The following is a 56,683-nucleotide window of genomic DNA, read 5'->3' as shown; positions in this document are numbered from 1 at the left end:
CCCGTTCGCGCGGCACCAGGTAGGCGTCGTTGACGATGTTGTCGCCGGAGCCGGCGGCCAGCGGGCCCTGCTGCGGACGGTGGCGCGCCTGCTCGACGGCGTGGGCGCGGGCGGCTGCCTCAACGCGCTCGGCGGACTCCGCGGCTGCCCGGATCGCGTCCTGGCGGGTGTCGCGCTCCCGGTGGCGGCCGCGCAGGTAGGCGCGCCCGGGGCTCAGTTCCGCCCCGGGGGCGGGAGGCGTGGGGGCTGCCGGTTCCTGCGGCGGTTCGAAGTACACCTTGACTCCCCATTCCACGCTGTCGGCCAGGCGGGCGAGGCGGCGCTCGAACGCGGTGCGGTCGGCCGTGATCATGGCGCGGACGCGGTCGTCGTCGCGGTAGATGGTCGCCAGCCGCAGCGGCAGGACGGCGCCGCCGGCCGCAACGGCGTCGATGACGCCGTGGTGCGCCCGGGCCACCGCCTCCAGCCAGGTGAGGTCCTCGAAGTGGGCGGCGAGGGGCTCGGCCTCGAAGTCGCCGGCCGGGACGTCGCCGGCGATGGCCGCCGGTCCTCCCCCTTCTCCGGTCACCAGCCGCACCGGCGCACCGGCGACGCCCCGCAGGGACGCCACCGTCTCCCGCAGCCCGTCCCGCGGGGCCGCCACGCCGTACACATACGTCACGGTCGTGGTGGTCTCCGTGGGCGCGCCGGGGGGAGTGGCGCCGGTCATCGGTCGGTCCTCGGCAGCCGCTTCTCACCGGGGCGGGCGGGCTTGGACGGAGCCGCCTTGCGCCGGGGCCGCTCGGGCGTCCGCTCCGGCGCGCCCTCCGCCGTGCGCTCGGGCGCCCCTTCCGGCGTGCGCTCGCGCGCCCGTTCCGACGTCCGTTCCGGCGCTCCCTCCGACGTCCGCTCAGAGGGCCGCCGCTCGACCGTCCGCTCGACGCGCCGCCGGTCGGACGGCGGAAGTGCCCGGGCGTCGCGCAGGGCGGCGATCTCCTCGCGCAGCAGCCGGTTCTCCTCGGCCAGATCGCGGGCGCCGCCCTCGGCGCGGGAGGACAGGGACGGATCGTGTTCCCACCAGTCGATGCCCATCTCCTTGGCCTTGTCGACCGAGACCACGAGCAGGCGCAGCTTGACGGTGAGCAGCTCGATGTCGAGGAGGTTGATCTGGATGTCACCGGCGATCACGATGCCCTTGTCCAGTACGCGCTCCAGGATGTCGGCCAGGTTGGCCGACGTGCCCTGGCCGTACGGGGCAGGGGTCGCCCGTGACGAGAAGGAGCCCAGGTTGCCTGTGGCTGGTTCGGTCACGTCCGTTCGACCTCGATCCGACGTTGCTCAGCGCCGGCCGGCGGCGCGGCGGCGCGGGCGTTCGTCCTCGGACGGTTCTTCCTCCTCGTCGTACGGCTCCTCGTCGTAGGGCTCTTCCCCGGAGTCCCCGTCCCGCGCCCCGCCGGCCCTCGCGGGCTCGTCCTGGGGCGCCTCCTCGTCCTCCCAGTCCTCGTCCTCCTCGTCCTCGCCTTCGTCCCAGTGGCCGTCCTGGCCGTCCTGGCCCTCTTCGTCCCCCTCGTAGTCGTCGTCCGCCTCGCGGTCGTCCTCCCCGCCCTCCTCGTCGCGGTGGTCCTCCCCGTCGCCGTCCTCGTCCTCCGCGCGGCGCTTCTCCTTCTCTTCCTCCTCGACGGCCTCGTCGTGCTCACGCACCACCTCGCCGTCGCGGATCTCGCCGCGCCAGCCCTCGGCCGGCTCGTCCTGCATGGTGACGAACTTGCGGAACAGCTTGAGGTCGAGGCGCAGACGGCGGCCCTGGGCGCGCCAGATGTTGCCGGTCTTCTCGAACAGCCCCTTCGGGAAGTACTCGACCACGACGAGCACCTTGGTGAGGTTGTCGTCGAGCGAGTGGAAGGTGACGGCGCCCTTGGTCGTGCCCTTGGCTCCTTCGGAAGACCAGGCGATGCGTTCGTCCGGCACCTGTTCGGTGATCTTCGCCTTCCAGCTGCGGTTGGACTTGGCGACCTTCACCTGCCAGTTGGAGGTGGTGTCGTCGGCCCGTTCCACATTGACCGCGCCCTTGGCGAAGCGGCTGAAGTGCTGGAACTGGGTCCACTGGTCGTAGGCCTGCCGCACGGGGACGCCGACGTTGATGTCCTCGATGATGACGACGCTCTTCGTCCGGGTCTCGCCCTTGCCGCCCTTGTGGCCTCCGAACAGACCTTTCACCTTGTCCTTCAGACCGCCGACCATGTGGGAGACCCCCATTCCGCCCGCGACCCGGGCGGGGGACTTGCCCTCACTGAGCTGTTTGCCGCCCTTGGCCAGCATGGAGAGGGTGTCGCCGACGGAGCCTCCGGGTTCGGCCAGCTGCTTGGTGGCCTCCCCCAGGCGCTCGCCCATGGAGGCCACGGTCCGCTCGGCCCGGGCCTGCAGATACTGCTGGAGCTCTTCCATCAGCCGATTGCCCGCTTCGCCGGCAAGACCCGTCTTCTTGGTGTCGGCCATCACTCCGACCTCCTCTTCGTGCCGCCGCCGGTGCGTTCACCGCTCTGCGCGGAGGGGGTTGCCGGCTTCCTCCTGCCCGCCGACTTGGCGGCCTTGCGGGCCGGCACCTTGGCGGGCTTCTTGGCCTCCGGCTCGTCCTCGGACGCGGCGTCCCGCTCCCCTCCGGCCTCGGCGTCCCGCTCCGTTTCCTCCTCCGGCTCTTCCGGTTCCTCCGCCGACTCCTCCGGCTCCTCCGGTTGCTCCTCCGACTCCTCAGGTTCCTCCTCCGACTCTTCCGGCTCCTGCGGCTCCTCCTCCCCCGTAACCGTCCCGAGGGTCTTGGACGTCTCCTTCCGCAGGCCCACCGTGCGCTCGTGGAGGGTGTCGGCCAGCCTGCCCGTCACCGCGTCCACGGCGGCGGAGGACGCCTCCTTGCCCGCGTTGAGCAGGTCCTTGCGCACCTGCTCGCCGACGGCGTCCATCACCGGTGAGCCGACGAGCGCGGAGGTGAGCTTCTTCGTGTCCACGTTTCTCTTGATCGCCCAGGCCCCGACGGCCAGAGCGAGTTTCCCGTTCTTCGTCCGTCCCAGCAGATAACCGCCGAGCAACGCCGCACCTGTTGTCGCCTTGTTCATCGTGGGTTCTCCCTATAGCGGCGGATTTCCTCAAGCCGCTCCAGCAGCTCGTCCTCACGCCGGTCGAACGTCTCCTCGTCGATCCGGCCGGATGTCAGCGCCTCTTCCAGTTCGGCGAGTTCCCGCATTACGGGCCCGGGGTCGTAGAACTCCTGCTCGGCGGCGCGCGCCACCTGCTCCACCACCCACCCGGCGCCCCGCACGGGGGCCAGCGGAAAGGTCAGAATTTGAGTCAGCAAGCCCATGGCCACATCTCCCGGGCGACGAGTCGGTCAGACGAAGCTGTACGGCGGCAGAGGCCCGTGGAGGCGGAAGGCGAAGTCCTCACCACGCCGGTCGGCGAGGTCCTTCTGCGCCGTCATGAACTCGTTCTGACGGGCCTGCTCCACCAGGAACGAGACGCTGACGAAGTCGTCGCCCGTCGGCTCCGACGTCCTGACGTCCCGTGCCAGCGGCCGCAGCGCGTCCACGGTCTGCGCGGCGAGCACCTCGTGACGCCGCTGGACCTCCCCGGCGACCAGTTCGCCGAGCGCCATCCGCAGGTCCTGACCGCCCCGGCCCGCCCGGACGTCGTCGTTCAGCCGGCGCGCCTCCTCCGACTCGAGAAGGACGTCCCGCAGCAACGCCTCCTCGGCAACGGACGCCTTCAGGTGGAACTCCACACAGCCGTCCAGCTCCGACAGCCGCTCCAGGTAGGCGTCGGCGCTCTCGTCCAGCACCCGCAGCACCGCGTCGTCGTCGGGCGCGAGGGCCCCGAAGCGCAGCGGCAGCACGCTTCCGTCGGCCATCAGTCGCTCCAGAACGGATTGGTGCGCCAAAACGTCGCGCCGCTTGGCCTTCAGCCCCTCCGGGGCGTCGCTGACGACCGCGGCCAGCGACCGGCCGTCGACCGTACGCAGCTCCTCCGGGGGATCTCCGACGCCGGCCAGGCCGTCCAGGCGCAGCGGATGGGCCTCGGCCGTGATCGCGTAGACATAGACCGCCATGGCTCACTCTTCCCGGTGCCGGGAAGGGCGGCGCGAGGGCCGCGACCTCTCCCGCTCCTCGGCCGGCTCGCGCTCTTCCTCACGGCCCTGGTGGAGCGAGTCGGTGAACGCCTCCACCGCGCCCGTGAGGGCGCCCTTGCTCTTGCCCTTGGCCCCACCCTCGGTGACCTGGCCCACGACGTCCGTCAGCTGGCTCGGCGCCTTGCGCCCCGTCTCCAGGTCGAGCCGGTTGCAGGCCTCGGCGAAGCGCAGGTAGGTGTCGACACTGGCGACGACGACACGGGCGTCGATCTTCAGTATCTCGATGCCCACCAGCGAGACCCGGACGAACACGTCGATGACGAGTCCGCGGTCCAAGATCAGTTCCAGTACGTCGTACAGCGACCCGGAGCCGCCGCCACCGCCCTGGGCCACGCCGCCTCCGCCGCCTTGCGGCACCACAGTCATGGCGCCTCCCTTCGTGAGCGGCGCCGCATCCGGCGCACGCCCTGTCCCGCTGTGTTCACCTGTACGGCACCGCCGGCATGCGGCCGGGCACTCAGGCCCGTCGGTCGGTCTGACCGCGCGTGTACCGGCGGATCCGCTCGTACGACATGAGTTCGCCGTCCGCGTCGAGCGTGACCCGGTAGCTGGCCATCACGCTCGTCGTCTCGGGGATGCGCTCCAGCTCCAGCACCTCGACCTCGGCCTCCCACCCGTCGTCGTCGGTGGGACGCACCGCCGACACGGATTCGGGGGCCCTGCCCAGCAGGCCCTCCAGCTGCTGCGTCGCCGAACGCATCGCCCGGGGCGCCGAGAGCCGTTTGGGACGCCCTTCGCGTTCTCGCTCGCGGGGCCGCTCTTCGTCTTCGTCGTGATCCCGGGCCATGTTCTGCCTAAGCAAGTTGAAGTAGTACATACGACGCTAATTTGCATCCTATCGGACACAGTGGATCGGTCGCGCGGTGGGAGGCCGGCGGCTCTGTAGGGTCTACGGCCGGACAGCAGGCCCAGAAGGAGACCGACGGAACATGGCAGTGGACGAGCTCGACACCCGCATCCTGCGGCTGCTCATCGAGCAGCCGCGCACGAGTGTGCGCGAGTACGCCCGTCTCCTCGGCATCGCCCGCGGAACACTCCAGGCCCGCCTCGAGCGGCTGGAGCGCGACGGCGTGATCACCGGCACGGGCCCCACCCTCTCCCCCGCCGCCCTGGGCCACCCCGTGCTCGCCTTCGTCCACGTGGAGGTCACGCAGGGGCATCTCGACGAGGTGGGTGACGCGCTGGCGGCCGTGCCCGAGATCATCGAGGCGTTCTCCATCACGGGCGGCGGCGACCTGCTGACGCGGGTGGCCGCGCGGGACGCCGGACACCTGGAGGACGTCATCCAGCGGCTGATCCAGATTCCCGGCGTCGTACGGACGCGCACCGAGGTGGCCCTGCGCGAACGGGTGCCGCACCGGCTGCTCCCGCTCGTCGAATCGGTGGGGCGTTCGGCCTCCGCCGCGCAGCGCTGACCTCGGCAGCCCTCTTGTCCCGTGCGCGGGAGGCGAGTTCGGGCCACAGGACACCCGGGAGCCGCCGCGGCCGGAACCGGGCCAGGGGCCCCGCGCGTCTTCCCCGGACACGCGGCGGGGCGGGACCGGTCACCACAACTTCACACACACCCCACCGTTCCCCCGCCCCGTACCTGATGCGAACATGCCGTTCGACATTGTTTGCGCAGTTGATGAAACGGAGAGCGATACGTGAGATCAGGGGGCACAGCAGTCCGCCGATGGGGGATGACGCTGGTCGCGTCGACGGCGGCATTCGCGGTGATCACACCGACGGCGACCGCTCAGGCGGTCACCGGTCCCACCGTCAGCGCCAAGGGCGCGTTCCTGCTCGACAGCAAGCCCAACAGGACGCTGTGGAGCAAGTCCGCCGACACGAAGCGGCAGATGGCCAGCACAACGAAGATCATGACGGCCGTCGTGGTGCTGGAGACGAGCGGGGTCAACCTCAACAAGCTGGTCACCGTCAAGCAGAGTTACCGCGACTACGTCGCCCGTAACGGTGCGAGCACGGCCGACCTCAAGCGGGGCGACAAGCTCACGGTGCGTCAGCTGCTGTACGGGCTGATGCTGCCGTCCGGCTGCGACGCCGCGTACGCCCTCGCCGACACGTTCGGCACGGGCACCACCGAGACGGCCCGCAAGAAGTCGTTCATCTCCAAGATGAACAAGAAGGCCGCCTCGCTGGGCATGACCAACACCAAGTACGACTCCTTCGACGGCATCTCGGCGGCGGGCAACAACCTCACGACGCCCCGGGACTCGGCCAAGCTGGCCCGTCGCGCGCTCGCGAGCTCGACCTTCGGGACGGTCGTCAAGGCCAGGAGCACCAAGCAGACGGCCACCAACGGCCGGGTCTACACCTGGTACAACACGAACCAGCTGCTCGGTTCGTACAGCGGCGCCATCGGCATCAAGACCGGTACGGGCTCCGTCGCCGGTCCCTGCCTGGTGTTCGCCGCCAAGCGGGGCGACCGGACGGTCGTGGGGGTCGTCCTGAACGACGCCAACCGCTACACGGACGCCAAGAAGATGCTCGACTGGGCGTTCAACACCCGCACCACGATGAAGCTGCGTACGCTCCCCTCGGGCGCACAGCAGGACTAGTCACGCGCGGTTCACCCGCAGTTCCGACGCCCCGGCCGGATACTTCCCGGCCGGGGCGTCGCGGTGTCATGGTCGGTGTCGGCGTACTGACCACGAGGGAAGGAAGCCCGACGCATGACATCGTTCCAACCCGCCCCGGCCTGGCTGGCCGACGCCGTCTTCTACCAGATCTACCCCCAGTCCTTCGCCGACTCCGACGGCGACGGCATCGGGGACTTCAACGGCATCGCCCGACACCTCGACCACCTCGCCTGGCTGGGCGTGAACACCGTCTGGCTGAACCCGTGCTTCGCCTCGCCGTTCCGCGACGCCGGTTACGACGTCAGCGACTACTTCGCGCTCGCCCCCCGCTACGGCACGGACGACGACCTCGCCGCGCTCGTCGGGGAGGCACGCCGCCACGGCATCCGCGTACTGCTCGACCTGGTCGCCGGGCACACCTCCGACCAGCACCCCTGGTTTACCGCCTCGGCCGACGACCCCGCCGACGACCGCTACATCTGGACCGACGGCACCGAGCCGCCGCCGGCGGGCTTTGTTGCCTCGCCCGGCACCCGCCCCGGCGCGTACCTGCCGAACTTCTTCGACTCCCAGCCGGCCCTCAACTTCGGCTACGCGCGCGGGAATCCGGCTGAGCCCTGGCGCCGGCCCGTCGACGCCGAGGGCCCCCGCGCCAACCGCGCCGCCCTGCGCGAGATCATGGACCACTGGCTCCGCCTGGGCCTGTCGGGCTTCCGCGTCGACATGGCCGCGTCACTCGTCAAGGACGACCCCGGCCGGGTGGAGACGTCCCGGATCTGGACCGAGGTGCGCCACTGGCTGGACGCCGCTCACCCCGACGCGGTCCTGCTGTCGGAGTGGGGCGACCCGGCCGTGTCCGTATCCGCGGGTTTCCACGGCGACTTCTTCCTCCAGTTCGGCGGCCCCGCCGAGGGCCGGCCCCTGCGTTCGCTGTGGAACAACCGGCACGGCACGGACAGCGACGACTGGGACCCCGTGGACTGCTTCTTCGATCCCGAGGGCAAGGGCTCGCCGCGCCCGTTCGTGGAGGCGTGGCGGGAGGCGGCCGACATCGTCGCCGGGCGCGGTTTCGCCGCCCTGCCCACCTCCAACCACGACTTCGCCCGCCTCAACTGCGGTCCCCGCACGCCGGAGCAGCTCCCCGCCGCGTTCGCCTTCCAGCTCACCTGGCCGACGCTGCCCGCCATCTACTACGGCGACGAGATCGGCATGCGCTTCGTTCCCGGCCTTCCGGACACCGAGGGCAGCGTGCTGGGGCCGCGCTACAACCGCGCGGGCTCCCGTACGCCCATGCAGTGGGACGCCGGCCCGGGGGCCGGTTTCTCGACCGCCCCGCCCGAGCGCTTCTACCTGCCCCTCGACCCGGACCCGGACCGGCCCGCGGTGGCCGCGCAGCGCCGGGACGAGGGCTCGCTGCTGCACCTGGTCCGCCGTCTGGTCGCCCTGCGCCGGGCCACCCCGGAGCTGGGCAGCGCGGGGACGGTGGCCGTCCTGCACGACGGCCACCCCTTCGTCCACCTGCGGGGCGGGCGCTACCTGGTCGTCGTCAACCCGCGCCGCGACGCGGCCGCCGTCGCCGCGCCCGCCGCCGTGCGCGGCGGGTCGCTCCCCCGGCCTCTGGAGGTCTCGGGCGTACGCGTCGACGAGAAGGCCGTCACGGCCGACGGTTTCGGGTACGGCGTCTTCGACCTGGGCCCGCACGCCTAGGGCTTGAGCAGCGTCTTGACCATGCCGTCCCGCTTCTCCTGGAACGTCTCGTACGCCTGCGGCGCGTCCGCGAGCGGCAGCGAGTGGGTGGCGAATCCCTCGACGCCCAGCGGGTCGGCGTCGTCGAGCAGCGGCAGGATGTCGTCCACCCAGCGCTTGACGTTGGCCTGACCCATCCGCAGCTGGATCTGCTTGTCGAAGAGGGTGAGCATGGGCATCGGGTCCGCCATGCCGCCGTAGACGCCGGACAGGGAGATCGTGCCGCCCCGGCGCACCACGTCGATCGCGGTGTAGAGGGCGTGCAGGCGGTCGACTCCGGCGTTCTCCATGAGCCGCCGTCCGACGGCGTCGGGGAGCAGGCCGGTCATCCACTGGGCGGCCTTGGCGACGGGCGCGCCGTGGGCCTCCATGCCGACGGCGTCGATCACCGAGTCGGTGCCCCGCCCGTCGGTCAGGTCGCGGATGGCGTCGGGGAGGTCCTTCCCGTAACTGCGCAGGTCGAGCGCCTTGACGCCGCGGCCCGCCGCGCGGCTCAGCCGTTCGGGCACCAGGTCGACGCCGATGACCAGGCTCGCGCCCCGGTGCAGGGCGATGCGGGCGGCCATGTCCCCGATGGGGCCGAGACCGAGTACGGTCACCGTGCCGCCGGGCGGGATCGCGGCGTACTCGACGGCCTGCCAGGCGGTGGGCAGCACGTCGGAGAGGTAGACGAAACGCTCGTCGGGCGGCCCCTGCGGCACCTTGATCGGCAGGCTGTCTCCGAACGGCACACGGAGGAACTCGGCCTGTCCGCCGGGGACTTGACCGTACAGCTTGGTGTATCCGAAGAGCGACGCGCCCGTGCCGCGCTCCCGTACCTGGGTGGTCTCGCACTGCGAGTGCAGGCCCTGTTGGCACATGAAGCAGTGCTGGCAGGAGACGTTGAAGGGGATCACCACCCGGTCTCCCGGCGTCAGGGCGGAGACCCCCGAGCCCACTTCCTCGACGATGCCCATGGGCTCGTGGCCGAGGATGTCTCCCGCGTCCAGATAGGGGCCGAGGACCTCGTACAGGTGCAGGTCGGAGCCGCAGATGCCGGTCGAGGTGACGCGTACGATCACGTCGGTCGGGTCCTTGATCTGCGGGTCGGGCACCGTCTCCACCCGTACGTCCCGCCGTCCGTGCCAGGTCAGTGCGCGCATCGTGGTCTCCTCGTCGCCGGGTCTCTACGACGTTCCGGGTCCCCCCTGCGGGCGTCGTCATTCGACGTGGTCACAATCCCTACGATCACACGGAGCCCGTTCCGCTGCGCGATGTGCGAGAACCGGTTTGGCTCCGGACGGCAAGGGCACCCGGCGCCCCATGGATGTGCTCCCGCTGGACGAGAGGTGGTTGAGCGCGGCGGCCTGCGCGGACACCGACCCGGAACTGTTCTTCCCCGTCGGGGTCAAGGGACCCGCGCTGGACGAGCAGGCCGCGGCCAAGGAGGTCTGCGGACACTGCCCCGTGACCCGGCAGTGCCTCGCCTACGCCGTGCGCTCCGGACAGCGCTCCGGGGTGTGGGGCGGCCTGGGCGAAGAAGAACGCCTGCCGCTGCACCGGGCGAGAGCGCGGGCCCACGGGAAGGCGGGCTGAGCGAGCGCGGTGGCCCGCAGCCGGCGCGGGGCAGGGCCTCGTTCGCGCGGATACTCGACCGACCTGCGGGGCCCCGGTCGCGGGAGGTGTCCTCGGTCGGCAGGGCCCCGGTCGCGCGGGTGCCCTCAGCCGACGGGGAGCCGGTCGCGTACTGAGCCGGCCGCCGACTGCACGCTCTGCGCCGCCCCGGAGACGGCGGATTCCACGTCCCGCCGGGCGCGGCGGGCGCTGCGGCGGCCGGAGGAGGCGGCCGACCGGGACCGGTAGGCGAGCGACGGCTTGCCGTGCGTGTCGGCGGCGGCGAGCAGCAGCCCGCCGAACAGCGACATGTTCTTGACGAACTGAACGCGCTGACGGTCCCGTTCGTCGGGGTCCTCGGTCTTCCACCAGGCGTGACCGGCGAGCGTCGTCGGCACGAGCGTGGCGGCCAGCGCGAGCGCCGAGGCGCGCGGGAACCGGCCGATGGAGAGCAGGAACCCGGCTCCCAACTGGACTGCGCTGTTGAGCTGTACGAGCCGCTCCGTGTCGTCCGGGAGCTGCGGGACCCGTTCCGCCACGGGCTGGGCCACCGGGTCGGCGGCGGGTGCCACGGAGCGCGGGTCGCGCAGGGTACGGAGTCCGCCCGAGACGAAGACGGAGGCGAGTAGGGGGCGCGCGGCTTTCCTCAGAATAGGCATGCCGACCGCGTGCCCCGAGTCGGCGCGCTCACGCCTCCCGCCTCAGCCGAGGAAGCTCAGGCGCACCTGACGGTCCGGATTGTCCTTGTTGGTGTCGACGAGGCAGACGGACTGCCACGTGCCCAGTTCCAGGCGGCCGCCCACGACCGGCAGGGTCGCGTGCGGAGGCACCAGCGCAGGGAGCACGTGGTCGCGGCCGTGGCCGGTGGAGCCGTGGCGGTGCTGCCAGCGGTCGTCGGCGGGGAGCAGGGTGTGCAGCGTGGCGAGGAGGTCGGCGTCGCTGCCGGCACCGGTCTCCAGGACCGCGATGCCGGCCGTGGCGTGCGGGACGAACACGTTGAGCAGACCGTCCCGGCCGCGCGCCGCCTGTTGCAGGAACTCTTCGCACTGCTGCGTCAGATCGGCGACGGTCTCGCCGGAGCCGGTGGTGACGTTCAGGATGCGGGTGGTGAACACGTCGGACATGCCTCCATCATGGCCCACCGGCCGCCCCGGACGGCGGGGCGGCGCGGGTCCCGGTTCCCGCGGCGGGGCGGTGGGCCGTACGGAGGGGGCGGTACGCCGTACGGGTGGGCGGCTGGGGCCGGCAGGCGGGCGGCGGGCGGTACGGGGTGGTCCGGTCCTACGCGCCCGGCAGGGTGTCCAGGTCCGGCTGGACCTCCACCGTGCATTCGGCGTCCTCCGGGCCCACGCCCTCCGCGTCGCGCCACACGCAGATGCGCACGTGGTGGACGCCGGAACCCTCGTGATCCCACTCCGTCGCAAGGTCACGCACCACCACCGCGGCCACGAACTCGGCGTCCTCGGGTTGGGTGGCGGTGGTGATGGTGCCTCGGTAGCGGGCGCCGAGGGGGCGCCATCCGGCGCTTCCGGCTGGGGCGTCCACGCGGTACACGTATGCGACGGGCGTCATTCCGGCACCGTACCCGCATCGCCGGGAATTACGTGGGGCGGGAAGATCCGCACCCCGCCTCCTGTTAGTAGAAACATGAACGATTCTGCGGTGCGGGAAGTGGACGTCGTCGTCATAGGCGCCGGCCAGGCGGGCCTGTCCAGCGCCTACCACCTGCGGCGCGCGGGCCTGGAGCCCGGACGCGACTTCGTCGTGCTCGACCACTCCCCCCGGCCGGGCGGCGCGTGGCAGTTCCGGTGGCCGACCCTGACGTACGGCAAGGTGCACGGCATGCACGCCCTGCCGGGCATGGAACTGACCGGCGCGGACGCGAGCCGCCCCTCGTCGCAGGTCGTCGCGGAGTACTTCGCGGCGTACGAGCGGGCCTTCGGCCTGCGGGTACGGAGGCCCGTGGACGTGCGGGCGGTCCGCGACGGCGAGGGCGGGCGGTTGCGCGTGGAAACGACGGCGGGCGTCTGGTCCACGCGCGCGCTGATCAACGCGACGGGCACCTGGGACCGGCCGTTCTGGCCCCGCTACCCCGGGCAGGAGACCTTTCGCGGCCGGCAGCTGCACACGGCGGACTACCCCGGGCCGCAGGCGTTCGCGGGACAGCGGGTGGTCGTCGTGGGCGGGGGGACCTCCGGCGTGCAGCACCTCATGGAGATCGCCGCCGTCGCGGCCGGGACGACGTGGGTGACGCGGCGCCCGCCGGTCTTCCGCGACGGCCCGTTCGGCGAGGACGAAGGGCGGGCGGCGGTCGCGCTCGTCGACGAGCGGGTACGGCGCGGGCTGCCGCCGCAGAGCGTGGTGTCGGTGACCGGACTGGCCGTCACCGAGGCCGTCGCGCGGGCCCGCGCACAGGGGGTGCTGGACCGGTCTCCGATGTTCGACAGGATTACGCCGGACGGGGTGGCCTGGGCCGACGGGCGCATGATGGACGCCGACGTCATCCTGTGGGCCACCGGGTTCCGCGCCGTGATCGGCCACCTCGCGCCGCTCGGGCTGCGCGAGCGGGGCGGCGGCATCAGCGTGGAGGGCACGCGGGCCACCCACGACGCGCGCGTACACCTGGTGGGGTACGGCCCGTCGGCCAGCACGATCGGAGCGAACCGCGCGGGGCGGGCGGCCGTACGGGAGATCATGCGCCTGCTGGAGCGGCCGACGGCGGCGGGCACCGCGGCCCCGGAGGCGGGGGCGCCGGGAGCAGCAGCCGGGGCCGGGACGTCGTCGGAGGCCGGGGCGCCGGGGGCTCGGATCGTGGTCCCGAGGGCCGGGGCGGAGGCGCGGGAAGCGGCGGCGGGCTCCGTCGCCGCGGCGGGGGAACCGGTTTCCGTCGGCGGGTAGGTGTCCCGGGCGGCGAGGGCTCAGCCGCCGTTCTTGGCCACGCTTCAGCCGCCGTTCTTGGCGACGCTCCTGCGGTTCGCGTTGAACTCCGCGACGTTCCTGCGCTGTTCGGCGTAGCTGTCGGTGAAGCGGGTGTCCCCCGGCGCGACGGTGACGAAGTACAGCCACTTCCCCGGCGGCGGGCTGAGCACCGCTTGCATCGCCTCGCGCCCCGGGTTGCCGATCGGCGTCGGCGGGAGACCGGCGCGCTCGTACGTGTTGTACGGCGAGTTGATCTTCGTGTCCGCGTGCGTGGTGTCGAGGGTCGAGCGCTTGAGGGCGTAGTTGAGCGTCGAGTCCATCTGGAGCGGCATGCCCAGCGCCAGCCGGTTGTCGATGACGCGCGCGACCTTCCCCATGTCCGAGGCCGTGTCGGCCTCGGCCTGCACGATGCTGGCGATGACGACGTCGCGGTAGGCCGCGGGGGTGACACCGAAGTTCTTGCCCGCCGTGTCGACCATGTAGGCGAGCAGACCGGCCGGCGTCGTCTTCTCGTCGACGGGATACGTGGCCGGGAAGAGGAAGCCCTCCGGGTTGCCCCTGGCCGCGGGCGGCAGTTTCAGCCGCGCCGCGCCCGCCGCCTTCTCGGTGGTCGTGGGAGCGACGCCGAGCGCCTTGTCGACCGCGGCGTACACCTGCCTGGACCGCCAGCCCTCCGGGACGAGCAGGCTCCGCGGCTCGCGTTTCCCGTCCCGGAGCAGCAGCAGGGGTACCAGGACCGCCGCGGTCGCCACCGTGACGGCCATGACGATGATCAGCAGCAGCCGGCCGCGGCGCGTGAGACGGGCCCCGGGCGCGGGCCGCTTCGGTGCGGACTCGTTCTCCATGCGGGCACGCTAACCCGCCCCGGCCACCGTTCACGGGAGCCGGCGGGGTGCGCTCGCCGATCCCGGGCGGGCGAACGGACGAACAGGGGGTAGGCCGTTCGCTCGAACGGCCGCACGGCACCCGGAACCGCTTCTCCCCCGTACCAGGGGAGGGCCGGCCGCCGTGTGACGCTCAGCTGACGGCGGGCGACAACCGCGCGTCCCGCCGCACGAGCGCCGCGTACCGGCCGTCCCGGGCGAGCAGTTCCTCGTGCGTCCCGCGCTCGACGGTCTGTCCGCCGTCGAGAACGACGATCTGGTCCGCGTCCCTGACCGTGGAGAGCCGGTGCGCGATGGTGATGGTCGTGCGGCCCGCCGAGAGGGCGTCGATGGCCTGCTGCACGGCGTGCTCGGTACGGGTGTCGAGCGCGCTCGTGGCCTCGTCGAGGATGAGGACGGGCGGGTCGCGCAGAATGGTGCGGGCGATGGCCAGGCGCTGCTTCTCGCCGCCGGAGAAGCGGTATCCCCGCTCGCCCACCAGGGTGTCGTACCCGTCGGGCAGTGAGGCGATGTGGTCGTGGATCTGCGCGGCCTCCGCGGCCGCGCGCAGCTCCTCGTCGGTCGCGTCCGGCTTGGCGAAGCGCAGGTTCTCGGCGACGGAGGCGTGGAAGAGGTACGTCTCCTGCGAGACCACGCCGACGGCGCGGGCCAGGGTGTCGAAGTCCAGGTCGCGCACGTCGACGCCGTCGAGGGTGACGCTGCCGTCCGTCACGTCGTACAGCCGGGGCACCAGGTAGCTGAGGGTGCTCTTGCCGGAGCCCGTGGAACCGACGATCGCCAGGCTGCCGCCCGCCGGCACGGTGACGTCGATCCCGGTGAGGGTGGGCCCGTTCTTCTCGTCGTACGCGAAGTGCACGTCCTCGAACCGCACTTCGCCGCGGATCTTCTCCAGCCGGACCGGCTTCTCGGGCTCCGTGATGTCCACCGGCAGGTCGAGGTACTCGAAGATCCGCTGGAAGAGCGCGAGGGAGGTCTGCATCTGCACACCGGTCGACAGGAGGCTCACGGCGGGCCGGAAGAGGCCCTGCTGGAGCGAGACGAAGGCGACGAGTGTGCCGAGGGAGACGGCCGCCCCGCCGGTCTGCATGGTGAGCCCGGCGGCCCAGTAGATGACTGCGGGCATGGCGGCCATGACGATGCCGATGGTGGACATCCGCCAGCGCCCGGCCATGTTGGAGCGCACTTCGAGGTCGACGAGGCGCTCCGACTCGTCGGCGAAGGACTTGGTGAGGGAGTCCGCGCGGCCCATCGTGCGGCCGAGCAGGATGCCGCTGACGGACAGCGACTCGGTCACGGTGGCGGCCATCGAGGCCATCTGCTTTTGGCGCTGCGTGGTGATCTTCTTGCGCTCGCGGCCGACCCGGCGGCTGATCCACACGAAGACCGGCAGCAGGACGAGGGACACGACCGTCAGCCGCCAGTCGAGCGCCAGCATGGCGACGACCGTGGCCACGACGGAGGTGAGGTTCGAGACCAGCGAGGTGGCGGTGGAGGTGACCGTCGCCTGCATGCCGCCGATGTCGTTGGCGATACGGGACTGCACCTCGCCGGTGCGGGTCCGGGTGAAGAAGGCGAGCGGCATGCGCTGCAGCTGGGCGTAGACGGCGGTGCGCAGGTCGTGCATGACGCGCTGGCCGACCGTCGTGGAGATCAGGGTCTGGAGCACGCCGAAGACGCTCGTCACCACGGCGGTCAGGATCATGCCGAGGGCGAGCAGGCTCAGCAGCCCCGTGCGGCCCTGGGGGATCGCGGTGTCGAGGATCTCCCTGAGCATGAAGGGGGAGGCGACGGCGACCAGGGAGGAGGCGGCGACGAGCAGGCCGACGACGGCCAGTCGGCCCCGGTAGGGCCTGAAGAGCCTGAGGATGCGGCGCACCTGCGCGGGCTCCTCCGGCTGGGCGGGATCGCGGGCCGGCGGTGTCCACGTGGGCCGGTCGGGATGCATGGGCTCCTTCGGAAGGGTGAGGCGGCGGAAGGTCGGAGACGACGGGTTCTGGCAGCCTAGCTCATTGTTACCTCTACTCACAATGATCGTGTTCACAATGAGCATGGTCCTGATATCGTTCCCGGTATGACCACCTCAGACGCCGACGGCCTGCTGGCCGAGCAGCTCCTGCGCCTGACGCGCCGGCTTCACCGGATCCAGCGTCAGCAGATGGAGCCGATCGGCATCACTCCCGCCCAGTCGCGCCTGCTGCGCACGGTGTCGCACTACGACCTGCACGACGAGCCGCCCCGGATGGCCGACCTGGCCAGGCGCCTGGAGGTGGTCCCTCGCGCCGTGACGACGCTGGTCGACGGCCTGGAGGCGAGCGGCCGGGTACGCCGCGTACCCGATCCGACCAACCGGCGCGTCATCAGGATCGAGCTCACCGACACCGGCCGCGCGACGCTCCGCGCGTTGCGCAGCGCGCGGAGGGACGCCGCGGAGGACATCCTGGCTCCGTTGGACGCCGATCAGCGCGAGGTGCTCGGCGGTCTGCTGTCCGCTCTGGTCGACGGGATGCCGGAGCGCCGCTGCTGAACCGAGGGGGACCGGATGCCGCTGCTGGAGCCCGAGCCCGGGGCGCCGCGCCCCGCCGTCCCGCCCGCTTCCGCGCCCGACCGGGTGCCGGACGCGCTGGCCGGCGGCACACCCGAGCCGCTGCGGAGCGAGCTGATCGCGCTCCTCGGGCCGGACAAGGTGCTGTGGAAGGTCTCCGACCTCGCGCGGTACGCGTCGGACGCCAGCCCGTACCGGTTCGTCCCACGGGTCGTCGTGGTGGCCGAGGACATCGACGACGTCTCGGCGGTCCTTTCGTACGCCCGCGGCAGGGGCCGCGAGATCGTCTTCCGGGCTGCGGGCACGTCGCTCAACGGCCAGGCCCAGGGCGAGGACATCCTCGTCGACGTACGCCGGCACTGGGCGGGCGTCGAGGTCCTGGACGGCGGCGCGCGCGCCAGGATCCGGCCGGGCACCACGGTCGTACGGGCCAACGCCGCCCTGGCGCGTCACGGCCGCGTCCTGGGCCCCGATCCGGCGAGCGCAATCGCGTGCACGATCGGCGGCGTCGTCGCGAACAACGCGTCGGGCATGACGGCAGGCACCACCCACGACTCCTACCGCACGGTGGCGTCCCTCACCTTCGTCCTGCCCAGCGGCACGGTCGTCGACACGGCGGACCCGGCGGCCGACGAGCAACTGGCCCGCGCGGAGCCGCGGATGTGCGCGGGACTCATGGCGATCAAGGCCGAGATCGAGACGGACCCGGAGCTCACGGCCCGCATCCGCGCCAAGTACGCGATCAAGAACACCAACGGCTACCGGCTCGACGCCTTCCTCGACGGCACGACGCCCGTGCAGATCCTGCGGGGGCTGATGGTCGGCTCCGAGGGCACGCTCGGCTTCCTCTCCGAGGTCGTCTTCGACACCCTGCCACTCGACCGCGTGCTCTCGGCGGCGCTGCTCTTCTTCCCGACGCTGTCCGCCGCCGCTGACGCCGTCGCCCGCTTCGGCGACGCGGGGGCCGTCGCGGTCGAGCTGATGGACGGCAACACGCTGCGCGCCTCGGTGAGCGTCGCGGGCGTGCCGTCCGACTGGGCGCGGCTGCCCCGGGAGACGACGGCGCTGCTGGTGGAGTTCAGGGCTCCCGACGCGGCGGCTCTCGGGGCGTACGAACGGGCCGCGGACGAGGCGCTGACGGGGCTCGAACTCGTCGCTCCGGTCGCTTCGGTGACCAACGCGTTCACCCGGGACACGCGGACGATCGCGGGGTACTGGACGGCCCGCAAGGCGTTCGTCGCGGCGGTCGGCGGAGCCCGCCCCGCCGGTACGACCCTGATCACGGAGGACTTCGCCGTACCCCCGTCGCGGCTCGCGGAGGCCTGCGAGGCGCTGCTGCGGCTCCAGGAGCGGCACGGGTTCGACGCCGCGGTGGCCGGTCACGCGGCGCACGGCAATCTGCACTTCCTGCTGGCCTTCGACGCCGCAGACCCCTCGGACGTCGCGCGCTACGCGTCGTTCATGGACGCGTTCTGCCGGCTCACGGTCGAGCGCTTCGACGGTTCGCTCAAGGCCGAGCACGCCACCGGCCGCAACATCGCGCCCTTCCTGGAGCTGGAGTGGGGGCCGAGGGCGACGGAACTGATGTGGCGTACGAAGCGGGTCGTCGACCCCGGCGGCGTGCTCGCTCCGCGCGTCGTCCTGGACCGCGACCCCGGGGCGCACCTGCGCGGCCTGAAGACCATCCCCGCCGTCGAGCCGGTCGCCGACCCGTGCATCGAGTGCGGCTTCTGCGAACCGACGTGCCCCAGCGCCGACCTGACGACCACGCCGCGCCAGCGCATCGTGCTGCGCCGGGAGATGATGCGCCAGGAGCCGGGTTCGCCGGTCCACAAAGGGCTGCTCGACGCGTACGGCTACGACGCGGTGGACACGTGCGCCGGCGACTCGACCTGCCGGCTCGCCTGCCCCGTCGGCATCGACACCGGCGCGCTGATGCGGGACTTCCGCCACCGCCGGCACTCGCCGCGCGAGGAGCGCGTCGCCGCACTGGCCGCCGAGCACTTCGGGGCGGTCGAGGCGTCGGCGCGTCTCGCCGCGGCCGCCGCGGACCGGGCCGGCGACCGGCTGGTCCGGGCGGTCACGGGCCTCGCCCGCAAGGCCGTGCGCCCCGGCCTGGTGCCGGAGTGGCTTCCGCAGCTTCCCGGCGCCGCCGCCCGGCCCCTCCCCCGCACCCGGCGCACGGACGCGCACGCCGTCTACTTCCCGGCCTGCGTCAACCGCGTCTTCGGTGAGCCGGAGGGCTACCGGGGGCCGGCTCTCCCCCGGGCGGTCGTCGCCGTGTCGGAGCGCGCCGGAAAGCCGGTGTGGATTCCCGGCGACGTCACGGGAATCTGCTGCGCGACGATCTGGCATTCGAAGGGGTACGAGGCGGGCAACGCCGTCATGGCGAACCGTGTGGTCGAGGCCGCCTGGGGCTGGACTGCGGGCGGCATCCTGCCCCTGGTCGTCGATGCGTCGTCGTGCGCGCTCGGCCTGGCGCACGAGGTGGTGCCGTACCTCACCGCCGCCAACCGGGAGTTGCACGCGGAGCTGACCGTCCTCGATTCCGTCGTCTGGGCCGCCGACCACCTGCTCCCCCGCCTTCGGGTCCGGCGCCGGGCCGGTTCCGCCGTCCTCCATCCGACGTGTTCCATGCGGCACCTGGGCGACGAGGCGGCGCTGCACACGGTCGCGGAGGCATGCGCGGAGGAGGTCGTCGTGCCGGACGACGTACGGTGCTGCGCGTTCGCCGGCGACCGGGGGATGCTGCACAAGGAGCTGACGGAGTCGGCGACGGCGCGCGAGGGCGCGGAGGTCGGGGCCCGCGCGTACGACGTGTACCTGTCCGCGAACCGGATGTGCGAGGTGGGCATGGAACGCGCCACGGGACGCGCCTACCGGTCGGTGCTGCTGGAACTCGAGCGGGTCACGCGCCCGTCGAACTGACGGTACGTCAAACTCGTGCACTGGAAGTCGAATTGGTGCGGTCACGTCTCTGGGAAGTGACCGACCCCCGCGTTACCCTCCGCCGCATGATTTCCACGGTGGTCTGGGGAACCGGCAATGTCGGCCGCGCCGCTGTCCGCGCCGTCGACGCCCATCCGGCGCTGCGGCTCGCGGCCGTTCTCGTGCACGACCCCGCCAAGGCGGGCCGCGACGCGGGCGACCTCGCCGGTCTCGGCCGCCGGCTGGGGGTGGCCGCGACCGACGACGTCGACGCGGTACTGGCCACCCGTCCGCGCGCCGTGGTGTACGCGGCGTCCGGCGACATGCGCCCCGACGAGGCCCTCGCCGACATCGTCCGGGCGATCCGGGCCGGAGCCGTGGTCGTCAGCCCTTCGCTGTACGCACTGTACGACCAGCGCAACGCTCCCCCGGAGCTGCGCGAGCCCGTGCTGGCCGCTGTCGCCGAGGGCGGCGGCTCACTGTTCGTCTCCGGTGTCGATCCCGGCTGGGGCAACGACGTACTGCCGCTCCTGATCAGCGGACTCGCCACCACGGTGGACGTGATCCGCTGCCAGGAGATCTTCGACTACTCGACCTACGACCAGCCCGACTCGGTCCGCCACCTGGTCGGCATGGGGCAACCGATGGACTACGAGCCGCCCATGCTCGCGCCGACGGTCCCGACGATGGTGTGGGGCGGGCAGATACGGCTCATGGCCAGGGCGCTGGGCGTCGAACTGGACGAGATCCGCGAGACCCTGGACCGGCGCCCGCTCGACGCCACGGTGACCACCCGGACAATGGGCGAGTTCGCGGCGGGCACCCAGGGGGCGGTGCGCTTCGAGGTGCAGGGCGTCGTCGCGGGCGAACCGCGCATCGTCATCGAGCACGTCACCCGCATCCACCCGTCGTGCGCCCCGGACTGGCCGACGCCGCCGGACGGCGCGGGGGCGCACCGGGTCGTCATCGAGGGCCGCCCCCGCATCGAGGTCACGGTGGAGGCCACGGACGAGGGTGAGAACCGGTCGGCGGGCGGCAACGCCACGGCCGTGGGCCGCCTGGTGGGCGCGATCGACTGGCTCGCGGAGGCGAAGCCGGGACTCTACGACGCGCTGGACATCCCCCTGCGCCCGGGGGTCGGCAAGCTCGGAAGGAGCCGACGATGAACATCGACATCCCCGAGGGCAGGAACGCCATCGAGTACGTGTGGGGCGAGATGGTCCCCGGCATCGGGACCGCCGCCGCGGACTTCTCCCTCGCCGTGTACGCCCACACGACACTCGGTCTGCGCGAGTTCGAGGCCGCGCGGCTGCGGATCGCGCAGATCAACGGGTGCGCCTTCTGCCTCGACTGGCGGACCGAACGGGACGGGCGGAAGGTCGAGGAGGAGTTCGCCGAGGCGGTGGAGCACTGGCGCACGACCGACGCCTTCGACGACCGCACCCGGCTGGCCGCCGAGTACGCCGAGCGGTACGCCCTGGACCATCACGGCCTCGACGACGCGTTCTGGTCACGGATGACGGCGCACTACAGCCAGCTCCAGATCGTGGAGCTGAGCATGAGCATCGGGTCGTGGCTGGCGTTCGGCCGGCTCAACCACGTCCTGGGACTCGACACCGTGTGCGTGCTGCCCGGGCACTGAGGCGGGGTCCGGGGCCTGCCGGTGCGTCCGGCCGGCCCCGGAGGGACGGTCACCGCAGATCCGTTGCGATGATCCTCTCGATGTTGCGTTCGGCGAGCGCCGTGATGGTGACGAACGGGTTGACGCTGGCGTTGCCCGGGATCAGCGAGCCGTCGATGACGTAGAGACCGGGGTGCCCGTGCAGACGGCCGTAGTTGTCGGTGGCCCGGTCGAGCACCACGCCGCCGAGCGGGTGGTACGTCAGGTGGTCGCCCCAGATCTTCGACCCGCCGAAGAGGTCGGTCCGGTAGATGGTCCCCTCCTTGGCGTTGATCTTGTCGAAGATCGTCTTGGCGGCGTCGATGGACGGCTGCTTCCAGGCCGTCTGCCAGTTCAGGTCGGCCCGCGCGGCAGCGGCGTTCCAGGTGAACTCGGCGCGGTGCGGGTTCTTGGTGATGGACAGGTAGAACGAGGCGTACGTCTCGATCCCGGTCGGCAGCGGCGCCACCTCGGCGAACGCCCCGCCCGCGTCCCAGTTGTCGATGCCGGCCGTGGGCATCGAGGACTGGAGTTTCCCGGTCGCGTCCCACATGTGGTTGGCGCGGCCGCACATGACGTTGCCGTTGTCGCCCCAGCCCTTGCCGATCTCCTCGTTCAGGCGGGGCAGCGCGCCGGTGGCCTTGAGCTTCGTCAGCAGCTTGCTCGTACCGACGCTGCCGGCCGCGAAGAACACCCGGTCCGCCGTCACGCTCTTCGTGGCGATGGTGTCGCCGGTGGTGTCGATCTGGTCGATGACGATCGTGTAGCCCCCGCCGGACGCGGGGGTGACGGAGGTGACCCGGTGCAGCGCCGAGACGGTGACCCGGCCGGTCGCCCGCGCGCGGCCGAGGTAGGTCTGCTGCAGGGTCTTCTTGCCGTGGTTGTTGCCGTAGAGGACCTCGCCCTCCAGCGCCGACTTCGGCACGGTTCCGGCCGCTTCGCGTTTCATGTAGTCCCAGTCGTACACGTTGGGCACGAACACGAACGGGAAGCCGGAACGCTGGGCGTGCTTGCGGCCGACCCTGGCGTACTGGTAGCAGGCGGCGCTCTCCCACCAGGCCGGGTCTACGTGGTCGACGCCGAGCCCGGCGTTGGCACGCGGGTAGTAGACGTCGTACATCTCGGCGGCGTTCACCGACGGCAGGACGCCGCCGAAGTTCTCGCGTCTCGGCGTGACGGCCATGCCGCCGTTGACGAGGGAACCGCCGCCGACGCCCCGGCCCTGGTAGACGGTGATGCCGCTGAAGTCCTCGGCGTCGAGGATCCCGGTGTGGCGGGGCACCTCCTTGTCGAGCGGGAAGCCGAGGAAGGTGCTGAGCGGCTGTTTCGTCTTCGTACGGAGCCAGAAGGAGCGGTAGTCCGGCTTGGTCGTGTTGGCGAAGATCCTGCCGTCCGGGCCGGGGGTGTCCCAGGACATCCCCATCTCGATCATGTGCACGTCGACGCCGGCCTGGGCGAGGCGCAGAGCGGCGACGGAGCCCCCGTATCCGGTGCCGACCACGAGAACGGGGACGTGGGCCCCGGGGGCGATCGCGGCGGCCGCCGGGACGACGCCCGGCTGGGCGGCGGCGGCGCGACCGCCGAGGGCGGCGGCGCCTAAAATGGAACCTGTTCCAGCAATGAAGCCACGACGCGAGAAGGCCCGAGAACCGGAGCCGGTCTTGGAGGTGTTACTCATGTGACGTCCCTCACTCGAGGTGAACGGAAACAGGTTCTACTGCCGTCGGCATGTGAAGTCACTACATACCTCCAGGTAATTTCCGGTCGCAGCGCAGCCTGTCCCGCGTCACCGTTCCCTGCGCGGTCTCGACGGTGCGGTCGTAGCAACCCGCCGTCCCGTACAGCCGGTAGCGCTCACTCGACGTGCCGACCGCGTGCCGCTGGTCGCGCGGGACGTTCGCCGTGTACGTCGCGTCGCCCTCGTACGCGTCGTCCAGCCGCGACCAGGACGTCCGCTTCCCGCCGCGCTCCTCGGCGGTGTCGGCGCGGTCGCCGAGCGCCAGCACGGTGCGCAGCCGGTCGCCCGCCCCGAGCGTGGTCGTCCCGTCCATCGTGTACGTGCGGTGGGCGCGCACGGCGGCGGCCGGGCCGTGGCCGTCGGTGGTGACGGTCTCGCGGTCCGTCCACGTGCCCTTGAGCGCGTCGAACTTCTCGCCGTCGGTCCAGCGGTGGACGGATGTGTGGCCCAGGGTGCGGTCCACCGTCGTGACGACGCGGCCGTGCGAGGTGTCCACCTGGCCGGAGACGATGAGCCGGTGGCCGCCCCGGGTGTCGACGCGGTGCTCGGAGCCCGCGGTGTGCAGGGAGGAGTTGACGGGCGCCCCGTCGTCGTGGCGGGTCAGGGCGCCCGTGACGACCTCGCTGCCCCGGTCCTGCCACACCAGCACGTTGACGGGGGTGCTCCAGCCGGTCTGCCCCTCGGGGACGCCGACGACGGAGACCTCCACGCGGTGCGGGCGGCCGTCGTTGAGCCGTCCGGCGAAGGGAGTCAGGTCGTACTGGACCGGCTTGACGTCGAAGGCGCGCGGGCCCGGGACGACGTACCAGAGGAACGGATTGGACCAGCCGCCGGTCCAGACCGTGGGGAACGGCGCGGCGATGCCCGCGAGCTGCCCGTCGACCGTGATCTGCACCTCCCGGTAGGGGCCGTCCGGCGTCGTGCAGGAGTACGGCGCCTCCTTCGGGGCGGACAGATACCAGTACTCCTCGCAGCCGCCGCCCGAGCCCGTGGCGTACACCTCGGCGATGATGCGCTCGGAGTTTCGGGGGGTGGTGAGCACGTCGCCGTCGAGGGTGAGCACACGGTCAGGAACGGCGGCCGGCCGGTCGCGGCCCTGCGCGGCGTAGAAGGTCAGGGTCGCCTCGACGTCGATGACGCCGGTGTACGTCTCGTCGACCACGTTGCCGATGAGCATCTCGACGGGCCGGGCGCGGCGCAGGGTGTCGCTGTAGCGCGTGACGTCCTTCTCCACGGACCAGGTGATGCCGTCGGGCGAGGGCTGCGGGGTGGAGGTGCGCAGTATCTCGACCCCGCCGATGCTCAAGTTGCCGAGCCGGTCGTACTGCCGTCCGGCGACCTTCCCTTCGAGGCGCAGGACCACCTTGCTCCAGCGGTCGCCGCAGCCCTCCGGGGGCGCGTACCGGCCCTTGTACGGGGTGAAGTCGCGGAACCGGGCCCGCGCGACCTTCACTTGGCAGGAGCGGGTGCCGGGGGCCGCGACGGGCGGGGCGGCGGTGACGGGATCGTGCCAGTCGCTGCCGAACTCCGCCGGCGGTTCCACGGCGGCGGCCGTCCCGGCGGGCTGGGGCGCCGGGGCCGCCGCGCCCGCCTGGCCGGCCCCGGTCACGGATCCGGCGGCCAGGACCAGTCCCAGGAGCATGCCCATGACGTGTGGTCGTCTCATGGGTCAGGAGTGAAGCCCGGGGCGAGCGAAGGCGCCAGCGGGATGTGCGATCTTGGCGCGTTCTGTGTCCTCGCGCCCGTAAATCGATTGCCATGCCAGGTGGAAAAAAGCGAACCTTGCACGGTTTCAGCCAGTACACCGAGCCGTGGGACGTCATGCAGATTCGCGATCTTCCGTATCCCGATCCGGGCGTCCCCGACGTCCGGTCAGGGCCCCGATTCCTCTACTGGCTCGGGCGGAACCAGCTGGGCGGTCAGGTGAAGTCCCTCTCCTGGGGGCTGCTTCACCAGTGCGGCGTCGCCGGGCTGCCGCTGGGCGTGGGCCTCGCCGTGCAGGCCGTGGTCGACAGATCCGGCAGGTCGCTGGCGCTCGCAGCCGGGCTGATCGCCCTGCTGGGCGCGGCGGTGGCCATCGGGGACACCATGCTGCACAGGACCGCCGTCACCAACTGGATCACCGCCGCCGCGCGCGTGCAGCAGCTGCTGGCCCGCAAGACGGCGGAGCTCGGCTCGGCGCTCACGCGCAGGGTCGCGGCGGGCGAGGTCGTCGCGGTCTCCACCGGCGACGTCGAGAAGATCGGCTGGTTCGTCGAGGCGCTCTCGCGCTTCGCCGCCGCCGCCCTCACACTCGTCGTCGTGTGCGTGGGGCTTGTGGTCTACCAGCCCGCCCTCGGCGTCGTCGTGGCGATCGGAGTGCCCGTACTGGCTCTGGCCGTCCTGCCGTTGCTGCCGAAGGCCACCCGGCGCGCCGACGCGCAGCGCGAACTGGCGGGCAAGGCGACCGAGCTGGCGTCCGACACCGTCGCGGGACTGCGCGTCCTGCGCGGCATCGGCGGCGAGGAGCTGTTCCTCGGCCGCTACCGCGACGCCTCGCAGAAGGTGCGCAGAGCGGCCGTCCGCAGTGCCCGCATGTGGGCGCTCATCTCGGCGGTCCAGGTCCTGCTGCCGGGTCTGCTGCTGATCACGGTCGTGGTGTACGGCGCGAAGCTCACTCTCGACGGACGGGTCACGGTGGGTGAACTGGTCACCGTGTACAGCGCGGTGACGCTCCTGCTGTACCCGCTCCGGCACTTCGAGGAGATCGCGATGGCGTACTCCTTCTCGCGCCCCTCGGCCAAGCGCGCGGCGCGGGTGCTGTCGCTGGAGCGCACGGCGCACGCGCCGGACGACGACGCCCGGACCTCCGCCGGTGACGCGCCCCCGTCCGGGGACCTGTACGACCCGGCGACGGGACTGCTCGCCCCGGCGGGCCGGTTCACCGCCGTCGTGTGCGGCGACCCCGATCTGGCGGGCCGGCTCGCGGAGCGTCTCGGCGGCCACTCCACCTCGGACGCCGCCGACGACGCCGACGCGGCCGGGACCGGGGCCGGGCACGGGACGCCGCCCTCGGCACTGCTCGGCGGGGTGGCGCTCGACGACCTGCCGCTGATCGCCGCTCGGGGCGCCGTACTGGTCCAGGACAAGGACCCGGTGCTGCTGTCGGGCACGCTCGCCGAGCTGCTCGACGTACCGGCCTCCGGGAAGGTGTCGGCGGCGGACGCGCTGGACGCGGCGCAGTGCGCGGACGTCCTGGCGGCGCTCGCGCAGGCCGCGGCCGACCGCACGGACGACCCGATGCGCACCCGGATCACGGAGCGCGGGCGTTCGCTCTCCGGCGGGCAGCGCCAGCGCCTCGCGCTGGCGCGCTCTCTGGTGACCGACCCGGAGGTGCTCGTCCTGGACGAGCCGACCTCGGCCGTCGACTCGCACACCGAGGCGCGGGTCGCGGCGGGCGTGAAGCGGCTGCGGACAGGACGTACGACCGTCGTCCTCGCCTCGTCGCCGCTGGTGCTCGACCAGGCCGACCGGGTGGTTCTCGTGCACGAGGGCCGGGTCGCCGCGGTCGGCACGCACCGCGAACTGCTGCACACCGACCCGCGGTACCGCGCGGTCGTCACCCGCGAGACGGAATCCGAAGACGCCGCGAACGCCGTGATCGCACGGCCCGTGGAACACGCTGTACGGGAAGAAATCGAGGAATCGGCATGATCGGCGTGGCGCCACCGGCCTACGACCCGGCCGCACCGCAGACGGCGACGACCCTGCCCGTCGGCAGTCCCGCGACCGTGCGGACGTACGTACGCGAGCTGATGAGCCGGCACCGCCGGGCGTTCACCGTGCTCGTGTCGTTCAACGCGGTCGCCGTCATCGCCTCGATGGCGGGCCCCTACCTCCTGGGCTCGCTCGTCGAGGACCTCGCGGACGGGGCCCGCGAACTGCACCTGGAGCGCACGGCGGCGGTCTTCGCCGTCGCCCTGCTCGTCCAGACGCTGTTCACCAACCGGATGCGGCTGCGGGCCGCGATGCTCGGCGAGGAGATGCTGGCCGACCTGCGCGAGGACTTCCTCGTACGGTCGGTCGGCCTGCCGCCGGGCGTCCTGGAGCGGGCGGGCACCGGCGATCTGCTGTCGCGCATCACCACCGACATCGACCGGCTGGCGAACGCGATGCGCGAGGCCGTGCCGCAGCTCGCCATCGGCGTGGTGTGGGCGGGGCTGCTGATCGGCGGGCTCACCGTCACTGCGCCGCCGCTGGCGCTGGCCGTCCTGGTGGCCGTTCCGGTGCTGGTCGCCGGGTGCCGCTGGTATTTCAGGCGGGCGCCGTCGGCGTACCGCTCGGAGGCGGCGGGCTACGCCGCGGTCGCCGCGATGCTCGCGGAGACGGTGGACGCGGGACGGACCATCGAGGCGCACCGCCTCGGCGACCGCCGGGTGGCCCTCTCGGAGCAGCGCGTGCGCGAGTGGACGGCGTGGGAGCGGTACACGCTGTGGCTGCGGTCGGTGCTCTTCCCCGTCATCAGCGTCACCCACATCACGATCCTGTGCTCGGTCGTGCTGATCGGCGGCGTCTTCGTCCTGGAGGGCTGGATCGACGTCGGCCAGCTGACCACGGGCGCGCTGCTGGCGCAGATGCTGGTCGACCCGGTCAACCTCATCCTGCGCTGGTACGACGAACTCCAGGTCGCGCAGGTGTCCCTGGCGCGGCTGGTCGGCGTACGGGAGATCGAGCCGGACGCCGGCGAGGGGCGGCTCGCGCCGGACGGCCGGACGGTACGGGCGGACGCGGTGCACTTCGGGTACCGCGAGGGTGTCGACGTACTGCACCGGGTGAGCCTGGACGTGGCGCCGGGGACGCGGATGGCGCTGGTCGGCCCCTCGGGCGCGGGCAAGTCCACCCTCGGCCGGCTGCTGGCCGGCATCTACGCCCCGCGCGCGGGCGAAGTGACCCTGGGCGGCGCGGAGCTGTCCCGGATGCCGGCCGAGCGGGTGCGCGAGCACGTGGCGCTGGTCAACCAGGAGCACCACGTGTTCGTGGGCTCCCTGCGCGACAACCTGCTGCTGGCCCGTACGGGCGCGGACGACGCGCAGCTGTGGGCGGCGCTCGGCGCGGTCGACGCGGACGGCTGGGCGCGGGCGCTGGACGACGAGCTGGACACCGAGGTCGGCTCGGGCGGCCACACGCTCACCCCGGCGCAGGCGCAGCAGATCGCGCTGGCGCGCCTGGTGCTCGCCGATCCGCACACGCTGGTGCTGGACGAGGCGACCTCTCTCCTCGACCCGCGGGCGGCGCGCCACCTGGAGCGGTCACTGGCCCGGGTCCTCGACGGCCGCACGGTCGTGGCGATCGCGCACCGGCTGCACACGGCGCACGACGCCGATGTGATCGCGGTCGTCGAGGAGGGCCGGATCAGCGAACTCGGCAGCCACGACGAACTGGTGGCGGCGAACGGCGCGTACGCGGCCCTGTGGCGGTCCTGGCACGGGTGACCGGAGTGGCCAGGGCCTGCGGCGCGCCCCGGCGGGGGTGCGCGCCGCAGGCCCGAACGCGGCCCTCACCCCCGGCCGCGCTCAGGGCTCGGCCGGGGACGGGGGGGACCGCGGACAAGGGGCGGTCAGGCGGCGACGCGTACCGGTTCCACGCCCGCTTCGTTGTGGCGGTCGGTCCAGCTCGTCAGGGCGGCGCCGCAGGCGTGGTCCATGTGGCGCAGGCCCGTCAGGTCGAGTTCGATCGGCCGGTCGCGCGGCAGCGCCTCCAGCGCGTCGAGGAGCTTCGGCAGGCGCAGGAAGGTGGCGTTGCCGAGAACGCGGACGCGGACCGGGCCCGCCGGGCCCTCGTCGCCGGCGCTGACCTCCACGTGGACGTGGGAGGTCTCCCACGCCGTCTTCGCCACCGCCAGCAGCAAGCCGATCAGCACCCCTTCGAACATGTTGGTGACGACGATCGCGAGGGCCGTGGCCGCCAGTACCACCGCCTCGCCCCGGTGCTCCCGCCACAGTGGAGCCAGGTCCCTGACCGGGATCAGTTTCCAGCCCGCGTGCACCAGCACACCGGCCAGCGCGGCCACCGGAATCACCCCCAGCGCGGCGGGAAACAGCGCGGCGAAGACGAGCAGCCACACACCGTGCAGCACGCGGGACGCCTTGGTGCGCGCCCCTGCCCGGAGGTTGGCGGAGCTGCGTACGATCACCGCCGTCATCGGCAGCGCGCCGAGCATGCCGCACACCGTGTTGCCCGCGCCCTGGGCGACGAGCTCCTTGTCGTAGTCGGTCCTCGGTCCGTCGTGCAGCCGGTCCACGGCCGCCGCGCTGAACAGGCTCTCGGCCGACGCGATCAGGGTGAAGGCGATCACCGTGCCCAGCAGGCCGGCCTCGGCGAGCCGGCCGAAGTCGGCGGCGCCGGGCGGCTGTACGGCGTCGAGCAGGCCCTGCACCTCGACCCGGGCGACCGGCGGGTCGAAGACGACGGCGGCCAGGGTCGCCAGCGCAACCGCCGCCAGCGGGGCGGGCAGCACGCGCGCCGCCGCCGGAATCCTCGGCCACAGCACCAGCACCAGCACCGTGCCGGCCCCGATGGCGAGGGCGGCCAGGGCCGGTCCGGACGCGAAGACGCCGGCCGCGAGACCCGGCAGGCCGCCGATCTTCGCCGGGCCGCCGGCCGGCGCCTCGGCGTCGACCAATGCGTACAACTGGCCCGCGATGAGCACGAGTCCGATGCCCGCGAGCATGCCCTGCACCACCGCGATCGAGATCGCCCGGAACCAGCGGCCGAGCCGGAGCGCTCCCATGGCGAGCTGCAGCACCCCCGCGCCCAGCACGATCACGCCGAGAGCGCCGATCCCGTACGCCTGCACGGCCTCGTACACGAGCACCGTCATGCCGGCCGCCGGGCCGCTGACCTGGAGGGAGCTGCCGGGCAGCAGCCCGGTGACGAGGCCGCCCACGATGCCGGTGACCAGACCGAGTTCGGCGGGTACGCCGGAGGCGACGGCCACGCCCACGCACAGCGGCACGGCCACGAGGAAGACGACGAGCGAGGCGGTGAAGTCGGCCCGCAGGTCACCGGGGTCACGTCGTCCGAGAAGTTTCCTCACACTCCGGTTCACGGGGTTCACGCCGGCGCTCACAGCGGAAGGAACGCGTCGGCGGCGGGCCGGCGGGCGGGAACCGCGCCGGGGCACCGCGGGCGGGCAGGGTCGAGGAAGGTCTGCATGGGGGGATCGCCTCCAGGAGCGAGGGCAGGGCCGTGATGACGTATCGGTACGTAGTACGGGATTTCGTCCCGTACCGCTCAACGCGTACGGATCTTCGGTCCGTACGGCCGCGTCAGCAGCGGAAGACCTGGAGGGCGACCGGGAGCTCCCCCGATCTGGACGGCGCGTGGCCGCGGGGCGCGCCGCCGTCGGTCGCGACGGCGTGCCGGGCCGGGTCCGCGGGCGGGGCCGGCAGGGCGTGGGCCGCGAGGAGGGTCGTCTGGGGCGCGCCGGTCCCGGGCCGCTGCGCGCGGCGCACCTGCCCGGAGCGGGCGACACCGTCGGAGTCGGGCGGCGAGCAGGAGCCCTGCCCGGCGACGGGAGGGGCCGCCCCGGGCGCGGTGACGGACAGCGGCTCCGCGGCGGGCGCCGCGGCGGAGCCGCCCGTCGCGGCCGCGAGGGACAGGAGCGCGAACACCGCGAGCAGCAGTGCCTTGGCGGCGGTGGTCCGCGGCACGCTCTCCCCTCCCCCGGACGTCGTGGCGGGCGCGGCGCCCTGTCGAGCACCGGCACCATTGTGTTCAGGAGTAGGCCCCGAACGGCAACTCCGGCCATTACAACGGCGTTAACTCTCCGCGAACAGGCTCGAATCGATCGCGCGGTGCGACCGTCAGCCGGTCACGCGGCCGGCCGCACCGCGGCGTACGGCCGTCAGCGACCGCCGGCGTGCACCTCCAGCGCCGCGCGGACCGCCGACTCCAGCGCGCCCTCGATCCAGGCGGGCTTCAGCGACGTGTGGCAGCCGGCGAAGTACAGCGGGCCTTCCGGGGTGCGCGTGTCCGGGAAGATCTCGGTGTGCTGTCCGGGGAGCAGTACGGACGCCTCCCCGTACGCGTACGGGTCACGCTGCCAGCTCTGGGTGCGGCCGACGCCCGTGAAGAAGACCTCCAGCCGCTGCCCGTACACCTCCTGCATGCCGCGCAGCGCGAGCGCGTAACGGGCCTCGTCGTCGTAGGCGTCCCAGCGCCTGGCGTCGTCGGCCCAGCTGTACGACGCGAGCACGACGCCGCCGTCGCTGCCCGGCACCCGGTGGGACGGGTTGAACATGAAGCGGTTCGGGTTGTCGGTCACCGACCCGCCGCCGACGACCTGCGCCGCCTCCGGCTGGTCGCGGGAGACCCAGCAGTGCGCCGCGTAGTGCGTGCGCTGCTCCTCGGAGAGGTGACCGGGCGGCACGGAGGGATGGGCGCCGAGCAGCCGCCCGTCGTCCGGCACCGCGCCCTTGCGGTAGGCGTCGTACAGCCCGGGGTCCATGGCGTTCAGTTCGCGCTTCCAGTCGTCCTCACTCATCTCCCACCAGCGGCGGCTGAATTCGAGGAGGACCTTGGTGGCGCTGTCGTAGTGCACTTCGCTCACGGCCCGGCGCTTGCGGTACGAGAGCTGGGGCGAGACCTGAACGTGCCGCAGACCGGAGAAGGGGATGGTGACGACGGCGGCGTCGCCGGAGAACTCCTCGCGCACCACACGGCCGTCGCGCCCCTCGGAGACGGTGTGCAGCTTCACGCGCGGCCCGGAAGCTCTTTCGCCGCGCGTCTCGATGCGGGTGACGCGCCGGTCGAACCGCACGTGGTCGCGTACGTCGTCGAGGAGGGCGTCGGCGAGCACCGCCGTGCCGCCGGTCAGCTCGTAGAACTGCGTGCCGGGGCTGATCAGGGACGCGCCCATGAAGCTGTGCATGAACGACAGCGGGAGCCGGGACGTCATGTTCTCCAGCGTCCCGATGAGGTCGATCGTGCGGGTGTCGAGCTTCGCGTGCTCGGTGAGGAAGCGGTACATCGACCAGTCGCCGAAGCGCTGGACGATCCGTGCCCAGCCTTCGACGCGTTCGGGCATCGGCTTGTTGACGCGGGTGCCGTCGGGGCGGCGGGTGCTGTACTCGTCGCGCACCGGGTCCAGTGCCTGCCGCACGATCTCGGACGCCGGCACGTTCACGTACGCGCGCGGCACGCCGAAGGAGCGGTTGACCGCCTGCGGGTTCTTGGCGTAGTCGGCGCGACGCGCCCTGATCCCGTTGACGCGGATCCAGGTGCGGTACGCCGGCTTCCCGTCCGGGTCGGTGTCGATGTAGTGGAAGGGGCGGCGCTCGATGCCGAGGCGGTCGATCAGCCCGATGACCAGCGGGTGGCTGCCGGGGATGCGCATGGCGCCCGCCTCGGCGTACTGCTTCGGGTCGGCGAACGGCGGCTTGGCGTTCTCGTGGCCTCCGGTGCGGAACGTCTTGATCCGCCCGCCCGCCCGGTTCCCGTTGGCCTCGACGACGGTGACGCGGTGGCCCGCGCGCTTGAGCAGGGAGGCGGCGACCATGCCCGCCGGTCCGGCGCCGACGACGAGCACGTTCCTGGGCGCCGCGCCGGCCCGGGGCAGCCCCTCGCCGAGGAGGATCTTCTCGTACCGCGGGATCAGCGGCTGGTCGTGCTCGTCGACCACCAGCAGCGCGCGGGCGACTTCGAGGCACGTCTGCCAGTCGGCGGTGGAGCGGGGAGCGGCGGGCGCGGCGGCGGCGTCCGCCCCGGCAACGGCGGTGACGGCGGCGGCAGCGGCCACCGTCCCGGCGGCGGCGGTGAACTGACGGCGTGTCACATCTAAGGATTCCATGATCCCGTCAACCGGGCGGCGGTACGCGGGGCACCGGGTCGGGAGCCGAATTCACCCGAACGGAACCGCGTCAGATGAAGTTGAGCGCCGCCGCGCCGCCCACTCCCCCGAGCAGCATGAACGCCGGCATCAGCACCTTGAGCTCCACCCAGCTGCCCGCGCGGAACCGCAGCGCCTTCGGCGGCCCGATCGGGTACCAGCGCTTGCGGCCGACCGGTATGGGCCACAGGATCGGGCAGCCGGAGACCGTGAGCGCGTCACCGATGTCGTGCACCAGCGCGCCGAGCACGATCGGCAGGCCGAGCCAGAGGTACTCCTGGCCGTCGCCGGTGAACAGCCAGTCGGCGCCGTTGCCGGGTTGGTCCAGTACGTCGGCCAGAATCCACGCACTCGTCGCGCCGAGCAGCCACACCAGTACGTCGCTGGACACCCGGGCGGCCCGCCAGAGCAGGCCCTCCACCGCCAGCACCAGGTGGACGAAGAGGAGGACGAGCACCGCCCAGCGGCCACCCGTGTACGCCGCGAACGACGCGCCGCTGCCGATCATGACCGCCCAGAGCCAGGTGTGGGTGAGCGTGCGGTGACCCCCGGACCTGCGGGGGTCGCCCTGCTTCTTCGTGGCCTTGTAGACGGCGTACGACAGCTTGTCGACGATCTCGCACAGGCCGCGCGACACGGGTCCGAAGGCGCGCGAGATGGTCGCCGACTTGTGGTCGAGGTCCGGCGCGAGGGCCGCCCCCGCGCAGATCAGGGCTCCCACGACGAGCACGGGCCAGGGCATCGGGTGTCCGGCCGCGGCGGCCGCCGCACCCACCCCCAGCCAGGCCGCCGCTCCGGACAGTGAGTGCGCCGGTCCCATCATGGTCGTTCCCCGCCCGTTTGCTCTTGTGGTGTGCCCCCGTTGACACGGCAGCGTATCGCTCGTGATCTTCGAACGGCCGACCGGTTCCGTGTTCAGGGGGGAAGCCAGGCAAGATGGGGGCGTGACCCTTATCGATCAGATGCCCCCGACCGCCGACCCCGATGCCCTCTTCGAGGCTTTCACCTCATGGGCCGAGGGCCAGGGCATCAGTCTCTATCCCGCTCAGGAGGAGGCGCTGATCGAGGTGGTGTCCGGCGCGAACGTGATCCTTTCCACTCCGACCGGCTCCGGCAAGAGCCTCGTCGCGGCAGGCGCGCACTTCGCGGCCCTCGCCCAGGACAAGGTCACCTTCTACACCGCGCCGATCAAGGCCCTGGTCTCGGAGAAGTTCTTCGACCTGTGCAAGCTCTTCGGCACGGAGAACGTCGGCATGCTGACGGGCGACGCGTCCGTCAACGCCGACGCCCCGGTCATCGCCTGCACGGCGGAGGTGCTGGCCTCCATCGCGCTGCGCGACGGCAAGCACGCCGACATCGGCCAGGTCGTGATGGACGAGTTCCACTTCTACGCCGAACCCGACCGCGGCTGGGCGTGGCAGATCCCGCTCCTGGAACTGCCGCAGGCGCAGTTCGTCCTCATGTCGGCGACCCTCGGCGACGTCGCGATGTTCGAGAAGGACCTGACCCGGCGCACCGGCCGCCCCACCTCCGTCGTGCGCTCCGCGACCCGGCCGGTCCCGCTGTCGTACGAGTACCGCCTGACCCCCATCACCGAGACGCTGACCGAGCTCCTGGAGACCCGGCAGGCGCCGGTCTACATCGTGCACTTCACGCAGGCGGCGGCCGTCGAGCGGGCGCAGTCGCTGATGAGCATCAACATGTGCTCGCGCGAGGAGAAGGACCGGATCGCCGAGCTGATCGGCAACTTCCGCTTCACCACGAAGTTCGGCAAGAACCTCTCGCGTTTCGTGCGGCACGGCATCGGCGTGCACCACGCCGGCATGCTGCCCAAGTACCGCCGGCTCGTGGAGAAGCTCGCGCAGGCGGGTCTGCTGAAGGTCATCTGCGGTACGGACACCCTGGGCGTCGGCGTCAACGTCCCCATCCGCACGGTCCTGTTCACGGCGCTCACGAAGTACGACGGCACCCGCGTACGCACGCTCCGCGCCCGCGAGTTCCACCAGATCGCCGGCCGCGCGGGCCGGGCCGGGTTCGACACGGCGGGCCTGGTCGTCGCGCAGGCGCCCGAGCACGTCGTCGAGAACGAGAAGGCGCTCGCCAAGGCCGGCGACGACCCGAAGAAGCGCCGCAAGGTGGTCCGCAAGAAGGCCCCCGAGGGCTTCGTCGCCTGGTCGGAGTCCAGCTTCGACAAGCTCATCGGGTCCGACCCCGAGCCTCTGACCAGCCGCTTCCGGGTCACCCACACCATGCTGCTGTCGGTCATCGCCCGGCCCGGCAACCCCTTCGCGGCGATGCGCCATCTCCTGGAGGACAACCACGAGCCGCGCAAGGCGCAGCTGCGGCACATCCGCAGGGCCATCGCCATCTTCCGCTCACTGCTCGACGGCGGCGTCGTGGAGATGCTGGAGACCCCGGAGGCCGACGGCCGTACCGTACGGCTGACCGTCGACCTGCAGCAGGACTTCGCGCTCAACCAGCCGCTGTCGACGTTCGCGCTCGCCGCGTACGAGCTGCTGGACCCGGAGTCCCCCTCGTACGCCCTGGACATGGTCTCGGTGGTCGAGTCGACCCTGGACGACCCGCGCCAGATCCTCGCCGCCCAGCAGAACAAGGCGCGCGGCGAGGCGGTCGGCCGGATGAAGGCGGACGGCGTCGAGTACGAGGAGCGCATGGAGCGGCTCCAGGAGGTCACGTACCCCAAGCCGCTGGAAGAGCTGCTGTGGCACGGGTACAACGTCTACCGCAAGAGCCACCCGTGGGTGGGCGACCACCCGGTGTCCCCGAAGTCCGTGGTGCGCGACATGTACGAGCGGGCCATGACGTTCGCGGAGTTCACCTCGCACTACGAGCTCGCCCGCACCGAGGGCATCGTGCTGCGGTACCTGGCGGGCGCGTACAAGGCGCTGGAGCACACCATCCCGGACGACATCAAGTCGGAGGACCTGGAGGACCTGATCGCCTGGCTCGGCGAGCTGGTGCGCCAGGTCGACTCCAGCCTCCTCGACGAGTGGGAGCAGCTCGCCAACCCCGAGGTGGAGACGGCCGAGCAGGCGCAGGAGCGCGCCGACCAGGTCAAACCCGTCACGGCGAACGCGCGGGCCTTCCGGGTGCTCGTCCGCAACGCCATGTTCCGCCGCGTCGAGCTGGCCGCCCTGGACAACGTCCGTGAACTGGGCGAGCTCGACGGCGAGTCCGGCTGGGACGAGGACAGGTGGGGCGAGGCCATGGACGCGTACTGGGACGAGTACGAGGACCTGGGCACCGGGCCGGACGCCCGCGGCCCGAAGCTGCTGATGATCGAGGAGGACGCCGCTCACGGCCTGTGGCGCGTCCGTCAGACGTTCGCCGACCCCAACGGCGACCATGACTGGGGCATCAGCGCGGAGGTCGACCTCGCCGCCTCCGACGAGGAGGGGCGGGCGGTCGTCCGCGTCACCTCGGTCGGTCAGCTGTAGAAGAGAAACAAGGAGAACCGTCCCGTGACGACGAACCCCGCCGAACGGCTCGTCGACCTGCTCGACCTGGAGCAGATCGAGGTCAACATCTTCCGCGGCCGCAGCCCGCAGGAGTCCCTGCAACGCGTGTTCGGCGGACAGGTCGCCGGCCAGGCGCTGGTCGCCGCCGGGCGTACGACCGGGGGCGACCGGCCGGTGCACTCGCTGCACGCGTACTTCCTGCGGCCCGGACGGCCCGGCGTGCCGATCGTCTACCAGGTGGAGCGGGTGCGGGACGGGCGCTCCTTCACCACCCGGCGGGTCACGGCCGTCCAGCAGGGCCGGACGATCTTCAACCTGACCGCCTCCTTCCACCAGCCGGAGGAGGCCGCCTTCGAGCACCAGCTGCCGCCGCGCCTCGAGTTTCCGGACCCGGACTCGCTGCCGACGGTGGTGGACGAGATCCGCGAGCACCTCGGTGAGCTGCCGGAGTCGCTGGAGCGGATGGCCCGCCGCCAGCCGTTCGACATCCGGTACGTCGACCGGCTGCGCTGGACCGCCGAGGAGGTCAAGGAGGCGGACCCGCGCAGCGCGGTGTGGATGCGGGCGGTCGGCCCGCTGGGCGACGACCAGTTGGTGCACACGTGCGCGCTGGCGTACGCGTCCGACATGACCCTGCTGGACGCGGTCCGCATCCCGGTGGAGCCGCTCTGGGGGCCGCGCACCTTCGACATCGCGTCGCTGGACCACGCGATGTGGTTCCACCGGCCGTTCCGGGCGGACGAGTGGTTCCTGTACGACCAGGAGTCCCCCGTCGCGACCGGCGCCCGGGGGCTGGCGCGGGGGCGGATCTACGACCGCGCGGGCAACCTGCTGGTGTCGGTGGTGCAGGAGGGGCTGTTCCGCCGGTTGCCGTCCGCCTGAGGCGGCGGTCCGCCCGGCCCCGAGGCCTCCTGCTCCGTACCCTCCGGGTCATCGGGGCACGAGGCCTTCGAGGTCCTTGAAGGCGACGCCGTCCTTCATCACGAGCAGGACGTTGCCGGGCGTGCCGAGAACGGTGATGTCGGTCAGCGGGTTGCCCCGGGCGACGACGATGTCGGCCCGCTTGCCCGCTTCGAGGGTGCCGATCTCCCGGGCCAGGCCGAGGAGTTCGGCCGCCTCGGCGGTCCCGGCGCGGATCGCGCCCATCGGCGTCATCCCGCAGCCGACGAGGTGCTCCAGCTCCCGCAGGTTGGTGCCGTGCTCCGCGATGCCGCAGTCCGTGCCCATGGCGACGCGCACTCCGCGTGCGACGGCGTGCGGGATGTGCCGGCGGGCGACGGCCTGCCAGTGCTTCTTCTTCGCGTACGCCCAGCCCGCCGCCTTCTGCGGGTCGGGGTCGGTGTGGGCGGTGGTGAGCGTCGGCACGAGGAAGGTGCCGCGCTCCAGCATCAGGTCGATGGCCTCGTCGTCGATCTCGTAGCCGTGCTCGACGCTGGCCACTCCGCCGCGTACGGCGTTCAGGATGCCCCGGCGCCCCTGGGCGTGGGCCGCCACCCTGCGCCCTCCGTGGCCGGCCGCGATCTCGGTGATCGTACGGATCTCGTCCTCCAGGAAGCCCTCGTCGCCCGGCTGGTCCGTCGGACTCCACACCCCGCCTGTTGCCGCGATCTTGACACAGTCGGCGCCCTGGCGGAGCACCTCGCGCACGGCCCTGCGGCAGCCGGTCACACCGTCGGCGAGCCGTCCCATGACGGGGTCGTTCGCGCCGTTGTCGTGGGCCGCCCGGAAGTCGCCGTGACCTCCGGTCGGGCTGAGCATGGCGATCGCGACGAGCAGCCGGGGTCCCGGCAGCAGCCCCGACTCGACGGCCTCCCGGTGGCCGGCGTCCGCGCCGCCGAGGTCACGTGCGGTGGTGACGCCCGCGTCGAGGGTGAGCTTCATGCGCGGCGCGGCGAGGAAGACGCGCAGCGAGGCCGGCATGGCCGCGATCTCCGCGTGGCTGAGGGCGCCGCCGGGAGCCGCCATGTGGACATGGCAGTCGATGAAGCCCGGCAGGATCGTGTGGCCGCGTACGTCGACGCGGCGCGCCGGGGACGGCAGCTCCGGCAGGGCGGACAGTTCGTCCGCCGGGCCGGCCCAGCGGACGAGCCCGTCCTCGACGAGCACCGCCCCGTCCGCGACCGGCTCGCCGCCCGTGCCGTCGATCAGGAGTCCGTTGTGAAGGAGTACGGGGGTGGTGCGGCCGGTCATGGCGCGGTTCCTTCCCAGGAGGCGAGAATGGCCGCCGCGACGGCGCTCAGAACCGGGAGAGCCGCGCGGCGCCACCACACGGTGGTACAAGCGTCCTCGGCCGATACGGCGGCTCCCTTGAACGCCGCCGGTGCCGGAAGGGCAGGGCCGTCGGCAGCCTTGCGGCCGGTCTCTGGAACAGTACGGAGCAGTGACCGACGGCCGGCCGTGTCCGGCCGCCCCCAGCCATAGGAGACGGCGATGAGCCTGTACGACATCCCCCTGCGCACCCTGACCGGCGAGCCCACCAGCCTGGCGGCCTACGAGGGGAAGGCGGTGCTGGTGGTCAACGTGGCGTCCAAGTGCGGTCTGACGCCGCAGTACGCGGGCCTGGAGCGGCTCCAGAAGACGTACGAGGAGCGCGGCTTCACGGTCCTCGGTGTGCCGTGCAACCAGTTCGCGGGCCAGGAGCCGGGCAGCGCGGAGGAGATCGGGACCTTCTGCTCGGCGAGCTACGGCGTGACGTTCCCGCTGCTGGAGAAGATCGAGGTCAACGGGGATCACCGGCACCCGCTGTTCGTCGAGCTGACGGCGGCGAAGGACGAGGCCGGCGAGGCCGGGGACGTCCAGTGGAACTTCGAGAAGTTCCTGGTGAGCGCCAAGGGCGAGGTCGTCGGCCGGTTCCGCCCGCGCGTCGAGCCGGAGGCCCCCGAGGTCGTCACGGCCATCGAGGCGCAGCTCCCCTCCGCCTGACGGCGCACGAAGGCGCCGTCCCCCGGTCCGCGGGGTGACGGCGCCTTCGGCGTACCGCGACGCGGCGGGTCAGCGGATGGGCATGCCCGACAGGGTGCGGGCGATGACCAGGCGCTGGATCTCGCTGGTGCCTTCGAAAATGGTGTAAATGGCGGCGTCGCGGTGCATGCGCTCCACCGGGTACTCGCGCGTGTAGCCGTTGCCGCCGAGGATCTGCACGGCCTGCGCGGTGACCTTCTTGGCCGTCTCGCTGGCGAAGAGCTTCGACATCGAGCCCTCGGCCGACGTGAACGGCTTGCCGGCCGTCGCCATCCAGGAGGCCCGCCAGACGAGCAGCCGGGCCGCGTCGATCTGGGTGCGCATGTCGGCGAGCTGGAAGGCGACGCCCTGGTTGTCGATGATCGGGCGGCCGAACTGCTCCCGCGTCCTGGCGTAGTCCAGAGCGACCTCGTACGCGGCGCGGGCCGTGCCCACCGCCATGGCGCCGACGGCCGGGCGCGACGCCTCGAAGGTGGCCATCGCGGCGTTCTTCACGCGCTCGCCGCCCGTGCGGGCGCGCTCGCGGGCCCGGGCGAGGCGCTCGTCGAGCTTGTCCTTGCCGCCGAGCAGGCAGTGGCCGGGGACACGGACGTTCTCCAGTACGACCTCGGCGGTGTGCGAGGCGCGGATGCCGTGCTTCTTGAACTTCTGCCCCTGGGACAGGCCCGGCGTGGCTGGCGGGACGATGAAGGAGGCGTGGCCCTTGGAGCCCAGCTCGGGGTCGACGAGGGCGACGACGACGTGGACGTTGGCGATGCCGCCGTTGGTCGCCCAGGTCTTCGTGCCGTTCAGGACCCACTCGTCCTTGGCCTCGTCGTAGACGGCGCGGGTGCGCATCGCCGATACGTCGGAGCCGGCGTCCGGCTCGGAAGAGCAGAAGGCGGCGACCTTGACGTCGTCGGGGTCGCCGTACATCTGCGGGATCCAGGTGCCGATCTGCTCCTCGGTTCCGTTGGCGAGGACGCCGACGGCGGCCAGCCCCGTACCGACGATGGACAGGCCGATGCCCGCGTCGCCCCAGAAGAGCTCCTCCATCGCCATGGGGATGCCGAGGCCGGTGGGGTCGAAGAACTGCTGGGCGTAGAAGTCGAGGGAGTAGATGCCGACCTTGGCCGCCTCCTGGATGACGGGCCAGGGGGTCTCCTCCCGCTCGTCCCACTCGGCGGCGGCCGGGCGCATCACATCGGCGGCGAACCCGTGGATCCAGTCGCGGACCTGCTTCTGGTCATCGTTGAGTTCGAGTGTGAACTCGGCCATGTCCCCTCCAGCACTGCTTGCGAAAAACTCAGGCGTTACTTGCGGTAACCGGAGTCTGTTACCGGTAAGTAGGCCATGTCAACCGCGGCAGCGCGGCACCGGGCCTTGGTGTTACGTTTCCCAGGCGTCACGGAATCGCTTTGGGCGGGGAGAAACACCATGGACACCACACACACGGACGAGCAGCAGCGCTCCGCTGCCGCACGGCGCCGGCGGGAACTGCTCGAAGCGGCGGACCGCGTGGTGCTGCGGGACGGCCCCCAGGCTTCCATGAACGCGATAGCCGCCGAGGCCGGGATCACCAAGCCGATCCTCTACCGGCACTTCGGCGACAAGGGCGGCCTCTACCGCGCGCTGGCCAAGCGTCACACCGACGCGCTGCTGTCGGCCCTGCGGGCGGCGCTGGACGCGCCCGCCGAGCGGCGCGAGCGGGTCGAGGCGACGCTCGACACGTACCTCGCCGCGATCGAGGCGTTCCCGGAGGTGTACCGGTTCCTGATGCACCCCTCGGAGGACGCCCACCAGCCCGAGCAGGGCTTCGACGTGGGCCGCCACTCGGCGCCGCTGCTGCGCCGCCTCGGCGAGGAACTGGCCACGGTGATAGCGGAGCGCATCGACCTGGGGCCCGGCAGCGAGCAGCTGGCGCGGGTGTGGGGACACGGGATCGTCGGGATGATGCACGCGGCCGGCGACTGGTGGCTGGGTGAACGCCCGTGCTCCCGGCGGCAGTTGGTGTCCAGCCTCGCGGACCTGCTGTGGGGCCGGCTCGCCGCCGCGGACGACCGCGCGGACGGCCCCGGCTTCTGACCCGCCCGGCCGCCGCCCCCCGGGCCGGGATCGGCGGGCGTGTCCGCGCAGGCGGACGACGCGACAGGGGGACGGGCCCTTCCGGCGTCCGCCGCTAGCCTCTGCCGCCCCAGGGCGCCCGGCGCGCCGCGCGCAGCGCCCTGGACCGGCGCCAGCCGGTGAGGCGGTCCGTGTAGACCAGGCCGGACACATGGTCGCACTCGTGCTGGAGACAGCGGGCGAAGAAGCCGGTGCCCTCGACGCGGACCGGATCGCCCGTCAGCGACACGCCCTCCACCACCGCCCGGTCGAAGCGTTCCGTACCCGCCTCGATGCCCGGCAGGGACAGGCACCCCTCGGGACCGCGTACGGTGATGCCGTCGGCCTCGACCAGGCGTGGGTTGACGATGTGACCGACATGCCGGACATCCTCGTCGTCCGGACAGTCGTAGACGAAGACACGCAGCGGTACGCCGACTTGGTTGGCCGCGAGGCCGACCCCCTCGGCGGCGTACATCGTCGCGAACATGTCCTCGACGAGCCGGACCAGCGAGGGACCGAAGTCGGTCACCGTCTCGCAGGGCGCGTGGAGCGCCGGGTCACCGAGCAGTGTCATGGGTCGTACGAGCCCGGAACTGCCGGGAATCGGGCGGTGTCGCATGGCGGCAAGCGTACGTTCCACCAGAGGCCGAGGCGCCCCCGGTGGTGCCGGGGTGCGGGGGCCCGGCTTGTTCTCGATAGGCTGAGCCCCGACGTTGACCGGTGGACCTGGGGCAAATGCGGCGCCGGATGCAAGGAGGATCAGTGACGATGGCAGGCAACACGGAGCCGTTGTCGCCGCGGGCCAAGCTGGCCGTGACGGCAGGCAAGGCCGCGGCGGCGGTGTCCCGCGCCGCGGGACGCGGCAGCGGATCCGTGATCGGCGGCAAGGTGGCGCTCAAGCTCGACCCCGACCTGCTCGGGCGGCTCGCCCAGCATCTCGACGTCGTGCTCGTCTCCGCGACGAACGGCAAGACCACGACGACCCGGCTCATCGCCGAGGCACTGCGGGCCAGCGGCCCCGTCGTCTCCAACGCGCTCGGCGCCAACATGCCGGCGGGCATCACCTCCGCCCTGGCGGGCGGCTCGGACGCGAAGTACGGCGTGATCGAGGTCGACGAGAAGTACCTCGCCGGAGTCGCACGCGATGTGACGCCCAAGGCGATCGCCCTGCTCAACCTCTCCCGCGACCAGCTCGACCGGGCCGCCGAGACCCGGATGCTGGCCGAGAAGTGGCGCGAGGGCCTGTCCGGCACGAAGGCCGTCGTCATCGCGAACGCCGACGACCCGCTGATCGTCTGGGCCGCGTCCTCCTCGCCCAGCGTGGTGTGGGTGGCGGCCGGCCAGGAGTGGAAGGACGACGCCTGGTCGTGCCCGTCCTGCGGCGGTGTCATGCAGCGCCCCGGCGACGACTGGTTCTGCGGCGAGTGCGGCTTCCGCCGCCCCACCCCGAGCTGGGTGCTGAGCGGCGACCACGTCGTCGACCCGCACGGTTCGGCCTGGCCGATCCACCTCCAGCTGCCCGGCCGCGCCAACAAGGCGAACGCCGCGACCTCCGCCGCCGTGGCCGCCGTGTTCGGCGTGCCGCCGCAGGTGGCGCTGGAGCGCATGTACCAGGTGCAGGCGGTGGCCGGCCGGTACGACGTGGTCCAGTTCCAGGAGCGCGAGCTGCGGCTGCTGCTCGCGAAGAACCCGGCGGGCTGGCTCGAAACGTTTTCTCTCATCAACCCGCCGCCCACGCCGGTGATCCTGGCCGTCAACGCGCGCGGCGCGGACGGCACGGACACCTCCTGGCTGTGGGACGTCGACTACACCCGGCTCGCCGGCCACCCGATCTTCGTGCTCGGTGACCGCAAGCTGGACCTCGCGGTGCGCCTGGAGGTCGCGAACCTGGAGTTCCGGGTCTGCGAGACGCTCGACGAGGCCGTGCGGCTGGCGCCGCCCGGGCTGATCGAGACGATCGCCAACTACACCGCGTTCCAGGACCTGCGCCGCCGCGTCGGCAACTAGGCCCGCGTACACCGGAAAAGGACAAGCAAGCATGAGCGACAACAGCCTGCGCCTGGTGTGGATCTACCCGGACCTGCTGAGCACGTACGGCGACCAGGGCAACGCCCTCGTCGTGGAGCGCCGGGCCCGTCAGCGCGGCCTCGACGTCCACCGTGTGGACGTACGCAGCGACCAGCAGATCCCCACCTCGGGCGACATCTACCTGATCGGCGGCGGCGAGGACCGGCCGCAGCGCCTCGCGGCGGAGCGGCTGCGCCGCGACGGCGGTCTGGAGCGCGCGGTCTCCAACGGCGCGATCGTCTTCTCGGTCTGCGCCGGCTACCAGATCCTCGGTCACGAGTTCATCAACGACCTCGGCGAGCGCGAGCAGGGCCTAGGGCTGCTCGACGTGGTCAGCACGCGCGGCGAGGGCGAGCGGTGCGTCGGCGACGTCCTCGGCGACATCGACGAGCGCCTGGGCCTGCCGCCGCTGACGGGCTTCGAGAACCACCAGGGCATCACCCACCTGGGCCCGACGGCGCGGCCGTTCGCCCGGACGCGGATCGGCAAGGGCAACGGAACCGGCGACGGCACGGAGGGCGCGTACAACGACACCGTCTTCGGCACGTACATGCACGGCCCCGTCCTGGCCCGCAACCCGCTCATCGCGGATCTGCTGCTGAAGCTGGCCCTCGACGTCAACGCGCTGCCGCCGACCGACGACCGCTGGTACGAGGCGCTGCGCGCCGAACGCATCGCCTCCGCGACGCAGCCCGCCTGACGAGCTGTCTCGGTTCGTCCATCTTTGCGGTGTCCAGCTGACGGACTGCCGGTTCGGCCCCGTCACCCCGCGCGAGTAGGGTGACGGGGATCCAACCGGACGACGTGGTCCGGTCTCCGGCCCACGTTGCAAAGGTATTCCGGGCATGCGTATTGGTGTACTCACTTCCGGCGGCGACTGCCCCGGCCTGAACGCTGTCATCCGTTCCGTCGTGCACCGCGCCGTCGTCGACCACGGCGACGAGGTCATCGGCTTCCACGACGGCTGGCGCGGCCTTCTGGAATGCGACTACCGCAAGCTGGACCTCGACGCGGTGGGCGGCATTCTGGCCCGCGGCGGCACGATCCTCGGCTCCTCCCGGGTCCAGCCCGCGCATCTGCGCGACGGCGTCGAGCGGGCGCGCGGCCATGTCGCCGACCTCGGTCTCGACGCGATCATCCCGATCGGCGGCGAAGGCACGCTCAAGGCGGCGAACCTGCTGTCCGGGGCGGGGCTGCCGATCGTCGGCGTTCCGAAGACCATCGACAACGACATCGCGTCGACCGACGTCACCTTCGGGTTCGACACGGCCGTCGGCGTCGCGACCGAGGCCCTCGACCGGCTCAAGACCACCGCCGAGTCGCACCAGCGCGTGCTGATCGTCGAGGTCATGGGGCGGCACACCGGCTGGATCGCGCTCCACTCCGGTATGGCGGCCGGGGCGCACGCCATCGTCGTGCCCGAGCGGCCCTTCGACATCGGCGAGCTGACCGAGCTGGTCGGCAAGCGGTTCTCGGCCGGCAAGCGGTTCGCGATCGTCGTCGTCGCCGAGGGCGCGAAGCCGCGCGAGGGCTCCATGGAGTTCGACGTCGGCGGCAAGGACGTGTACGGCCACGAGCGTTTCGCGGGCGTGGCCCGGCAGCTGTCCGTCGAGCTGGAGGAGCGCCTCGGCAAGGAGGCGCGGCCCGTCATCCTCGGCCACGTCCAGCGCGGCGGCACCCCGACGGCGTACGACCGCGTCCTCGCCACCCGCTTCGGCTGGCACGCGGTGGAGGCGGCGCACCGGGGTGAGTTCGGCATGATGACGGCGCTGCGCGGCACGGACATCGTGATGGTCCCGCTGGCCGAGGCCGTGGAGACCCTGAAGACCGTGCCCACCGAGCGCTACGCCGAGGCCGAGTGCGTGCTCTGACCTCGTAGGGCGTACGGCGAACCGCCCCCGGCCGCGAGCTCGGCCGGGGGCGGTTCTACTCTGTACCGGACAACCGTTACGAATGGGCAGTCCTCGGGAGTACGCGAATGGATCACAGCGGGCACGGCAGCGGCATGAACATGGATCTGCCGCCGTTCACGCTGGGGCGGGGGCTGGAGTTCTCCCCCGATCTCTTCTTCCTGGTGGGCTGCGTCCTGGCGCTGGCCCTGTACGGGTGGGGCGTGGTGCGGCTGCGGCGGCGCGGCGACGGCTGGCCGGTCGGCCGGACGGTCTTCTTCGTCGTGGGCGTGCTGAGCGTGGCACTGGTGATGTGCACCAGGCTGAACGACTACGGCATGGTCATGTTCAGCGTGCACATGGTGCAGCACATGGTGATCAGCATGCTGTCGCCGATCCTGCTGCTGCTCGGCGCGCCGGTGACGCTCGCCCTGCGGGCGCTGCCGGTCGCCGGGCGCGGGAACCGCAAGGGACCGCGCGAGGTGCTGCTGATGCTGCTGCACAGCCGCTACATGAAGATCGTCACGCATCCGGCGTTCACGATCCCCCTGTTCATCGCGAGCCTCTACGCGCTGTACTTCACGCCCGTCTTCGACTTCCTGATGTCGAGCAGGCCCGGGCACCTCGGCATGATGGTCCACTTCCTCGCGGTCGGCCTGGTCTTCTTCTGGCCGATCATGGGCGTCGACCCGGGGCCGCACCGCCCGGGGTACGTGATGCGGATGCTGGAGCTCTTCGCCGGCATGCCGTTCCACGCGTTCTTCGGCATCGCGCTGATGATGGCGACCCAGCCGATGATCGGTACGTACGCGAACCCGCCCGCGTCGCTCGGCATCGACGCGCTGAGCGACCAGAACGCGGCGGGCGGCATCGCCTGGGCGTTCTCGGAGATCCCGTCGGTGCTGGTGCTGATCGCGCTGGTCTTCCAGTGGTACCGGTCCGAGCAGCGGGTCGCGCGGCGCGCGGACCGGGCGGCGGACCGCGACGGCGACAAGGAGCTGGTGGCGTACAACGCCTACCTCGCCTCGCTCCAGGCGCGCGGGCGTTAGGTCGCCGGTAACGTCGGGACAGTGGCGCGGGAGCCCCGGAGGGGTGACGATGGCCCTCCACCAGAAGGAGGGGGTGCGCATGCCCGGTTCCACGAAGTCGATGGGGGTGCTCACCGTCAGTACGCTGATCGTCATATCGGCGTACACGGCGGCGCTCGGCAGCAACGGCTGGCTGTGGTTCGGCTGGGTCGTGCTGGGGCTGGTCACGATCGGGATGGCCGCGTCGCGCAGCCGGTGAGCCTCTGGTGAGCACCTGAGACCTGCTGATACGAAACTGCGCGACGCCGGTACGGGCGCGGAGTGCGGAGGGCCCACAGCGGCCCGGGTCGGCAGCGGGCGTGGGTCACGAGCGGCGCGGGGTCAGAAGCGGAAGACCGCCCCCGTCGCGGTGTCGAGCACGCACGCGTTGGGGTAGGTCTTGCGCCAGGCCGTCGGAACTCCGCGCCACGTGCCGCGGGCGCTGACGGTCACGGGCTCGTACTGCTTCGTACAGGCGCGCGGGTTCCCCGGGAGCTTGTCGAAGTCGCCGTTGGCCCTGCCGAGCGCCTCGCACGCGCCGACGGCGTCCGGGTGGGGCCCCGAGGGATCCGGCGCGCACTGCAGGAGCACGCCCCGCACCCAGGTGCTGGACGACCCCGAGACGGTCAGGAAGAGCCCTTGGGGCGGCTTGGGTCCACCGGGGGCGTCCTCCGCCGCCCGTGCGGGCAGGGCCGCGGCCGCGAGGGCGAGCAGGACGACTGCGGTGACGGTGGCTGGGGAGCGCATCCGGACCTCCTGGGGGCTGGGGTGCCTGGCGACGGGGTGTCGGCGGAAGTCAGGCCACCGTTCGCCGGCGTCCGCGGGCAAGCGACCGCGCCGCCGCGTCCCGCTCACGAGCGCGCGCGCTGCTCCGTACGGCGGACACGACGCACGCGGCGGGCGCCGCGCGCTCACCCCAGCAGGGCGTCCAGGCCGGCCGCCAGCCCTCCGGGACCGCCGCGGCCCGCCATGGCCACGGCGGTGGCCCGCAGGCGCGGCAGTTCCGCGGCGGGCACGCGGTGCAGGCCGAGCCGGAAGGCCGGGTCCGGTTCGCCCGGGTCGTCGTCCATGGCCCGCAGCTCGACCACCAGGTAGCCGAGCAGCCAGGCGGTGAAGGACCGGTGGGTCTCCACCACCTCGCGCTCGCCGAGTCCCGCGCCGTGCAGCAGCTCCAGGACGCGCTCGTCGACGCGAAGGACGGGGAGGGGCCGGCGGGCCATCGGTGTGGACAGCAGACGGGTGGCGAGCAGCGGTACGACGTGGGGGTGGCGCAGGGCTACGCCGTAGGTGGCGAGCGCGACCCGGCGCAGTTCGCCGCGCCAGTCGGCCGGACCCGGCCGGCCGGCCGGGTCCTGGTCCAGGTCCTGGTGGAGTTCCCGGCAGAACGTCTCTACCAGCCCGTCCAGCAGCGCGTCCTTGCTGGGGGCGTACCGGTACAGGGCCATCGCCTCGACGCCCAGTTCCGCCCCCAGCCGGCGCATGCTGAGGCCGGAAAGGCCGTCGCGGTCGACCACCTCCAGGGCCGTGGCCAGCACCCGTTCCCTGCTCAGCCGCCCGTAACGCCCCCGGTCGCCGGCCCGTCTGCCCCGGCCGTCCCCGGTCTCCTCTTCCGGCATGTCCGCCTCCCGGTTCGTCTCTCGGCGCCTCCGGCCCCGCCGCTCGGCCGAATCTTGACTCCGACGCACAACCGGAGCAGAGTCGACATATACGCCGTAAACGCACATATGCAGCGTACAGCGTCGTCTCACTCAGGAGCGTCGGGCCATGACGCACAGCGAGCCGGAACCGGGGGTTCCCCATCGGGACGCGCCGGCCCGCGCAGGTCCCCGGAAGCCGCCCGGCCCCCCGTCGACCGTGCTCGTCACCGGCGGCGCGGGCTTCATCGGCAGCCACACCTGCGTCGAGCTGCTCGACCACGGCTACGAGCTGATCGTCGTCGACAACTACGCCAACAGCACACCTCAGGTCTTCGCCCGCGTGGAAAGGATCGCCGGCCGGTTCGTCGGGGCCGTGTACGAGCTGGACATCCGTGATCGACGCGCCCTCTCGGCCGTCTTCGACCGCCACTCCGTGGACGCCGTCGTGCACTGTGCCGCGCACAAGGCCGTCGGCGAGTCGATGCGGATGCCCGTCGAGTACTACGACACCAACATCGGCGGCACCACCTCGCTGCTGCGGGCGATGTACGAACACGGAGTGCACCAGATGGTGTTCTCCTCGTCCAGCTCCATCTACGGGGACGCCGGGCGCGGGCCGCTGGACGAGGCGACTCCCGTCCGGCCGGCCAATCCGTACGCGGCCTCCAAGTGGGCCTGCGAGCAGATCCTCGACGACGTGTGCCGCCGGTGCCCGGAGTTCACCGTGGTCGCCCTGCGCCACTTCAATCCGGCCGGCGCCCATCCCAGCGGCCTGCTCGGCGAGGACCCCAGCGGAACACCCGAGAACCTGATGCCCAGTCTCGCCCAGGTGGCGGTCGGCCGTCGGCACCGGCTCCGCATCTTCGGCGACGACTTCGCCACCGCCGACGGAACGGGGGTGCGCGACTACATCCACGTGATGGACACCGTCGAGGCGCACCGCGTGGCGCTGGACCACCTCGCGGACGGCTCCGGCATGCGGACGTACAACTTGGGTCTCGGGAAGGGCCGGTCGGTCCTCGAGGTCGTCTCCGCCTTCAGTGCGGCGTGCGGCACGACCGTCCCGTACGACATCGTCTCGCGCCGCCCGGGGGACGTGCCCGAACTCGTCGCGGACGCCTCGGCCGTGCGGCGCGCCTGGGGGTGGCGCCCCACCCGGGACCTGGTCGACATGTGCCGGGACGCCTGGCGGTTCCAGCAGCTCAACCCCCACGGTTACGCGGGCACCGCCCGACGGGCGACCCGGTAGGCGCGGGCACACGGCGGGCGTGTGCGCGGCGGACGGGACGCGCGGGATGCGGCGTCCCTCCGGGTGTGCCTACGATCGAGGAGGAGGCGTACGCCTGTGACTCGGACGACGCGTGGGCTCATGGCCGGTTACGTCGTCCTCGTCGCCGGCACCACGGGCGTCTACATGACGCTCCCCCAGACGCGCACGCCGCTCTGGGGAGTTGTGGGTCTTGCCGGTGTCGTGGCCGTCCTGACCGGCGTGCACATCCACCGGCCGGCGCACCGCTGGCCGTGGTGGGTGCTGGCGGCGGCGCTGCTCGCCTTCGCCACGGGAGACACGTACTACAACGTCCTGGAGACGTACTTCCAGGCGTCCAACCCGTTCCCGTCGCTCTCGGACGCCTTCTACCTGGCGACGTACCCGCTCTTCGCCGTGGGGCTGATGGGCCTGGTCAGATACCGCTGGCAGGGGCGCGACCTGCCGAGTCTGCTCGACGCGCTCATCTTCACCGCCGGACTCGCGCTGCCGGTCTGGGTGTTCCTGGTGCAGCCGCTGACCCATGTCGAGGGGCTGACCTGGGAGCAGCGCGCCATCAGCATCGCCTACCCGCTCGGCGACGTGCTGGTGCTGGCGCTGCTGGTCCGGCTGCTCACCCCGGGGCTGCTGGCGGGCCGCAACCGTTCCGTGCAGTTGCTGGTCCTCGGCACCGTCACGCTGCTGGGCTTCGACATCGCGTACGGCATGCTCCAGCTCAACGGGCTGTGGCAAGCGGGCACGCTGCTGGACACGGGCTGGGTCGTCTTCTACACGGCCTGGGGGCTGGCGGCGCTGCATCCGTCCATGGTGGAACTCACCGCGCGGTCGCGTCAGCCGCAGTCGCTGCTGCCGGCGCCGCTGCGGCTCCTGCTGCTCTCCGGCGCCGTGCTGATCGCGCCGGCCATCCTGCTCTACGAGGGGCTGCGCGGACAGCCCCAGGACGCGGCCGTGATCGCGGCCTTCTCCGGCACGCTGATGCTGCTCGTCATCTTCCGCCTCACGGGCATGGTGGTGGCCCACCGCAAGGCGGTGACCCGCGAGGTGGCCCTGCGCACGGCGGCCGCCTCGCTGGTGTCGGCGGGCACGCCGCAGGAAGTGGCCCGCTCGTGCGACGCGGCCGTCGCCTCGCTGTCCGGGCCCGCGGCCCGGGTCGCGAGCATGCTGCTGTCGGCGGGTCCGGCCGACGACCCGCGCGCCGCCTCCGGCCACCCGCCGTCGGGAGCGGGCGAGTGGCGTGACGCCCGTACGGGCGAGATGACGCCGGTCGCCCTCGCCCCGCGTGAGACGCGACTGGTGCCGGTGTCCGCGCTCGGCCCGCGCATCGCGGCCCGGTTGGGGAACCTGCCGACGGCCCTGGTCTGCCCGATGATCCCGCCCGACCGGCCGGCGGGCGGCGAGCTGCCGGGTCTTCTGATGGCGGCCGGCCCCCGCAAGCAACTCATGGAGACACGCGGGTCGTTGGAGATCCTGGCCTCGCACGCGGGACTCGCCCTGGAGCGCGTCGCGCTGCGCCAGGAGATCACCCGGCGGGAGAGCGAGGCGTACTTCCGCACGCTGGTGCGCAACGCCTCGGACGTCATCCTCATCGTCGGCGAGGACAGCACCGTCCGCTACGCGAGCCCCTCGGCGCAGGCCGTGTTCGGTGACGTGCAGCTGGTCGGCGCGCCGCTGCCCGGCCTGGTGGACGCCCGCGACCGCGACCGGGCGGCCGCGGTGCTGACAGCCATGTGGAAGGGGGAACAAGGGGAGTCGCAGGACCACTGGTTCGTCCCCCGGGAGGGCGGCCCCATGGAAGTGCAGGTCAGGTGCCGCGATCTGCGGCACGACCGGACCGTACGCGGACTCGTCGTGACGCTGCGGGACGTGACCGAGCAGCGCCAGCTGGAGCACGAGCTGACCCAGCGGGCGTTCCACGACTCGCTGACCGGCCTGCCCAACAGGACGCTGCTGCTGGAGCGGATCGAGCGCGCGCTGCTGCGCGGCCGCCGCGAGTCGTCCCTGACCTGTGTGCTGTTCGTGGACCTCGACGACTTCAAGATCGTCAACGACACCATGGGCCACACCGTGGGGGACCAGCTCCTCGTCGCGGTCGGCAGCCGGCTGTCGGAGTCACTGCGCCGCACCGACACCGCGGCGCGGCTCGGCGGCGACGAGTTCGCGGTGCTGATGGAGGACGCCAAGCAGCCCATCGACGCCGAACTCCTGGCCGCGCAGATCGTGCAGACGCTGAACCGGCCGTTCCGGCTGGCCGACGCCTCCGTGAGCGTCTCGGCGAGTGTGGGCGTGGCCACGGCGCTGGACAGCGCCGGCAGCGGGGAACTGCTGAGCCACGCCGACCTGGCCCTGTACGCCGCGAAGGCCGCCGGGAAGCGCCAGTGGCGCCGCTTCCAGCCCCGGCTGGGGACCCGCATGCTGGAGCGGCACAGCCTCCAGGCCGGCCTGGGCCGGGCGGTCGCCGACAAGGAGTTCGCCGTGCGCTACCAGCCCGTGGTGGACATCGCCGCGGACCGGGTCGTCGGCTTCGAGGCACTGGCCCGCTGGCCGCACGCGCAGCGCGGCCTGGTCCCGCCGCAGCAGTTCATCGCGCTCGCCGAGGAGACCGGGTACATCGCGCCGCTGGGGGCCTGGGTGCTGGGCAGCGCCACGGCCGACATCGCCGGGCTCCAGCGGGCCGCGCCCCGCGATCCGCCGTACGTCAGCGTCAACGTGTCGGCCCGTCAGTTCCGGGAGAGCGAGTTCCTCGACCAGGTGTGCAAGGTGCTCGCGACCCCCGGGCTCTCGCCCGGTTCGCTGCAGCTGGAGCTGACCGAGTCGGTGCTCATGCGGCGGGACGCGCAGGTCGAGGCCGTCATGCACGCCCTGAAGGACCTCGACGTACGCATAGCCGTCGACGACTTCGGTACGGGGTTCTCCTCACTGCGCTACCTGCGGGAGTTCCCGATCGACGTACTCAAGATCGACAAGTCGTTCATCGACGACCTCACGACCGACGCCCAGCAGGTCGCGCTCGTCGAAGGGATCGTGCGCATCGCCGACACCCTCGGCCTCCAGGTCATCGCCGAGGGGATCGAGGACGCGGCGCAGCGCGATCTCCTGGCCCACATGGGATGCCGCTTCGGGCAGGGGTACCTCTTCGCCCGGCCGATGACCATGGAGCAGGGCGAGTACCTGCTGCGCCACCCCGGGGAGAACCGACGGGCGGCCGAACGGCCCGGAAGCAGGGCGGCGCCGGCCCGTCGGCCGGCCCCGGGCCCCGCCCCGGCTCGTCCGGCCCCACCGGGCGCCGCCGCCCCGGTGGCAGCCGACCCGGGTCCCGCCCCGCCGGGCCCTGCCACGCCGGGCCCGGCCCCACCGGAGAAGGAGAACACCGCAGTCCGGCGAACCCCCGCCCCGGGCGCACGCGACCCCCGGTGGGACGACCTGGAGCATCTGCGGCGGACCAGCCCGATGAGCGACGCGGTCCTCGACGAGGTCCGCGGCCGGCACATCCGCAGCGGCGACCACTGGCTGATCGACTTCGCCTCCTGCAACTACCTGGGCTTCGACTGCGATCCCGAGATCATCGACGCGATCGAACCGGCCGTACGGCGCTGGGGAACGCATCCCAGCTGGTCCCGGCTGCTCGGCAGCCCGCGGCTGTACCCCGACATCGAGGAGCGGCTCGCCGCGCTGCTCCGCGCGCCCGACACCCTGCTGCTGCCGACGGCAACGCTGATCCACTCCTCGGTGATCCCCGTCCTCGCGGACCAGGGCCACGTCTTCGTGGAGGCGACGGCGCACCGGACCGTGTACGACGGCTGCGTGTCCGCCCGGGGGCAGGGCGCCACCCTGCACCGCTTCCGCTGCGAGCAGCCGGAGCGGCTGGAGGCGATGCTGCGCGGCATACCGCCCGGACCCGCCCGGCTCGTCTGCCTCGACGGTGTCAACAGCATGACCGGCAACATCCCGGACGTGCCCGAACTGGCGGGGATCTGCCGGGACCACGACGCGACGCTCTACATCGACGACACCCACGGCTTCGGCGTCATCGGTGAACGCCGGGCGGACGAGCTGTGCCCGTACGGAGCGCGCGGCAACAGCGTCGTGCGGCACACCGGGGAGACCTACGACAACATCGTGCTCGTAGGCGGCTTCTCCAAGGCGTACTCGTCGCTGCTGGCCTTCCTGGCGCTTCCCCCGGCGCTCAAGGACCTGCTGAAGGTCGCCGCCGGCCCCTACCTGTACTCGGGCCCCTCCCCCACCGCCTCGCTCGCCACCACGCTCGCCGGGCTGGAGGTCAACGACCGCCGGGGCGACGTCATCCGGGCCGGCCTGCACCGCAAGACCGTGCGCGTGCTGGACCACGTCCGGCGCCTGGGCGTCGACACGCCGAACGCCGGAGTGCTGCCGATCGTGGAGATCCCGCTGGCGGACGCCTCGGACCTCGACGCGGTCGCCGGGTACCTGTGGGACGAGGGCGTGTACGTGACCCTGGCGGCCTACCCGCTCGTACCGCGCGACCGGGTCGGTTTCCGCATCCAGGTCACGGCCCTCAACTCCGACGAGGACATCAGCCGGCTGAACGCCACGCTGACCGGGCTGTCCGAGCGGTTCGCCCTGCGGCCGAGGAGCTGAGGAGGCCGTGTCCGCGCGCCCGCCGACCCGCAACGACGACGTCGACTGGGACCGCTGGCCCGTCCAGGACTACCTCGCGGAGAACTACCGCGCGCTGCATCCCTCGGACGCCGCCGTCATCTCCCACCACTCGGCGTTCTACCGCCGCTTCGCGCCGGGCGCCGTTGCGCGTTCCGTCGAGTTCGGGGCCGGCCCCAACCTGTATCCGCTCATGCTCGCCGCCGCCGCGAGCCGGCGCGTCGACGCCGTCGAGGCCGGGGCTTCGGGTGTCGCGTACCTGACCCGGCAGCTGGTACAGGGCCCCGACGACAGCTGGCTGCCCTTCTACGAGCTGTGCCGGCGGCTCGATCCCGGCCTTCCGGCGACGCTGTCCGAGGCCCTCGCACCGGTGCGCGTCGTCCACGCGGACGTGCGGGACCTCCCCGCCGGGGCCTACGGCGTCGCGTCGATGAACTTCGTCGCGGAGGGGGTCACGGAGGACTGTGAGGAGTTCGCGGACTTCTGCGCGTGTTTCGTGCGATCGGTCCGCCCAGGGGGGCATCTGGTGGCGGCGTTCATGGAGAACATGCCGACGTACCGCATCGGTCCCGCGTCGCGGTGGCCGGGCTGCCCGGTGAATCCGGCCGTCGTCGGGAAGGTCTTCGAGCCGCTCACCCGGCGGCTCACCGTCAGCCGGATCGACGCCGACCCCACGCTGCCGGACTACGGGGACACGGGCATGGTGCTCCTGACGGCGGTCAGGTGAGCCGCCCGACGCGGGCGGCCCGGCCGCGGTCCGCTGCCTTCAGCCGTCGTCCGGTGTGCCCCCGCCGGCCGGTGCGACACCGGCCCGCCGGAGGGCGAACGCCGTGTCCACGAGGGCGATGTGGCTGAACGCCTGCGGGGCGTTCCCCAGTTGCCGCCGGCCGCTCGGATCCCACTGCTCCGAGAGCAGCCCCACGTCGTTGCGGATGCCCAGGACCCGCTCGAAGGTCTCCCGCGCCCGGTCGAGGCGGCCGGTCGTCGCGAGGGCCTCGGCGTACCAGAGCGAACACGCCACGAACGTGCCCTCGGAGCCGTGGATGCCGTCGACACTGTGCACACCGTCGCCGTCCTGCCCGTCGCTCCCGCCCTGCGCGTAGCGTCGTACGAAGCCCTCGTGCTCCAGGGCCCGCATCGCCCGGACGGTGCCGCGCACCCGCGCGTCGCGCGGGGGCAGGAAACCGAGCTTGGGCATGAGCAGGGCGGACGCGTCGAGGGCGCACGAACCGTAGGACTGGACGAACGACTGCTGCCGCGGGTCCCACCCCTCGCGGCAGACCTCCCGGTGCACCGCGCTGCGCATGGCCCGCCACTGCCCCGAGGAGCCGTTCCTGCCGAGGATGGTCCCCATGCGCAGGGCGCGATCGGCGGCGACCCACGACATGACCTTGGAGTGGACGAACTGGCGCCGCGGCCCGCGGACCTCCCACAGCCCCTCGTCGGCGTCGCGCCAGTGCGCGCGCAGATAGCTCATCAGTGCGTTCACCAGGCTCCACATGTGGGGCTGCAGGGAAATGCCCGCGCGCAGCGACCAGTAGAGCGTGTCGAGGACCTCGCCGTACACGTCCAGCTGGAACTGATCGACCGCGGCGTTGCCGAAGCGGACCGGCCGGGCGCCCTCGTACCCGGGCAGCCAGGGGGCTTCGGTCTCCGGGAGGTGCCGGTGCCCCTCGATGCCGTACACCGCCTGGAGGTCCGCCGGTTCGCCCGCGATGGCGCGCAGCAGCCAGTCGAGCCAGGCCGTCGCCTCCTCCCGGTAGCCGCTGCGCAGCAGGCAGGAGAGGGTCAGGGTCGAGTCGCGCAGCCAGCAGTAGCGGTAGTCCCAGTTTCGCTCGCCGCCCGCGCATTCGGGGAGCGACGTGGTGGGCGCGGCGACGATGCCGCCGGTGGGGGCGTAGGTGAGCGCCTTGAGGGTGATGAGGGACCGTACGACGGCTTCGCGCCAGGGCCCCTGGTAGCGGCACTGGGCGGTCCAGTCGCGCCAGAAGTCGGTGGTCGCCTTGAGCGCGGTCTCGGGCGGGACGCACAGCGGCGCTGGCAGGGTGGTGAGGTGCGACGGCGTCCACACCAGCATCAGGGTCAGCCGCCGGCCCGCCGTGACGCTGAACTCGCCGGCGATCGCGTCCGTACGGTCGAGGCGGCGCACCGGCCCGTCGGCGCTCAGCCACACCGAGTCGGGCCCGGCGACCGCGACCGTGCCGTTGCCGGTTGCCCGCACCCAGGGCAGGACCCGGCCCTGGTGGAAACGCGGTTTGAGTTCGCTGCGCAGCGGGACCGTCCCCGACATGCCTTCGACGGTGCGCACGATGCAGGGCATCCCGCCGCGCGGCGGCATGAAGTCGGTGATGCGTACGGTCCCGGTCGGGGTCTCCCAGTACGAGTCGAGCACGAGCGTGTCCGGGCGGTAGGCCCGGTGCGAGCAGGCCCGGCTGCCGACGGGGGCGACGCGCCAGTACCCGTTGTCCCCGGTTCCGAGCAGTGCGGCGAAGCAGGCGGGGGAATCGAAGCGCGGGAAGCAGAGCCAGTCGATCGACCCGTCCCTGCCCAGCATCGCGGCAGTCTCGAGGTCGCTGATGAGGGCGTAGTCCTCGATGGGATTACTCATGATCGAAGTACGCCGTCGTACACAGAGCCGCTGCTTGAATTGTACGGCAGCGGGTCGGGGGCGGCAGGTGCTGCGCGCCGCCCGGGTGGCCGGCGACCGTCCCCGCCGGATGTCCGTCGCCGGCCGGTGCGGAGGCGGCGAACCGGGCCGGCGCCGCCTTGGCGTGCCTGCCCGTACGGGCAGGCTCCCCCGTCACGCCCGCGCCGTATCGCACATGCACGCCCTGCGGGCGGCCTGGCGGGAGCCGACCGGCGAGGGGGGGGGGGGAACGGGGGGGCCCCCCCCGGTGTTCCTTTGGTTGGTTTTTTTTTAGGAGCGTTTTCTCTTTTTTTGGCTCTTCTGTTTTCTGGAGCGCAAAGTCCCAAATCCCTCCCT

General features: G+C 72.2%; 49 protein-coding genes (1 of these 49 cut by a window edge). 23 read left to right on the top strand and 26 right to left on the bottom strand.

Going from position 1 to position 56,683, the window contains the following annotated elements; translation table 11 throughout:
- From AC07FK_RS10040 to AC07FK_RS10005, 8 genes are all read right to left on the bottom strand, one after another.
- Positions 1–709: the 5' portion of a GvpL/GvpF family gas vesicle protein gene (locus AC07FK_RS10040; protein WP_479104210.1), read on the bottom strand. It extends 146 nt beyond the left edge of the window; 709 of the gene's 855 nt are visible here — the first part of the coding sequence; it begins with the start codon at positions 707–709; its stop codon lies off the left edge, out of view.
- Entirely contained in the window at positions 706–1,290 is a 585-nt protein-coding gene (locus AC07FK_RS10035) for a gas vesicle protein (RefSeq protein WP_479104208.1), read from the bottom strand. Before AC07FK_RS10035 ends, AC07FK_RS10040 begins: the two co-directional genes overlap by 4 nt.
- A gap of 27 nt (positions 1,291–1,317) precedes the next feature.
- Positions 1,318–2,475 carry an SRPBCC family protein gene (locus AC07FK_RS10030; protein WP_479104206.1) on the bottom strand — a complete coding sequence of 386 codons (1,158 nt, stop codon included), beginning with the start codon at positions 2,473–2,475 and terminating at the stop codon, positions 1,318–1,320.
- A complete protein-coding gene (locus AC07FK_RS10025) occupies positions 2,475–3,089 on the bottom strand; it encodes a hypothetical protein (RefSeq protein ID WP_479104204.1) in 615 nt (204 codons plus the stop codon). The genes AC07FK_RS10030 and AC07FK_RS10025 overlap by 1 nt, the downstream gene beginning before the upstream one ends.
- Positions 3,086–3,334: a gas vesicle protein GvpG gene (locus AC07FK_RS10020; protein WP_479104202.1), complete on the bottom strand. Its 249-nt coding sequence runs from the start codon at positions 3,332–3,334 to the stop codon at positions 3,086–3,088. The genes AC07FK_RS10025 and AC07FK_RS10020 overlap by 4 nt, the downstream gene beginning before the upstream one ends.
- A 27-nt stretch (positions 3,335–3,361) precedes the next feature.
- Positions 3,362–4,075, bottom strand: coding sequence for a GvpL/GvpF family gas vesicle protein (locus AC07FK_RS10015; protein WP_479104200.1), 714 nt, complete (start codon positions 4,073–4,075; stop codon positions 3,362–3,364).
- Between the two features lie 3 nt (positions 4,076–4,078).
- Positions 4,079–4,522 (bottom strand): gas vesicle structural protein GvpA, encoded by a 444-nt coding sequence (locus AC07FK_RS10010; RefSeq protein ID WP_453405131.1) that lies wholly within the window; start codon positions 4,520–4,522, stop codon positions 4,079–4,081.
- Between the two features lie 91 nt (positions 4,523–4,613).
- Complete coding sequence (locus tag AC07FK_RS10005) at positions 4,614–4,943, bottom strand: gas vesicle protein GvpO (RefSeq protein ID WP_479104198.1); 330 nt, start codon at positions 4,941–4,943, stop codon at positions 4,614–4,616.
- A 142-nt stretch (positions 4,944–5,085) separates the two neighbouring features.
- On the opposite strand from AC07FK_RS10005, the gene AC07FK_RS10000 reads away from it, so the two are divergent.
- From AC07FK_RS10000 to AC07FK_RS09990, 3 genes are all read left to right on the top strand, one after another.
- Positions 5,086–5,571: an Lrp/AsnC family transcriptional regulator gene (locus AC07FK_RS10000; protein WP_479104196.1), complete on the top strand. Its 486-nt coding sequence runs from the start codon at positions 5,086–5,088 to the stop codon at positions 5,569–5,571.
- A gap of 267 nt (positions 5,572–5,838) precedes the next feature.
- On the top strand, positions 5,839–6,717 hold the full coding sequence (locus tag AC07FK_RS09995; RefSeq protein WP_479104194.1) for a D-alanyl-D-alanine carboxypeptidase family protein: 879 nt from the start codon (positions 5,839–5,841) through the stop codon (positions 6,715–6,717).
- 114 nt (positions 6,718–6,831) lie between these two features.
- On the top strand, positions 6,832–8,445 hold the full coding sequence (locus tag AC07FK_RS09990; protein WP_479104192.1) for an alpha-amylase family glycosyl hydrolase: 1,614 nt from the start codon (positions 6,832–6,834) through the stop codon (positions 8,443–8,445).
- On the opposite strand, the gene AC07FK_RS09985 is transcribed toward AC07FK_RS09990, so the two are convergent.
- Entirely contained in the window at positions 8,442–9,626 is a 1,185-nt protein-coding gene (locus AC07FK_RS09985) for a zinc-dependent alcohol dehydrogenase (protein WP_479104190.1), read from the bottom strand. The two genes, AC07FK_RS09990 and AC07FK_RS09985, sit on opposite strands and share 4 nt — an antisense overlap.
- Positions 9,627–9,786: 160 nt before the next feature.
- On the opposite strand from AC07FK_RS09985, the gene AC07FK_RS09980 reads away from it, so the two are divergent.
- A complete protein-coding gene (locus AC07FK_RS09980; RefSeq protein WP_479104189.1) occupies positions 9,787–10,059 on the top strand; it encodes a WhiB family transcriptional regulator in 273 nt (90 codons plus the stop codon).
- 125 nt (positions 10,060–10,184) lie between these two features.
- Here the strand turns inward: AC07FK_RS09980 and AC07FK_RS09975 are convergent, their stop codons facing one another.
- The 3 genes from AC07FK_RS09975 to AC07FK_RS09965 form a co-directional block, all read right to left on the bottom strand.
- Complete coding sequence (locus tag AC07FK_RS09975) at positions 10,185–10,736, bottom strand: DoxX family protein (protein ID WP_479104188.1); 552 nt, start codon at positions 10,734–10,736, stop codon at positions 10,185–10,187.
- 42 nt (positions 10,737–10,778) lie between these two features.
- Positions 10,779–11,201 (bottom strand): secondary thiamine-phosphate synthase enzyme YjbQ, encoded by a 423-nt coding sequence (locus AC07FK_RS09970; RefSeq protein WP_479104186.1) that lies wholly within the window; start codon positions 11,199–11,201, stop codon positions 10,779–10,781.
- Positions 11,202–11,358: 157 nt separating this feature from the next.
- Positions 11,359–11,649, bottom strand: a complete 291-nt coding sequence (locus AC07FK_RS09965; protein ID WP_453405122.1) for a hypothetical protein — start codon at positions 11,647–11,649, stop codon at positions 11,359–11,361.
- A 75-nt stretch (positions 11,650–11,724) separates the two neighbouring features.
- Here AC07FK_RS09965 and AC07FK_RS09960 point away from each other — a divergent pair, with 75 nt between their 5' ends.
- Positions 11,725–12,975: an NAD(P)-binding domain-containing protein gene (locus AC07FK_RS09960; protein WP_479104185.1), complete on the top strand. Its 1,251-nt coding sequence runs from the start codon at positions 11,725–11,727 to the stop codon at positions 12,973–12,975.
- 44 nt (positions 12,976–13,019) lie between these two features.
- Here the strand turns inward: AC07FK_RS09960 and mltG are convergent, their stop codons facing one another.
- Both mltG and AC07FK_RS09950 read right to left on the bottom strand, forming a co-directional pair.
- A complete protein-coding gene (gene mltG, locus AC07FK_RS09955) occupies positions 13,020–13,841 on the bottom strand; it encodes an endolytic transglycosylase MltG (protein WP_479104183.1) in 822 nt (273 codons plus the stop codon).
- 172 nt (positions 13,842–14,013) lie between these two features.
- Entirely contained in the window at positions 14,014–15,825 is a 1,812-nt protein-coding gene (locus AC07FK_RS09950; protein WP_479104182.1) for an ABC transporter ATP-binding protein, read from the bottom strand.
- A gap of 126 nt (positions 15,826–15,951) precedes the next feature.
- On the opposite strand from AC07FK_RS09950, the gene AC07FK_RS09945 reads away from it, so the two are divergent.
- The 4 genes from AC07FK_RS09945 to AC07FK_RS09930 all read left to right on the top strand — a co-directional run bounded on the left by AC07FK_RS09945 (position 15,952) and on the right by AC07FK_RS09930 (position 20,992).
- On the top strand, positions 15,952–16,404 hold the full coding sequence (locus tag AC07FK_RS09945) for a MarR family winged helix-turn-helix transcriptional regulator (protein WP_479104180.1): 453 nt from the start codon (positions 15,952–15,954) through the stop codon (positions 16,402–16,404).
- Positions 16,405–16,419: 15 nt separating this feature from the next.
- Entirely contained in the window at positions 16,420–19,350 is a 2,931-nt protein-coding gene (locus tag AC07FK_RS09940) for an FAD-binding and (Fe-S)-binding domain-containing protein (RefSeq protein ID WP_479104178.1), read from the top strand.
- Positions 19,351–19,436: 86 nt separating this feature from the next.
- Positions 19,437–20,516 carry an NAD(P)H-dependent amine dehydrogenase family protein gene (locus AC07FK_RS09935; RefSeq protein ID WP_479104177.1) on the top strand — a complete coding sequence of 360 codons (1,080 nt, stop codon included), beginning with the start codon at positions 19,437–19,439 and terminating at the stop codon, positions 20,514–20,516.
- Positions 20,513–20,992, top strand: a complete 480-nt coding sequence (locus AC07FK_RS09930) for a carboxymuconolactone decarboxylase family protein (protein ID WP_479104176.1) — start codon at positions 20,513–20,515, stop codon at positions 20,990–20,992. The genes AC07FK_RS09935 and AC07FK_RS09930 overlap by 4 nt, the downstream gene beginning before the upstream one ends.
- A gap of 49 nt (positions 20,993–21,041) precedes the next feature.
- Here AC07FK_RS09930 and AC07FK_RS09925 read toward each other — a convergent pair whose 3' ends face one another.
- Both AC07FK_RS09925 and AC07FK_RS09920 read right to left on the bottom strand, forming a co-directional pair.
- Positions 21,042–22,688 (bottom strand): GMC oxidoreductase, encoded by a 1,647-nt coding sequence (locus tag AC07FK_RS09925; protein WP_479104174.1) that lies wholly within the window; start codon positions 22,686–22,688, stop codon positions 21,042–21,044.
- Positions 22,689–22,749: 61 nt separating this feature from the next.
- The gene (locus AC07FK_RS09920) at positions 22,750–24,414 is read right to left on the bottom strand and encodes a peptide-N4-asparagine amidase (RefSeq protein ID WP_479104172.1); all 1,665 of its coding nucleotides are present in this window, start codon (positions 24,412–24,414) and stop codon (positions 22,750–22,752) included.
- A gap of 155 nt (positions 24,415–24,569) precedes the next feature.
- Between AC07FK_RS09920 and AC07FK_RS09915 the strand changes: the two genes are divergently transcribed.
- Together AC07FK_RS09915 and AC07FK_RS09910 are read left to right on the top strand one after the other, a co-directional pair.
- Positions 24,570–26,441 carry an ABC transporter transmembrane domain-containing protein gene (locus AC07FK_RS09915; protein WP_479104946.1) on the top strand — a complete coding sequence of 624 codons (1,872 nt, stop codon included), beginning with the start codon at positions 24,570–24,572 and terminating at the stop codon, positions 26,439–26,441.
- Positions 26,438–28,219, top strand: coding sequence for an ABC transporter ATP-binding protein (locus AC07FK_RS09910; RefSeq protein WP_479104171.1), 1,782 nt, complete (start codon positions 26,438–26,440; stop codon positions 28,217–28,219). Before AC07FK_RS09915 ends, AC07FK_RS09910 begins: the two co-directional genes overlap by 4 nt.
- Before the next feature lie 125 nt (positions 28,220–28,344).
- Here the strand turns inward: AC07FK_RS09910 and AC07FK_RS09905 are convergent, their stop codons facing one another.
- The 4 genes from AC07FK_RS09905 to AC07FK_RS09890 all read right to left on the bottom strand — a co-directional run bounded on the left by AC07FK_RS09905 (position 28,345) and on the right by AC07FK_RS09890 (position 33,439).
- Positions 28,345–29,823, bottom strand: a complete 1,479-nt coding sequence (locus AC07FK_RS09905) for a SulP family inorganic anion transporter (protein WP_479104170.1) — start codon at positions 29,821–29,823, stop codon at positions 28,345–28,347.
- 232 nt (positions 29,824–30,055) lie between these two features.
- A complete protein-coding gene (locus AC07FK_RS09900; RefSeq protein ID WP_479104168.1) occupies positions 30,056–30,439 on the bottom strand; it encodes a hypothetical protein in 384 nt (127 codons plus the stop codon).
- 194 nt (positions 30,440–30,633) lie between these two features.
- Complete coding sequence (locus AC07FK_RS09895; protein ID WP_479104167.1) at positions 30,634–32,577, bottom strand: flavin monoamine oxidase family protein; 1,944 nt, start codon at positions 32,575–32,577, stop codon at positions 30,634–30,636.
- A 70-nt stretch (positions 32,578–32,647) separates the two neighbouring features.
- Positions 32,648–33,439 (bottom strand): metal-dependent hydrolase, encoded by a 792-nt coding sequence (locus tag AC07FK_RS09890; RefSeq protein ID WP_479104165.1) that lies wholly within the window; start codon positions 33,437–33,439, stop codon positions 32,648–32,650.
- A 121-nt stretch (positions 33,440–33,560) separates the two neighbouring features.
- On the opposite strand from AC07FK_RS09890, the gene AC07FK_RS09885 reads away from it, so the two are divergent.
- Positions 33,561–36,074, top strand: coding sequence for a DEAD/DEAH box helicase (locus tag AC07FK_RS09885; protein ID WP_479104163.1), 2,514 nt, complete (start codon positions 33,561–33,563; stop codon positions 36,072–36,074).
- Between the two features lie 24 nt (positions 36,075–36,098).
- Positions 36,099–36,977: an acyl-CoA thioesterase gene (locus tag AC07FK_RS09880; protein WP_479104162.1), complete on the top strand. Its 879-nt coding sequence runs from the start codon at positions 36,099–36,101 to the stop codon at positions 36,975–36,977.
- 48 nt (positions 36,978–37,025) lie between these two features.
- Here the strand turns inward: AC07FK_RS09880 and AC07FK_RS09875 are convergent, their stop codons facing one another.
- Positions 37,026–38,285, bottom strand: a complete 1,260-nt coding sequence (locus AC07FK_RS09875; protein ID WP_479104160.1) for a metal-dependent hydrolase family protein — start codon at positions 38,283–38,285, stop codon at positions 37,026–37,028.
- 240 nt (positions 38,286–38,525) lie between these two features.
- Here AC07FK_RS09875 and AC07FK_RS09870 point away from each other — a divergent pair, with 240 nt between their 5' ends.
- Entirely contained in the window at positions 38,526–39,017 is a 492-nt protein-coding gene (locus AC07FK_RS09870; protein ID WP_479104158.1) for a glutathione peroxidase, read from the top strand.
- Positions 39,018–39,086: 69 nt separating this feature from the next.
- Here the strand turns inward: AC07FK_RS09870 and AC07FK_RS09865 are convergent, their stop codons facing one another.
- On the bottom strand, positions 39,087–40,313 hold the full coding sequence (locus AC07FK_RS09865; RefSeq protein WP_479104157.1) for an acyl-CoA dehydrogenase family protein: 1,227 nt from the start codon (positions 40,311–40,313) through the stop codon (positions 39,087–39,089).
- A 159-nt stretch (positions 40,314–40,472) separates the two neighbouring features.
- Here AC07FK_RS09865 and AC07FK_RS09860 point away from each other — a divergent pair, with 159 nt between their 5' ends.
- Positions 40,473–41,120 (top strand): TetR/AcrR family transcriptional regulator, encoded by a 648-nt coding sequence (locus tag AC07FK_RS09860; protein WP_479104155.1) that lies wholly within the window; start codon positions 40,473–40,475, stop codon positions 41,118–41,120.
- A 94-nt stretch (positions 41,121–41,214) separates the two neighbouring features.
- Here the strand turns inward: AC07FK_RS09860 and def are convergent, their stop codons facing one another.
- Positions 41,215–41,760 carry a peptide deformylase gene (gene def / locus AC07FK_RS09855; RefSeq protein ID WP_479104154.1) on the bottom strand — a complete coding sequence of 182 codons (546 nt, stop codon included), beginning with the start codon at positions 41,758–41,760 and terminating at the stop codon, positions 41,215–41,217.
- A 149-nt stretch (positions 41,761–41,909) separates the two neighbouring features.
- Here def and AC07FK_RS09850 point away from each other — a divergent pair, with 149 nt between their 5' ends.
- The 5 genes from AC07FK_RS09850 to AC07FK_RS09830 all read left to right on the top strand — a co-directional run bounded on the left by AC07FK_RS09850 (position 41,910) and on the right by AC07FK_RS09830 (position 46,384).
- A complete protein-coding gene (locus AC07FK_RS09850) occupies positions 41,910–43,148 on the top strand; it encodes a MurT ligase domain-containing protein (RefSeq protein ID WP_479104152.1) in 1,239 nt (412 codons plus the stop codon).
- Positions 43,149–43,179: 31 nt separating this feature from the next.
- Positions 43,180–43,908, top strand: a complete 729-nt coding sequence (locus AC07FK_RS09845) for a type 1 glutamine amidotransferase (protein WP_028811872.1) — start codon at positions 43,180–43,182, stop codon at positions 43,906–43,908.
- Between the two features lie 145 nt (positions 43,909–44,053).
- Positions 44,054–45,079 carry a 6-phosphofructokinase gene (locus tag AC07FK_RS09840; RefSeq protein ID WP_479104150.1) on the top strand — a complete coding sequence of 342 codons (1,026 nt, stop codon included), beginning with the start codon at positions 44,054–44,056 and terminating at the stop codon, positions 45,077–45,079.
- Between the two features lie 107 nt (positions 45,080–45,186).
- A complete protein-coding gene (locus tag AC07FK_RS09835; RefSeq protein ID WP_479104148.1) occupies positions 45,187–46,146 on the top strand; it encodes a cytochrome c oxidase assembly protein in 960 nt (319 codons plus the stop codon).
- A 79-nt stretch (positions 46,147–46,225) separates the two neighbouring features.
- Entirely contained in the window at positions 46,226–46,384 is a 159-nt protein-coding gene (locus AC07FK_RS09830; protein WP_479104146.1) for a hypothetical protein, read from the top strand.
- Between the two features lie 122 nt (positions 46,385–46,506).
- On the opposite strand, the gene AC07FK_RS09825 is transcribed toward AC07FK_RS09830, so the two are convergent.
- Complete coding sequence (locus AC07FK_RS09825; RefSeq protein ID WP_479104145.1) at positions 46,507–46,911, bottom strand: subtilase-type protease inhibitor; 405 nt, start codon at positions 46,909–46,911, stop codon at positions 46,507–46,509.
- A gap of 164 nt (positions 46,912–47,075) precedes the next feature.
- Positions 47,076–47,780 (bottom strand): TetR/AcrR family transcriptional regulator, encoded by a 705-nt coding sequence (locus AC07FK_RS09820; protein WP_479104143.1) that lies wholly within the window; start codon positions 47,778–47,780, stop codon positions 47,076–47,078.
- 238 nt (positions 47,781–48,018) lie between these two features.
- On the opposite strand from AC07FK_RS09820, the gene galE reads away from it, so the two are divergent.
- The 3 genes from galE to AC07FK_RS09805 all read left to right on the top strand — a co-directional run bounded on the left by galE (position 48,019) and on the right by AC07FK_RS09805 (position 54,427).
- Entirely contained in the window at positions 48,019–49,050 is a 1,032-nt protein-coding gene (gene galE / locus AC07FK_RS09815) for a UDP-glucose 4-epimerase GalE (protein ID WP_479104945.1), read from the top strand.
- A gap of 120 nt (positions 49,051–49,170) precedes the next feature.
- A complete protein-coding gene (locus AC07FK_RS09810) occupies positions 49,171–53,682 on the top strand; it encodes an aminotransferase class I/II-fold pyridoxal phosphate-dependent enzyme (RefSeq protein ID WP_479104944.1) in 4,512 nt (1,503 codons plus the stop codon).
- Between the two features lie 7 nt (positions 53,683–53,689).
- A complete protein-coding gene (locus AC07FK_RS09805; RefSeq protein WP_479104141.1) occupies positions 53,690–54,427 on the top strand; it encodes a class I SAM-dependent methyltransferase in 738 nt (245 codons plus the stop codon).
- A gap of 39 nt (positions 54,428–54,466) precedes the next feature.
- Here the strand turns inward: AC07FK_RS09805 and AC07FK_RS09800 are convergent, their stop codons facing one another.
- A complete protein-coding gene (locus AC07FK_RS09800) occupies positions 54,467–56,308 on the bottom strand; it encodes a glycoside hydrolase family 15 protein (protein WP_479104139.1) in 1,842 nt (613 codons plus the stop codon).
- Between the last annotated feature and the right edge of the window lie 375 nt (positions 56,309–56,683).

The sequence above is a fragment of the Streptomyces sp. NPDC046122 genome (assembly GCF_056429965.1).
Note: the sequence above shows the minus strand (reverse complement) of the source record. Positions and strands in the feature narration are given on the sequence as shown.

Coding starts and splice junctions, on each gene's coding strand:
- AC07FK_RS10005 (WP_479104198.1), bottom strand. CDS start 4,943: ATGGCCCGGGATCACGACGAAGACGAAGAGCGGCCCCGCGAGCGAGAA.
- AC07FK_RS09835 (WP_479104148.1), top strand. CDS start 45,187: ATGGATCACAGCGGGCACGGCAGCGGCATGAACATGGATCTGCCGCCG.
- AC07FK_RS09960 (WP_479104185.1), top strand. CDS start 11,725: ATGAACGATTCTGCGGTGCGGGAAGTGGACGTCGTCGTCATAGGCGCC.
- AC07FK_RS10015 (WP_479104200.1), bottom strand. CDS start 4,075: ATGGCGGTCTATGTCTACGCGATCACGGCCGAGGCCCATCCGCTGCGC.
- AC07FK_RS09800 (WP_479104139.1), bottom strand. CDS start 56,308: ATGAGTAATCCCATCGAGGACTACGCCCTCATCAGCGACCTCGAGACT.
- AC07FK_RS09875 (WP_479104160.1), bottom strand. CDS start 38,285: ATGACCGGCCGCACCACCCCCGTACTCCTTCACAACGGACTCCTGATC.
- AC07FK_RS09895 (WP_479104167.1), bottom strand. CDS start 32,577: ATGGAATCCTTAGATGTGACACGCCGTCAGTTCACCGCCGCCGCCGGG.
- AC07FK_RS09970 (WP_479104186.1), bottom strand. CDS start 11,201: ATGTCCGACGTGTTCACCACCCGCATCCTGAACGTCACCACCGGCTCC.
- AC07FK_RS09975 (WP_479104188.1), bottom strand. CDS start 10,736: ATGCCTATTCTGAGGAAAGCCGCGCGCCCCCTACTCGCCTCCGTCTTC.
- AC07FK_RS09845 (WP_028811872.1), top strand. CDS start 43,180: ATGAGCGACAACAGCCTGCGCCTGGTGTGGATCTACCCGGACCTGCTG.
- AC07FK_RS09915 (WP_479104946.1), top strand. CDS start 24,570: ATGCAGATTCGCGATCTTCCGTATCCCGATCCGGGCGTCCCCGACGTC.
- AC07FK_RS09850 (WP_479104152.1), top strand. CDS start 41,910: ATGGCAGGCAACACGGAGCCGTTGTCGCCGCGGGCCAAGCTGGCCGTG.
- AC07FK_RS09910 (WP_479104171.1), top strand. CDS start 26,438: ATGATCGGCGTGGCGCCACCGGCCTACGACCCGGCCGCACCGCAGACG.
- AC07FK_RS09865 (WP_479104157.1), bottom strand. CDS start 40,313: ATGGCCGAGTTCACACTCGAACTCAACGATGACCAGAAGCAGGTCCGC.
- AC07FK_RS09870 (WP_479104158.1), top strand. CDS start 38,526: ATGAGCCTGTACGACATCCCCCTGCGCACCCTGACCGGCGAGCCCACC.
- AC07FK_RS09995 (WP_479104194.1), top strand. CDS start 5,839: ATGACGCTGGTCGCGTCGACGGCGGCATTCGCGGTGATCACACCGACG.
- AC07FK_RS09810 (WP_479104944.1), top strand. CDS start 49,171: ATGGCCGGTTACGTCGTCCTCGTCGCCGGCACCACGGGCGTCTACATG.
- AC07FK_RS09925 (WP_479104174.1), bottom strand. CDS start 22,688: ATGAGTAACACCTCCAAGACCGGCTCCGGTTCTCGGGCCTTCTCGCGT.
- AC07FK_RS09920 (WP_479104172.1), bottom strand. CDS start 24,414: ATGAGACGACCACACGTCATGGGCATGCTCCTGGGACTGGTCCTGGCC.
- AC07FK_RS10025 (WP_479104204.1), bottom strand. CDS start 3,089: ATGAACAAGGCGACAACAGGTGCGGCGTTGCTCGGCGGTTATCTGCTG.
- AC07FK_RS09945 (WP_479104180.1), top strand. CDS start 15,952: ATGACCACCTCAGACGCCGACGGCCTGCTGGCCGAGCAGCTCCTGCGC.
- def (WP_479104154.1), bottom strand. CDS start 41,760: ATGCGACACCGCCCGATTCCCGGCAGTTCCGGGCTCGTACGACCCATG.
- AC07FK_RS10010 (WP_453405131.1), bottom strand. CDS start 4,522: ATGACTGTGGTGCCGCAAGGCGGCGGAGGCGGCGTGGCCCAGGGCGGT.
- AC07FK_RS09930 (WP_479104176.1), top strand. CDS start 20,513: ATGAACATCGACATCCCCGAGGGCAGGAACGCCATCGAGTACGTGTGG.
- AC07FK_RS09830 (WP_479104146.1), top strand. CDS start 46,226: ATGCCCGGTTCCACGAAGTCGATGGGGGTGCTCACCGTCAGTACGCTG.
- AC07FK_RS09940 (WP_479104178.1), top strand. CDS start 16,420: ATGCCGCTGCTGGAGCCCGAGCCCGGGGCGCCGCGCCCCGCCGTCCCG.
- AC07FK_RS09985 (WP_479104190.1), bottom strand. CDS start 9,626: ATGCGCGCACTGACCTGGCACGGACGGCGGGACGTACGGGTGGAGACG.
- AC07FK_RS10000 (WP_479104196.1), top strand. CDS start 5,086: ATGGCAGTGGACGAGCTCGACACCCGCATCCTGCGGCTGCTCATCGAG.
- AC07FK_RS09820 (WP_479104143.1), bottom strand. CDS start 47,780: ATGCCGGAAGAGGAGACCGGGGACGGCCGGGGCAGACGGGCCGGCGAC.
- AC07FK_RS09965 (WP_453405122.1), bottom strand. CDS start 11,649: ATGACGCCCGTCGCATACGTGTACCGCGTGGACGCCCCAGCCGGAAGC.
- AC07FK_RS09990 (WP_479104192.1), top strand. CDS start 6,832: ATGACATCGTTCCAACCCGCCCCGGCCTGGCTGGCCGACGCCGTCTTC.
- AC07FK_RS09890 (WP_479104165.1), bottom strand. CDS start 33,439: ATGATGGGACCGGCGCACTCACTGTCCGGAGCGGCGGCCTGGCTGGGG.
- AC07FK_RS09950 (WP_479104182.1), bottom strand. CDS start 15,825: ATGCATCCCGACCGGCCCACGTGGACACCGCCGGCCCGCGATCCCGCC.
- AC07FK_RS09935 (WP_479104177.1), top strand. CDS start 19,437: ATGATTTCCACGGTGGTCTGGGGAACCGGCAATGTCGGCCGCGCCGCT.
- AC07FK_RS10020 (WP_479104202.1), bottom strand. CDS start 3,334: ATGGGCTTGCTGACTCAAATTCTGACCTTTCCGCTGGCCCCCGTGCGG.
- AC07FK_RS09860 (WP_479104155.1), top strand. CDS start 40,473: ATGGACACCACACACACGGACGAGCAGCAGCGCTCCGCTGCCGCACGG.
- AC07FK_RS09980 (WP_479104189.1), top strand. CDS start 9,787: ATGGATGTGCTCCCGCTGGACGAGAGGTGGTTGAGCGCGGCGGCCTGC.
- AC07FK_RS09825 (WP_479104145.1), bottom strand. CDS start 46,911: ATGCGCTCCCCAGCCACCGTCACCGCAGTCGTCCTGCTCGCCCTCGCG.
- mltG (WP_479104183.1), bottom strand. CDS start 13,841: ATGGAGAACGAGTCCGCACCGAAGCGGCCCGCGCCCGGGGCCCGTCTC.
- AC07FK_RS10030 (WP_479104206.1), bottom strand. CDS start 2,475: ATGGCCGACACCAAGAAGACGGGTCTTGCCGGCGAAGCGGGCAATCGG.
- AC07FK_RS09840 (WP_479104150.1), top strand. CDS start 44,054: ATGCGTATTGGTGTACTCACTTCCGGCGGCGACTGCCCCGGCCTGAAC.